This is a genomic window from Oceanotoga teriensis (assembly GCF_003148465.1).
Taxonomy (GTDB): domain Bacteria; phylum Thermotogota; class Thermotogae; order Petrotogales; family Petrotogaceae; genus Oceanotoga; species Oceanotoga teriensis.
Map to the genome: position 1 here is coordinate 57,672 of NZ_QGGI01000002.1, position 57,671 is coordinate 115,342.

A 57,671-nucleotide genomic window follows, 5' to 3' on the forward strand; every position below is an offset into this window, starting at 1 on the left:
GGAGTTACTGATGAAATGGGAGATGAAGCAAGATATTTTCATAAAGGACTTACTTCATCTGATATTGTTGATACTTCTTGGGCATTAGCCATGAAAAGAGCAGGCGAAATGATAATTCGTGAATATGAAAAGTTTATAGATGTACTCAAAAAAAAAGCTTTGATGTACAAAAATACTATTACAGTTGGAAGAACTCATGGTATTCATGCTGAACCTACATCTTTTGGATTAAAATTACTTTCATTTTTAGCAGAATCCGAAAGAAATATGGAAAGGTTAAAAAAATCAATATATCAAGTATCACAAGGTAAATTGAGTGGAGCGGTTGGAAATTACGCTAATATATCTCCTGAGGTAGAAAAAGTAGCTCTTGAAAAACTTGGATTAAGAGCAACCAAAGTTTCTACACAAATTGTTCCAAGGGATATACATGCAGAATTTTTAAACGCTCTTTCTTTTTTAGGAAGTGGATTAGAGAGATTAGCAACTGAAATAAGACATTTACAGAAGACAGAAGTTTTAGAAGTTCAAGAACCATTTAAAAAAGGGCAAAGAGGTTCTTCAGCTATGCCACATAAAAAAAATCCTATAATATGTGAAAGAATAACAGGAATGGCAAGAATGTTAAGATCATATACAATAACTGGTTATGAAAATATAGTTTTGTGGCATGAAAGAGATATTTCTCATTCATCGGCAGAAAGAGTATTTATTCCAGATGCATGTATGACCGCATATTATATAACAAATAAGGCAATATACTTGATAAAAAATTTAGTTGTAAATGAAGATAGAATGTTAGAAACATTTGAACGTTCATATAATCTTGTATATTCTCAAAGAGTCCTTTTAGGGTTAATAGAAAAAGGAATGTCAAGAGAAAATGCTTATAAACTTGTTCAAAAAAATGCTTTATATGCTTGGGAAAATAGAAAAGATTTTAAACAAGTGATAAAAGAGGAATCTGAAATAAATACAAAAATGAATTCAGATGAAATAAATGAATTATTTTCAAATAATTACTTCTTAAGAAATATAGAAGAAATATATAAAAGATTTGATTTTTAGGAGGGTACTTCTATGAAAAAAGTAGCTATAGTAGGATCGCAATGGGGCGATGAAGGAAAAGGAAAGGTAGTAAATTATTTTTCATCAGATTTTGAATGGATAGTGAGATTTTCAGGTGGTTCGAATGCAGGACATACTATATATCATAAAGGTAAGAAATATGTAAATCATCTTTTACCTTCAATAGTTCCTGACTCTGATTCTAAAGGTTTTTTAGGTGCAGGAATGGTTATAGATCTTGAACAACTAATAAAAGAATTAAATGTTCTTGAAAATGATTTTCCAGGGATATCTTCAAAATTTTATATAGATCTTGAAGCTTTTATAGTTTTACCTTGGCATAAAGAAGAAGACGAATTAATTGAAAGTATGAGAAGAGAACCTATAGGAACTACAAAGAGAGGAATAGGTCCTGCATATACAGATAAAGTATCAAGAGAGGGTATAAAATTATATCATATATTTGATGATGAGGTTTTAAAATCCAGACTTGAAGATATATACTATCTCAAAAATAATATTTATTCTGGAAGAATAAAAAATAATGCAAAAGATACATATGAATATCTTTTAAAACAAAGAGAAGATTTAAAGAAATTAAAAGTAAATTATGCAAGTGCAGTTGAAATGGGAAATGTTTTTAGAAGTACATCAGTATTATTCGAAGGCGCACAGGGAGTTCTTCTCGATCTTGATTTTGGTACATATCCTTTTGTAACTTCAGGAGCTTGTATGGCCCATGGAGTTTCATCTGTTGGTTTTTCAACATTTGAACTTGATGAAGTATACGGCGTTTTAAAAGCTTATACTACAAGAGTGGGAGAAGGTCCATTTCCAACAGAATTATTTGGTGAAGAAGCAGATAAGATGAGAAAGCTTGGAAATGAATTTGGAGCTACTACTGGTAGACCAAGAAGAGTAGGATGGTTGGACTTACCGGCTATGAGATATGCGAAAATAAGATCAGGATTAACTTCTATTGTAATTACAAAGGCTGATGTATTAAATGGATATGACAAAATAAAAGTTTGTACATCTTATGAAGTTGATGGAGAAGTGAAAGATATACCTTCATCTTCGGCTGATTTTTTTAAGGCAAAACCAATTTATGAAGAACTTGACGGTTGGCAAAATACAAATGAGGTTAATTTTTTGAAATATATGACTTATATTGAAGAAAACACAGGTATAAAAATTGATTATATATCTTATGGTCCAAAAACAGAGGAAATGTGTTCAAAAAATAGTTTAATTCTTGATATGTAATTTAATCGGGTCTTATGAGACCCGATTTTTTTATATTTATTGTATAATTAAATAGAGTATTTTTATATTAAAATATAAAAATTAAATTAAGGAGGGAAGACGTTATATAAGACTATAATAGTTATTAAGTTTATATAACGGCGTATTTATGTATATTTTAGATTCTGAAGAAATTAAAAGAACAGATTTAAAAACTATACAAACTGGAATAAAAGAAGAAACATTGATGGAACAAGCAGCTTTTTCAATTTATCAAATAATAAAAGATTTAAATCCTAAAAAAGTTATAGCAATATGTGGTACTGGTAATAATGGTGGAGATGCTCTTGCGACTATAAGACTTTTAAAAAATTTTGGTATAAAAGCTGATGCTTATTTGAATGGTACTTATGAAAAATGTAGTCTTGGAATGAAAAAACAAATAGAAATAGCCAAGAATTATAATGTTAACTTTGTGGGAATTGAAAGCATAGGCGATTATGATATAATAATAGACGGTTTAATTGGAAATGGCTTAAAAGGTGAATTGAGAGAAGATACCAAAATATTGATAGATAAATTAAATAATATAAATTGTAAAAAAATATCAGTTGATATACCTTCAGGAATATGTTCCGATACTGGAGAAATTATGGGAGATGCTTTTAAAGCTGATATAACAATAACTTTTGGGTATCTTAAAATAGGTCATATAATGTACCCAGCAATTGATTATATAGGGAATTTAAAATTGGTAGAATTATCTTTTTTTAAAGAAAGATATACTAGAAAGCTCGTAAATGAAGAACAAGTAAAAAATTTTTTTCCTTTAAGAAAAGAGAATTCAAACAAATTCACTTATGGAAAAGTATGCATATTGGCTGGTAGTGTCCAATATCCGGGAGCTTCTGTTTTAACAGCTTTAGGGGCAATAAAAAGTGGTGCAGGTATGGTTCAATTGATAACTCCAAATAGAACTGAAAGTATAATAAATATAGAACCATCTGTTATTTATCGAAGTTTAGATAAAGATTATTTTGAAAAAGAAGACTTAGAAATTATAAATAAAGACCTTAAAGCTGCAAATACTATAATAATTGGACCAGGTATAACAAAAAATTCAATAGAATTTGTTAATGAAATAATAGATAATTATACGGAGAAAAAAATAATATTAGATGCCGATGCTTTATATGCAATAAAAAATAAAAAACTTAGAAAAAATATTCTAATAACTCCTCATCCTGGAGAAATAAAAAAATTTACAGATCAAAAAATAAAGACTGTGTATGAAATAGAAGAATTAAGTAAAAATTTAAATTGCAATATTTTGTATAAAAATTCAACGAATATAATAACAGATTCCCAAAATACTTATTTTAATGTTTTGGGAGGAAGTTTTTTATCTAAAGGTGGAACTGGAGATCTTTTATCTGGCTTGATAGGAGGATTTTCAGCTCAAGGTTGTAATTTGATGGAATCTTCAATAATATCTACTTATATACTATATAAAACAGGAAGAAAGTTACAAGAAGAATATACATCAAATTATATGACTCCAATTTTGATATTAAATAACATATATAAAACAATTAAAGAGTTAATTTAAGAAAGTAGGTGAAACAAATAATATATATAATATCTGGTGGTAATAATTATAGTTCTGATGATTTTTATTTAAAAAACATAAAAAAAGCAAATATAAATATAGCATGTGATTCTGGAATTAAAATATATAAAAAAATGAATTTTATTCCTGATTATTTAATAGGAGATATGGATTCAGCAAAGACTGAAGATATTGAATGGGCAAAAAAAAATAAAGTGAAAATATTAAAATATCCTTCTGAGAAAGATGAAATAGATACAGAATTAGCATTAATTTTAGCTAATGATTTACGAATTAAAGATGTAGTACTTTCTAATGTCACAGGTACAAGAATAGATCAAACAATAGCTTCCATATATTTAATAGCAAAATATGATAATTTAAATGCTATCATAAGAGAAGAAAACATAGAAATAGGAATAATAAAAAGTAAAAAAACTTTAAAAGCAATAAAAGGTGAGACATGGTCTATAATACAAATCGGTGGTAAAGTAGAAGGTATAAGTTTAGTAGGTTTTAAGTATAAATTAAAAGATTATAATTTAGATGAATATACGCCTCTTGGAATAAGTAATGAAGCTATCTCTGATGAGGTTGAAATAGAGTTAAAAACTGGAAATATAGCTTATATTAGAACTATAGGTAAAAAAGCATAATGGAGGTGGAATAATGTCTGAAAAAAAAGAAATTATAGATAAGTATATAGATGAAACTAATAAAAAAAACATACCTGATAAATTACCAGCAATAGCCACAAGGGCAAAAATGCTTATATATCCGAATACAGTGATACCCATGTTTGTTGGAAGAGAGAAATCAATAAAAGCCTTAGAAGAATCATTAGAGAAATATGAAAATTATATATTTTTAGTATCTCAGAAAAAAATAGAAGAAGAAGAACCAAAGGTAAAAGATTTATATAGAGTTGGAACTGTTGCGAGAATAGTTCAACTTAGTAAATTACCAAATGGAGATTATAAAGTTTTAGTTGAAGGTATAAAAAGGGCAAAAATAAAAAAAACTGTAGAAAGTAAAAAAATTTTTATGTTTGAAATAGAAATGTATAATAGTGATTTGAAAACAGATAAAAAAATTGAAGCACTTGTTAGAAAGATAAAAGAATTATTAAAAAAATATATGGAATTAACTAAAAAATTTCCTCAAGAGGCTATTTTAGCTATTGAAGAAACTTCAGAGCCAGAAATAATAAGTGATTTAGTAGCTTCAATAATGCCTGTAGATCTTGATGAGAAACAAAAAATGCTTGAAATACAAGAAACTAAGAAAAGACTTGAATATGAACTTGAAATTCTTGCAAGAGAAATAGAACTTTTAGAAATAGAAGAATCATTAGAAAGTACTGTAAGAGAAAAGATAGAAAAAAATCAAAAAGAATTTTATTTAAGAGAAAAATTAAATGCAATAAAAGAAGAATTAGATGGAAAAGAAGATGATGAAATAAAAGAATTACAGCAAAAATTAAAAGAAGGGGATTATCCTGATTTTGTGATAAAAAAAGCTGAAAAAGAGATAGATAGATTGAATAGAATGTCTCCATATTCTGCAGAAGCGACGGTTATAAGAACATATCTTGATTGGATATTAGAAATACCTTGGAATAAAAAAAGCCAAGATAATTTAAATATAAAAGAAGCTAAAAAGATACTTGAAAATAATCATTATGGTCTTGAAGAACCTAAAGAAAGAATATTAGAATTTTTATCGGTAAGACAATTATCTAAAAATTCAAAAGCCCCTATATTATGTTTTGTTGGAGCTCCAGGGGTTGGAAAAACTACTCTTGGTAAATCTATTGCGGATGCTACCGGAAGAAAATTTGGAAGAATATCTCTTGGAGGAGTTAGAGATGAAGCAGAAATAAGGGGGCATAGAAGGACATATGTAGGAGCTATTCCAGGAAGAATAGTTGAAACTATTAGAAAAACGGGTACCATGAATCCTGTGATAGTTCTTGATGAAGTTGATAAACTTGGAACATCTTTTCAAGGAGATCCATCTGCAGCATTATTAGAAGTTCTTGATCCACAACAAAATAAAGATTTTACAGACCATTACCTTGAACTTCCTTTAGATTTATCAGAAGTAATATTTGTTACTACTGCTAATGTTATACATACGATACCACCAGCTTTAAGAGATAGAATGGAAGTAATATATATATCTGGATATACTGACATAGAAAAATTCAAAATAGCAAAAAAACATATAATACCAAAAACATTAAAAGAACACGGATTAACTCAAAAAGAGTTTAATATATCAGATACGGCTGTAAAAGAAATAATAACCAATTATACGAGAGAAGCTGGAGTTAGAAGCCTTGAAAAGACTATGGCAAAAGTAATGAGAAAATCAGCATTGAAATATGTTCAAAAGAACAAAAAAATAAATATAACAGTATCTAATATACATAAAACACTAGGTGCAGCTCCTTTTTTTGATTCAAAGAAAAATGAAAAGCCTGATATAGGGGTTGTGACTGGGTTAGCCTGGACAGCGTATGGTGGAGTAATATTAGATGTAGAAGTAGCTACTATAACAGGAAAAGGTAGATTAATAACAACAGGTCAGCTTGGTGATGTAATGAAAGAATCAGCAAAAATAGCTTTAAGTTTATCAAGAAAAATAGTAGAAAAAATGGATAAAAAATATTGTGAAGAATTTGATAAAAATGACTTTCATATACATTTACCAGAAGGAGCTGTTCCAAAAGATGGTCCTTCAGCAGGAGTAACTTTGACAACAGCTATTATATCTTCAATATTAAAGAAAAAAGTTAGAAATGATATAGCAATGACGGGTGAAATAACTTTAAGGGGAAAAGTTCTTCCTGTAGGTGGAATAAAAGAAAAAGTTCTTTCAGCTTATAGGTCTGGGATATATGAAGTTATAATTCCACAATCAAATGAAAAAGATGTAGAAAAAATCCCTGAAGAAATAAGAAGAAAAATAAAGTTTAATTTTGCAAAAGAAATTTTGGAAGTGCTTGAAATAGCTCTTATTGGAGGAGTAGAAAATGAAAATAAATAATGCAAAATTGTTTAAAACTGTATATGAATTAAAACAACTCCCACCAGAAGAAAATATTGAAATAGCTTTTGCAGGTAGATCTAATGTTGGAAAATCAAGTCTTTTAAATTCTATTATGGGAATAAAAGTAGCAAAAATAAGTGGAAAACCAGGTAAGACAAGATCAATAAACTATTATAAAATAAATGATAAAGATTTTTTTGTGGACCTCCCAGGATATGGATATGCAGCTGTTTCTAAAAAAGAAAGAGAAAAATGGGATAATCTTTTACAACAATACTTCATAAATAGAGAGTCTTTAAGATTAGTATGTATATTAATAGATTCAAGACATGAACCTCAGAAATTAGATGAAATGATGGTATCTTGGTTAAAATCTATGGAAATTCCTTTTATAATAGTGTTAACTAAAACAGATAAATTGAAAAGTTCAGAAAAAAACAAAAAAATAAATAATATAAAAAATATACTTTCAAAATATGGACAATACGAATATTTTCCTGTTTCTGCAATTAAAAAAGAAGGAACTCAAGAATTATTAGATTATTTAGATATGTTTATAAAATAGAATCCGGCATTATGATATGCCGGATTTTTTATTAGAAAATAAAAATCAAAATCAAAAAATATGTCTAGAACAAAATAAAAAAATATAAAATGTCAATAAAATGAATACAAGTATTACTAAAAACTAATAAAAGTAATATAATTGCTTTTTTAATCAAATATTAAGCTTTGAAATACGTAATTTACATTTTAATTGTATAATAAAATTGGTAAGTGTGTTACTTTTATTTGTACTTATGATTTCAGGGAGGCGAAAGCTATGAGAAGTTTTATTATTCCGGGAGAAGTGTCATATAATTCAAACTCTCAAATATTAAATTCAGCATTTTTTAGAGAATTAATTTGTGAACTCATTAACGATTCAGAAGAAAAGAAGAATTCTTTATACCCTTTTTTTGAATTATTTAAAAAAGATTTTGATACATTGAATCCGGAAGAAAAGTATGATATTGATGCAATAATACAATTAATGATTTCTTTAAGCGTCAATACAGTAGAACATATTGATGCATCTGGATATTATGCATTTCCAAAACTTGGAACAAGAAAAGATTTATTGATAAAATTTGTAGAAAGACTTTTTAATTCATGGAGAAATAAACATAGATTTATGGTTAAACAAAGTAGATTTACTCAAGATTCTTTTAATAGAATAAACAAACAAATGATGGTCGTAAAGAATAATGCGGATTTAAAAAGTTTAGTATTATCACTTTATAGACAAATACTCGTAAATATAAATGAAACTAAACTAAAAGTATTAAGACAATTACCATCTGGAGCACAAGTTGGTTTTATAACTGACAATCCTGAAATAAAAGAAGAATATAAATTTAAAAATGCACAATGGATATATGATATGAAATTTGTTTGGAGTACCGTATTTGAACCACCTGTTATATTTTATACAAAATCTAATAAAAGAAGAGGATTGTTTAAAGTAATAGATAAACCTATATTAGATAAAGTGAAAATTGAAAATTTAAATGATTATTTATTATTTCCAATACATGTAAATTCAAAATTAATATATGTTATAGTTTATAAAGAATACCTTTCACATGCGGCAGGACTTGGTAATTTATTTGAAATCGCCAGTTTTAATGTTGTTAATAATAAGAAACCTGATGGAATATATATTTTTGGTATGAAAAATGATTTTTTTGAAGAAAATGATGATTATAATGGAATTATTTATAAAGAAGAAGATGGAACTTATATTGGAATGGTTGGAGATGATCCATCTATAGATTATTTTGGATATATGAAAAAAATGATTCTTACAATACATAATTTACTTGTAATAGATGAAAAGAGAATTCCAATACATGGAGCTCTTGCTCAAATAAAATTAAGAGATGGAAGAAGTTTTAATGTTATGATTATGGGTGATTCTGGTGCTGGAAAATCCGAAACATTAGATGCTCTAAATAGATTAAAAGAAGAAGTTTCAGAAGTGAATATATTGATCGATGACATGGGATCATTAGATATACAAGATGGGAAAATTGTTGCTTATGGAACTGAAACAGGAGCTTTTGTAAGACTGGATGATTTACAACCTGGGTATGCTTATTCAGCAATGGATAGATCTATTTTTATGAACCCAAATGAAATAAATGCAAGAGTAATAGTTCCATATTCAAACTATGAAGATATTATAAAACCAACAGAAATAGATTATTTTTTGTATGCCAATAATTATGAAAAAATAAATAAAAATGAAGAATCTGTTTATTTTTATGAAAATGTGGATAATGCTTATGAAATTTTTTCAAAGGGAGCAAGAATGGCAAAAGGAACTACAGCAGAAAAAGGATTGACTTATAGTTATTTTGCTAATCCTTTTGGAGCTATTCAAAGAAAAGAAGTACATGAAAAAATAGCTAAAATATATATGGAAGCAATGATAAATTCTGGTGTAAAAGTTGGAGCAATAAAAACTCAACTTGGAATTCCTGGTTTTGAAGAAAATGGACCAATAATAGCAGCTAAAGGATTATTAAATTTATTACATAAATAATGATATAATTTAATGGAGAGATATTAATATCTCTCCATTTTTTCAATTCTTGGAAAGGAGAATAAATATGAATAATTTAGAGAAAACAGTATATTTATTGAAAAATTCAAAAAATATAACTGTATTGAGTGGTGCGGGTATGTCTACAAATGCTGGTATTGCTGACTTTAGAGGGCCTAATGGAATATATACAAGAGCTGATATAGATTATCCAGAGAGAATTTTTGATTTTGAATATTTTAAAAAAGACCCTCATTTATTTTATAAATTTCATAGAGAATTTTTAAAAACTATAGAGAATGCAGTACCAACTTTTACACATGAATTTTTATTAAAATTGGAGAAAGAAGGAAAAATAAAATCTATAATAACTCAAAATATAGATTCATTACATCAAAAAGCTGGTTCAGAAAAAGTTTTAGAAATTCATGGCGGAGTTATAAATAATTATTGTATTGAATGTCATAAATTTTTTTCATATGAAGTGTTAAAAGAAAAATTAAAATCAGAAGATATACCTAAATGTGATTGTGGAGGAGTTATAAAACCAGATATAGTATTTTTTGGAGAAATGGTTAAATCTCTTGATCAATGTCAAAAACAAGTACAAGATTCAGATCTTCTAATAATTTTAGGTTCTTCATTAACAGTGACTCCAGCTGCTTTTCTTCCATCATATGCAGGTGGCAAAATAATAATTGTAAATAAAGGAGATATATCTTTTTTTTATGTGCCAGAAAAGAAATTAGAAGTATATGAAAATAATGATATTGATAGTTTTTTTAAAAAAATATCCAATTTATATTAAAATGAAGAAGAGTTTTTCTCTTCTTCATTTTAATTTTGGTGAATAAAAACCACTGATATAAATACCGATAATATTTCCAGAATAATCTTTTTTAAAATAACAAAGCTCATCTTCGAAAAAAGGTAAAAACCAATTTTTCATTAAAAAATGATCATTACCCAATGGAATAAATTTTACTGGATTTAATTTTTTTAAGGGGCCAGCATCTGGAAAAAAAGCTAATAGAGTATTATTTAGTGCTTTGATTTCAAATTTATAATTATTAGGAAAATAATCAAATTTATAAAAACCTTCATATAAGTTAAGAGAAATAATTTTATTATTATTATTAACCTTAATTTCTTCAAAAAAAGGTATTAAATATTCTATAGATTTATAAGCCAAATCTTCTACAAGATATTGTGTATCTTTGTTTGTTAATATTATAGTTCCAAATTTTAATTTTGGAATTGCCGTAATATTAGAACTCACACCATTTAATAATCCTCCAGAATGTCTAATTGTAGAATAATTTTTTATTTTATTTAAGGCCCAACCTAAGCCCATTCCACCACTCCAATCTTCTAATATAAATTGTGGCTTATGCATTTGAAAAATAGTATTTGAATTTAATATTTCATTTTGATTAGAATCGTATTTAAATTGAAGAGATAAAAATTTTGATAAATCTTTTATGTTTGAATAAAGTCCTCCACTTCTTTTAAATGCATTCATATTTGGTAAAGAATCAAAATTTAATTCTGTATATATTTTAGAGATAGAAGAATTATTATTTAATTTTTTTAAATCAAATCCAGAATTAAACATTTTTAGAGGTATAAGAATTTCTTGAACTATATAATCTTCATAGTTCATGTTTATGACTTTTTCTAGAATACTGGCCAATAAAACTATTCCTAAATTAGAATAATGATAATTAGTTCCTGGTTTAAAATTTAATTCAATATTATTAATACTATTCAAAACTTCTTTTGTACTTGGAAATTTATTGCTTATCCAATAATTCAATGGTGCTTCTCTTGGTAATCCTGAAGTATGTGATATTAAATGTCTGAAAGTAATATTTAAAGGATTTTTATCTTTAAAAAAATGATTTAAATTTAAATCATTTAAATATTTTTTTATTGGATCATCAATATTTATTATATTTTTTTCATTTATTTGCATACACATTATTGCAGTAAAAAGTTTTGTGATAGAAAATATCGGAAATATAGTATCTAAAGTAGTTTTTATTTTATTTTCCTTATCAGAATAGCCATAACTATTAGCAAAAACAACCTCATCATTAAAAATTATTGCATAAGAAATTCCTGGAATATCTTCTTTTTTCATATTTTCTATTATATATTTTTCTAAAAGATTTATTTGAGAAGTTAAGTTTTCATTCAAAATTTCTCTCCCCTTTTTATGATAAATTATAAATCAAAAATTTATGTGATAGAATAATATTGTTTATTAATTATATGGAGGGATTACATTGTTAAAATATATACTTATAGCTTTTGTAGTGGGTTTGATTTTAGGAATAAACAAAAAATTTCTTTTTTTAAAGAAGTTAAAACCGGTTACATTTATAACTTTATTATTACTTTTTTTCATGGGTTATGAAATAGGAAATGATTCGGAACTCATATCTCAACTTTCTAATATAGGAATTTTAGCTTTTTTTATAGCGGTATTTAGTATATTTGGAAGTGTCTTATTTACCGGAATATATGATAAATTTCGTAATAAGGGGATAAAAAAATGATTCTTTTATTAATTGCCATTTCTTTAGGTATTATTTGTGGATATAATTTTAATATAATTATACCTGATAATTTAATCACAATTTTATTAATGTTCTTAGTATTTTCAGTTGGAATTGATATAGGTTCTGAAGAGGGAATATTAAAAAAAATAAAAATAAATTTGAAAGTTATTATAATACAAACTATTTTAACTATTGGTGGTACATTAATATTTGGATCTATGGTATCATTATTTACAAGTCTTAGCTTTAAAGAAGCTCTTGGAGCTTCTTCAGGACTAGGATGGTATTCATTGTCGGGAGTTATGATAAGTAATTTATATTCTCCAGTTTTAGGAGCAATATCTTTTACATCGAATGTAATAAGAGAGATTCTATCAATTTTATTGATACCTATAATATCTAACTTTACATACCTTGGTTCTATATCAATTGCTGGGGCTACATCTATGGATACTATGCTTGGTATTATATCTAAAAATACTGATAAAGAAAGTACTTTAATAGGGTTTGGCCAAGGAGTTTTGATAACATTATCAGTTCCAATGTTGATCAGTATAATATTTAACTGAGTTTTTACTCAGTTAAATATTAAAATAAATCTTTTTGTGGAAAAATTCCAAAAAGACCTCCAGTATTTATAAAAAGTATATTTTTAGAATTTTTAAAGGTTCCTTTTTTTATTTCCTTATAAAGTCCATACATTGCTTTTACTGTATAAACAGGATCAAGTACTATGCCTTCTAGTTTAGAGATTTTTTTTATGAAATCAATTTCATATTCAGAAGATAATGCATATCCTTTTCCAACATAACCATCTATAATATTTATATCTTCTCTTTTTAAAGTTAAATCTAAATCAAAATATTCTTTTGTTTGATTAGAAATATCATAAATTTTGTTTAAAAAATATTCTCTATTATTACAAACATTTATACCAATAACTCTATTTTTTATACCTTTTATTTTATGCCCTAAATAGAGACCACTATAAGTTCCTCCAGAACCAACAGCAGTGATTATATTATCAAATTGTATATTCATATTTTTCTCTTGTTCAACTATTTCAAATAAACAATTTATATATCCTAAATTTCCTATTTTTTCAGAAGCACCTTCAGGTATTATAAAACATTTTTCGCCTTTATTCTTTAATTTGAGTGTTATATTTTCCATTATTTCATTTCTTGAATGAGAATATTCTTCAGAATTAATAAATTTTATATCGGCATCGAATAGATTATCTAAAAGTAGATTTCCATCTAAAGAACTATTTTCGTCACCTCTCAACACCAAATGACATTTTAAACCTATTCTTGCAGCAATCGCTGCAGTGGCTCTTGCATGATTAGATTGAATTCCTCCACAAGTTATTAAAGAATCATAACCTTTATCTATTGCAAATTTTATAAGATACTCAAGTTTTCTTACTTTGTTTCCACTGAATTCAGTTCCTGTTTGATCATCTCTTTTAAAATAAATATTTTTACCAACTAATTCAGAGAATCTCGATAATAATTCTATCTTAGTTGGTAGATTTGCAAAATTAAACTTATCATTCAAAATTTTCATTTTATCCTCCTCTATTTTACTGGTATTTGAATTTCTGTTATATAATATTTTTCTTTACCTTCAATAAAAGAATCTATATGAGATATTTCCATAGCATCACCATTTATGATTAAATTATTTTTTTTAATATAATCTTTTAATTTTTTATAAGTTTTATGAGTTTCAAAATAAGGGCCTTTATGAAAAGTAGTTACGAAATAATTTTCTTCAATAGTTTTGATTTCTTTATTTATTTTTATATCATCATCAATTATGAAATAAATAGATTTGAATTTATTAAAAACATTATTTATAATATTTTCTTTTGCTATTATAACTCCCATTTGAGAACTTGAAATAAAAATATTCGAACTTAGCGAATTTCTAACTTTGCTTAAAATCATTTCAACTTCGAATTCATTTTCAGTATCTCTTAAATCTATAGATACAATGTTTCTTTTGTTTATAAGTTTTAAAGTTATTATATCTTTATTTTGAGTGTTATATACATTAGAAATATATTTTATTTTTTTATCTATACGGGATTTAATTAGATTCAAATTATTTATTTTTTCATCAATAATATTCTTTTGATCTTCTAAAAGTTTAATGGCATTATCAATTCTTCTATTATCGAGATAATTTTTTATTTTTTTTAGCGAAAAACCTAAAATTTTTAAATAAATTATAGTATTTAATTTTTCAAATTGGTCTATTGTATAATATCTATAATTTGTGTTTTTATCAATTATATTAGGTTTTAAAAGATCTATAGAATCATAATATCTTAAAGTTTGTTTTGATATATTGAATAATTTAGATACTTCTCCAATTAAGAATTTCTCTTTCATAAAATCACTCCAAAATATTGTATTAATTATTCATAGTGTTATAATTATTATATACTAAATTAATCAAGGAGGTCAAAAGATGTTAACCAATAATAAAAATAAAGTGGTTAAAGTATCTGTTCAAGGTAAAATTCATCATCCATTGGGAGGCGCTTATAAAATAAGTCATGAAGGTATACCTAATATAATACCAGCAACCGGAGGAATAACTTATAATGTTAAGATTGGAGACAGTGTATTTGGACTTGCTGGAGATCATATAGAACCGGGAGTTTCTATAAGAAATGAAATAAAAGCGGAATCAGATGCTTTAATGACTCTTTCTTGTATAGGTAATGAAGCCATTGTTGTTACTGGAGAAGCTAAAGGTGCAAAAGGATTTGTTACAGGTACACATGGAGGAATAGAACATGTGCTCATAGACTTTCCTTTAAAAGATATGGAAAACATGGCTATAGATGATAAAATACTCATAAAAGCTTATGGACAAGGCTTAAGTTTAATCGATTATCCTGATATAAAAGTTATGAATATAGATCCAAATCTTTTTGAAAGAATACCAATAGAAGAAAAAGATGGAAAATTAATATTTCCAGTAGTAGCAAAAGTACCGCCATATTTAATGGGCTCTGGTATAGGTTCTGCATCAGCTTATTCAGGAGATTATGATATAATGACTGCAGATGAAAATGCAATAAAAGAATATGGACTTGAAAATTTAAAATTTGGAGATATAGTTCTTCTAGAAGATTGTGATAATACTTTTGGTAGAGGATATCTAAAAAATGCTGTTTCTATAGGAGTTATAGTACATTCTGATTGTATAAAAATGGGACATGGCCCTGGAGTAACGACAATAATGACATGTAAGAAAAATATTATAGAAGCAAAGATAGATGAAAATTCAAATATAAAAAATTATATGCTTCCAGATGAAGAAAACTTTATGGAGTCTATACTTTAAATAAATCAATATCATAATGTAATTATGATATTGATTATATATATTTAAAAGAGGTGTTTGTTTTGAATAAATATAAATATATATTTGGGCCGGTTCCTTCAAGACGAATGGGTCTTTCTTTAGGTGTTAGCCCAATACCTAAAGGACATTGTAATTATTCATGTGTTTATTGTCAATTGGGTAGAACAACTTCTATGACAAATGAAATTAAAAATTTTTATGACTCAAAAGAAATAGTCAATGAAGTTAAAGATTATTTGAGAAATGGTTTTAATTTTGATGTTTTAACTTTAGTTGGAGAAGGAGAACCACTCTTATATTCTAATATAGACGATTTAATATCAGAATTAAAAAAAATCACAAAAAAGCCTATAGCTCTTATAACTAATGGAGCATTGTTGAGTGATAAAAATATAAGAGAAAAAATAAAAGATATAGATATATTATTACCATCTTTAGACTCTTATAATCAAGAAATGCTTAGAAAAATAAATAGGCCTTATGGAAAAATAATTTTTGAAGATTCTGTTCTCGGATTAGAAAAATTTTCAAAGAATTTTGATGGACAAATATGGATTGAAATAATGTTAATAAAAAATATAAATGATGATAAAAATAGTATATTGGAATTTAAAAAAATATTAGAAAAAATAAAATATGATAAAGTATATATAAATGTACCTGTGAGACCACCAGCAGAAGAATGGGTTCAAATTCCAGATGAAGAGAACATAAACTTTGCTGTTAATGAACTTGATGGAATTTCTATGGAAAGTCTTGCTTCAGAAGGTTTTTACAGTGAAGAAATAGATGATTTAGAAGCTATTATTTCAATAATAAAAAGACATCCTATGAATCAATTTGAAATAAAAAGCTTTTTAATAGAAAGAAAAAATGAAAAACCTCAAGAAATATTAGATAAATTAGATATCGATGAAAAAATAATAAAAATTGATTATAAAGGATATAAAAATTATAGAATAAAATAAAAAAAGAAGCTAATAAGCTTCTTTTTTTGCATCTTATGTACTAGTGAATGAATAATGGAGGCAACGAAGGGATTTGAACCCCCGAATAGCGATTTTGCAGACCGCCGCCTTAGGCCACTTGGCTACGTTGCCCCATAGTAAAAACTCCTCTTTATGAGGAGTAAGAGTTGGCGGGGACGACGAGATTCGAACTCGCGGCCACCGGTGTGACAGACCGGCATGATAACCAACTTCACCACGTCCCCATCTCCATTTCCGGATTCTATTCTATCAAAAAAAAAGAGTTTTGTCCAGAGAATTAATGTTGCATTTGTGTATCAAAATGATTTAAATAAAAGAGAGGCTTTTAAGCCCCTCTTTATTAATCTTCTTTGTTTTCTAATTTATCAGAGTCTACTTCTTTTATTGTTACTTTGTCTTGAATTTTTTCAACAACTTTTGATTTTAATGTGTCCCATACTACTTCATTTAATAATTTTTCATTAGAGTATATTACTTGCTTTGCTCTATCAAAAGGCATTTGCCACATAGTAGCTATATTTTTAATTGCATTAGTCAACTCTTCATCAGAAACTTCTATTTCATTTTCTTTAGCTAATTTATCAACAACAACTAATTCTTTTATCCATTTTAATGATGAAGTTTTAGCATTTTCTCTAACTTTCGATTCATCATTATCATTTTCTTCTAATTCTTTTTCAAATTTACCATCTTTTTTAAGATTTTCTACATATTTAGTTATATATTCTTCAATAGTTTCTTCGGCAATTTCAACCTCAACATGTTCTGGAATTTCTCCGATTATGTAATTTTTTATATAATCTTTATTCCAGCCACTGTACATTTCTTTACCTTCTTCAGATAATTTTTCTTTTAACTCATTTAAAGATTCTATTTCTGTATCTAATTCTTTTATAAATTCTTCTGTTAATTCAGGAATAGTTCTTGTATAAACTTCTTCTACTTTTACGGTATATTTATAATTTTTGTCATCAAAGTCTCTTTCATATTCAACGACATCGCCTTTTTCTTTTCCGATTACATTTTCAACTATAGGTCTCTTATCATCTTCATATAATACATATTCAGACTCTTTATTTTCTTGTATAGTTTTTCCTTCATGATTTATTACAGTATAAGTTACTCTCACATAATCGTTGTATTCTGCTTTGCCTTCTTTTGGTTCTAATACAGCATTTTCTTCTAATAATTCTTTTAATTTATTTTCAACATATTTTTCAACAACACCTTCTGTTTTTGGGACTTCAACTGTTATATCTTCAAATTTTGCTGATGTTATTTCAGGGTATGTATGAAGTACTAATTCAAGTTCTATATTTCCTTCATCATTTGCTTTTGAATCGACTATTGGTGGGAATAATAATTGTTCTTCTTTTTCAAAGTCAGTTATTGCTTGGTCTTGTAAAAGATCATTAACCCAAATATTAAAATTGTCTCCCAATCTCATTTTAACGATTCCTTTTGGCGCTTTTCCTTTTCTAAAACCTTCAAATTTATAGTGTTGATTAACTTCTTTTACTATATCTTTTTCTGCCTTTTCAAGTTCATCTTTTGTGAACTTTACGAGGTATCTTTTAATATTTTTCACTTCGGATAAAAGCTGTTTCTCCATCTAATACAACCTCCATTTTATTTATTGATTTAACTTGCTTTTATTATTATACATTGTAAATGCTTTAATTTTGTTAAAATTAAGTCAAAATTAATTTTAATTTATAATCTGTATGGATATTATAAAGGCTTTTTTGTTATTTTATATAATACTTTTATATTTTAAAATAATTATATAATCTTTACATGAATTAGATTTTACTTTAAATTTATTTAATTATAATGTATAATTGAGGTGAAAAATGTTAAAATATTAAGTGATAATAAAAATTACTATAATTTAATATTAAAGATTAAATATAAAAATTCTTGAGGTGAAGTATACTTATGTCTTTTGTTTACAATCTTGATGGAATAGATATGTTGACTGGTAATAGAGATGAAATAATTAAAATCATCAAAGAGAGTATTAATAATAATGAAAAAACTTGGATAATTACTCTTAATGCTTTGATGTATATGGAATATTTAAACAATGAAACTTATAAACAAGCTATAAAAAAAGCTAATTATTCTATTCCCGATGGTATAGGCATTGTAAAATATTTGAGAAAAAGAGGTGTTTTTTCAGAGAGATGTACAGGTATCGATACAATGAAAGAAATTTGTGATTATTCTTCAAAAAATAAATTGCGGATTTTTTTACTTGGATCGAAAGAAAATTATGTCTTTAAAGCAACAGAAAAAATTGAAGAAGAGTTTGGAGTAAAAGTTTCAGGTTATAGTGATGGATTTTTTGATCAAACTCGAGAAAAAAATATAGTTGATAAAATTAATGAAAGTAAAGCAGATGTTCTTTTTGTGGGAATGGGTATACCGAAACAAGAAGATTTTATTTTAAGAAATATAGATAATATTAATTGTAAATTTTTTATGGGTGTTGGTGGTAGTATCGATGTTTTTTCTGGTGAAATGAAAAGAGCCCCTGTTTTTTATCAGAAGATAGGAGCAGAGTGGTTATATAGGATGATTGTTGAACCAAAAAGGTTCAAGAAATTACCTGAACTTTTCAAGTTTTATTCAAAAATTTATTTTAAAAGATGAAAAGTGGAGGTGGCATGATGATATTAAAAAATTGTACTATATTAACGGGTAATATAGGAGAAGTTATTGAAAATGGTGCTATATTTATAAAAGATGGCAGAATTGTTGATTTTGGAAATGCTCAAGATATCATAGATAAATACGTTGAAGTTGAAGATGATATTAAAGATATGGAAGGGAAAATAGTTCTTCCAGGACTTTCAAATCCATATACAAGTTTTTATATCAATGAATTATCTTTGATAAATAAGTCAAAAAATTCAGATTTACCACCATATGAAAAATTTTCTAAAATAGTTGGATATGCTCAAAATTTAGTTGAAGATAAAAATCTTTTTGAAGATATAGTCAAACTTGGCGCTTATAAATCTCTTATAAATGGCATAACTACTTCTATTATATCAATTCCATATTCTGAAAAAATTTCAAGAGTAAAAGAAATTGGTGATCAAATAGGAGTTAAAATAAAACCTTCTCCAATTTTTTTAACTGAAAATGGTATACCACGTCAAGTCAGAGAAAAACTTTTAAAAGATAAAGATATTTCTTCTATAACTATTTTAGGCGTTTGGGGTTTAGAAAGTGAAGATTATGAGTTTTTGAAGGAATTCATAAAAATGGGGAAAAGATTGAGAATTGCTATTGTTGATTTCCAACAAGAAGAAAGATATTGTATGCTTAAACATGGTAAACAACTTGTAAGTGTTATGAAAGAACAAAATATTTTATCTAAAAAAGTAGATATTATATTTGCTGGTAATATAACCAATCAGATAATGGATTTTTTTGCATCTAAAGGAGTTAGACTCATAAAAAGTGTTAGAACAGAACTCATGGAAATAAATTATACCCCTAATCTTCTTGATATGCTTGGTAGGGGGATGAAAGTTTCTATTGGTACTGGTATAATAGATTATTCATTATTTAATGAGGCTAAAACACTTTTAATAACAGAAAAATTTCATAATAAAGCTAAACAAAGAATTTTATATTCTGAAGTTGAGAGAACTATTTTTATGAACAACTATTCTTTTGTTTCAGACGAATTTTCTATGCAAATGGGTAAAGTAAGTTCTGGACAAGAAGCAGATCTTACAATATTGAATTGTAGATCAGGAGAATTTTTATTCAATACAAAAACACCTTTTACAGAACTTTCTTTTAGACTTGGAACTGAGATTGAAGTTTGGGGAGCTATTGTTGGAGGAAACATAACTCTTTGGGATAGAAAGGTTAAGTTTGCAGATATTGATGATATAAAAAATATTCAAAAAAGAATTAATAATAAAATTAAATATTTAGATATTTAAATAATATAAAAAAATATAAAAAGTCGGTTTACCGACTTTTTATATTATTTGTACTCCTAATCTTGACATTTCTGAAGATATGTTTAAATAGACTATTTGATTTGCATCTGAATAATTACTTGAAATATATGAACCATCATCTCTTTGAAATAATCCTTCAAAATTTTTTAAGTTTAATTCTCCTATATGGTTTAATACCAATCCAACTTTTTTTGGTAGTTTTACGGTTAATGAGGTTATTTCTAAATCCAAATCAATTATAGAATCAGTAAATTCAGATGGAATTATTATTATTTTTGATGCAGTAGATTTTAATTTCATATTTTTCAAATAAATATCTCTTAAATCAAAGAATATTTCAGATACTGATACATTTGATTTGATTTCATATTCTTTTTGTTTTTTTATCTTTAAATTCATAAAAGCTTTTTCTGGTATTTTTATGTTTGATACTTTCAATTTATTTTTTAATTTTAAGGCAGATTCATCTTCTTTGAAATCCATATTAGATCTAAATATATCTTTATTTATTTCACTTTTTAATTTAAAAAGTTGGTCTTGATTATTTGAATTTAAATTAAATTTTGTCCAATCTACATCAAAAGATATTTTTTTTAATTCATTTGTGTTATTATCAGAAAATTCCATAATGTTTTTTTCTATTTCATGGTGTTTTTTGGATTTGAATAAAAATTTTCCGCTTGATAATATATTTGCCAATCCATAACCTATAAAATATGAAGCTATCATTAATAATACTATTGGCCAAAATTTTAATTTTTCTGGAAATAATTTAAAAGCATCCATTACGAGTATAAGACCAAATAATAAACTTCCTATATATTCTCCTTTGATTTTTTTGAAAATTCTCATACCTGATACTATAAGACTTATACCTATTATTAATTCTATTATTACATTAAAAGATATGGTTAATTTGAATACAATTCCTAATAATATTATTCCGCCTATTAGGATAGAAATTATTCCACTTATCACTTGATTTCACTCCTTTCTGGAATAAAAGAGGATATTCCAGTTGCTAACAGGTAAGAGCCTATTATAACAAGAATAAATTCCCAAAAATTAAATTTTAGATTGAATAAATTTAATGAATCAAAGAAAAGTATTGTACCAGATGTTAAACCAAATATTATTTTTTTTACTAAAGATTTTATATGAGTTTTTTTAAATACTTTTTTTTCAACATAGTTTATAGATTTTTTAGAAATATTTTTAGCCATTGAAGGTATTTCAGAATCTTCTAAATCTTCACGAGCATTTCTTAATTCTTCTTCAATCTCAATTTTTTCTTCTTCAGATATATTCGAAACATTTATTCCATTTATATGAATTTTTGAGAATGTTTTAGGAATTAATCCGCTAATTATTAGCATTAAGGATATTATCAATTCGAATAATCTCCAAATTGTAAATTGAAAATCAAAAAATACCGTTAGAAAAATAAGAATTCCTATCGTTATTAAAATCAAGGAAATCTTTTTCATTTTTGTACCCCCCTATCGTCCAAAAACTTTTTAGCTTCTTCTTCTTTGTAACCTAATTGTTCAAGAAGTTCGATTGCGAAAGTTTTGCTTATCTTTTCAGATTTTAGTAATTCAATAATTTTTTGTTCTTCTTGAGTCAACATATTTATATTTTGTATTTCATTTTCTACAGACAAATCTTCTTCTGAATTAGAATTTATAAAATCAGAATTTGAATTCGATAATTTTTTCTGTTTTATTCTTACGTCTCCAGTAATTATTTTTATTTTTAAATTTCTATTAATCCCATAATCATTGTTCAAAGTTATATTTGATTTTAGTGAAGACGCCATAGATATAGATTTTTTTAGATTTATAGGAGTTTCTCCTTCTACACTTATTGTTGCATCACCAGTTATTACTTTGATTTCACTTTCTTTAAAATTTTTTGTTAAATAATCTATTTTAAGATCACCAGTTACAAGTGAAGCCATTATTTTATTTATTTTTGTATTATTTAATGAAGTATCTCCAGTGGTCATTTTTAAATAAGCATCTTTGATCTCACTATCTTTTACAGATAAATCGCCTGTAGTTAAATTACAATTCAATTGTTCAAGATTTAATCCAGATATTATCATATCGCCAGCAATTAATTTAGTTTTTAAATTTTTGATTTTTATATCTTTAACATTTAAATCACCAGCAGTTGCCTCAATTTCAAGAGATTTTACATTTTCATTTATAAATAAAGTTATATCAATTGTTGAATTAAACCCAAAATCAAATATTCTATCTATAATATTTCCATTTCTTTTTTCATTAGAAAATTCTAAAAATAATTCATTACCAAATTCTTGAATATCATATAACACATTGTCTCCTGATTCAAAAACAATTTTATTTATATCATTTGAAGATTTTATTGTTATATCAGCACCTTTGTGTTTTATACTTAGTACTATTTTTTCATAATTTTTTAAAATTAGTTCTTGTTCCATTATAATCCCCCCATTATTTTTTATTCTAAATTAAAGATAATTTCTGTCCCATCTTCAGTGTTTATAGTAGTTTTCTCGTCATCCATTTTGTCAATCGATTCGAATATATCTTTTGTTATATTTGCAGCTTCTTCACTATCAAACCCGTTATTTTTTAGATTTTTAGGTATTATACGTTTCATCAATTTTATCATTGAAATTGGTAATTTTAAAGAAACTTCATCTTTCCCAGGGGATTTTATAATCAGTCTTAGATATTTTTTTGTATAGTTATTTCCTGAATTAAAGTTCGGTTCTATAAGAGTTTCTAATAAATCAGTAGCTTCATCTATTGTAAGCTTTTCATCTCTAAACATAGAAAGTATTTTTTTTATATCTTCCTTCATTTTTATTCCCCCCTATATTTTTTTAATATTTGTTTAGCTTCTTCTGGAGTTATTTCACCTTTTTCAATTTTTTCAAGAATTTCTAAAGTTTTTTTCCTATTATCATTTTCTGAGGAATAACCTAAAGCTTTTATTAATTCTTCAAGTCTTGCTTTTGCAGTTGGATAAGATATATTTAATTCTTTTTGAAGTTCAGATAAATTTCCTCTTGATTTTATAAAGATCTTTAAAAATATCAATTGTTCATCTGATAATTGTGTGAATTCTTCGATTTCAAAACTTCCTGTTATTTCTGTATCGCATTTTTCACATCTGTATTTTACTATTTTTAATGGGCCATTGCACACGGGACAAGTCGTTAGTCTCCTTTTATACATTTTCTCACCTCCATAATAAAATTATAATTTAAAAAATTAAAAAAGTCAAGTATTGTTTTAAAATTTTTTAGTTTTTTTCTATTTTTTATAAAAATAATTATTTTAATTATAATTTTTTTAAAATTATAATCATTGTGTTTATATTAACAATTTTTTTATAATAAATAATGAATGAGAAATAATAATATAGTATCATTAAATTAGTATTTGAAGGAGGTTATAAATGAATAAATCATATGATAATTTAAAAAATTCTATAATATATGAAATTTTCGTTAGAAATCATTCTAATCCTGGAACTTTTAATGATATTTATTATGATCTTGAAAGAATAAAGAAATTGGGAGTTGATATAATTTCTTTTATGCCAATATATCCAGTTGGTAAAAAAAATAGAAAAGGAACTTTTGGAAGTCCTTATTCAATAAGAGATTATTATAGTGTTAGTCCAGAATATGGTGGAATGAGTCAGTTCAAAAAAATTTTAAATAAAGCTCATGAATTAGAAATGAAAGTTTTTATAGATATAGTGTTTCATCATACTTCTTTAGATTCGATTTTATATGAAGAACATCCTGAATGGTTTTTGACGGATGAAAAAGGAAATCCAAAGAGAAAAATAGAAAATTGGTATGATATTGTAGAACTTGATTTTTCTAATTCTGATCTCATAGAATATCTTATCAAAAATCTTGAGTTTTGGGTAGATAATGGGGTAGATGGTTTTAGATGTGATACAGCTGGTTTAATACCCATTACTTTTTGGAAAAAAGCAAGATCGATTATAAATTCTAAAAAAAATATTATCTGGATTGCTGAAACATTTAGAATGAAAGATTTAAGAATGTTTAGGGATAGAAATATTGAAGTTTATTCTGATATAGAACTTTCTAAAGTTTTTGATGTTACCTATGATTATGATGGTTTTGAATATATAGAAGACTATTTTAAAGGATTAATAAATTTTTCATATTATATCAATCATTTAAATGTTCAAAAAGCTATTTATCCTTCAAAAACTCTTAAATTAAGATTTTTAGAAAATCATGATACTTGTAGAATTTGTTCGATTTTTAGTGGTAAAAATATTGTAAAGAATTGGACTATTTTTTATTGTTTATTACCTGGCCCTTCTTTGATTTTTTCGGGGCAAGAAATAATGTCAAAAAAAAGTTTAAAATTATTTGATAAAAATTCAATAAGATGGGAAGAGGGAGATTATGAATTTTTAAGTTATTTTAAAAAAATGATAAAAATAATCAAAGATATAAAAGAAAAATGTGATATTTTCAATATTCATAGTATAGTAGAAGGTGTTTATTTAATTGAATGGAAATCAAAAGATGAAAAATACTATATCATTGTTAATCTTGAGAATCGAAAAGGTTGTGTTCCGATAAACTTTAAGTTTGAAGGTTTTGATATAATTAATAATTGTGATATTGTTGTTGATAATTTTTATGAAATTAAAAACTTACCAGAAATTTTTAAAATAAGGCCTTGAGGCCTTATTTTACTTTATATTTTAAACAAAAAGTGTTATAATTTTCAAGAATAAAAAAATAATTTGGAGGTGAACCTTTTAATGGGTTTTTTTGATAAATTAAAAGAAGGTCTTTCTAAAGCGAGAGATAATTTCTTTGGCGGAATTAAAACTTTATTTGCTGGCAGAACTTTAGATGATGAAGTTTTAGAAGAACTCGAAGAAATACTTATAATGTCTGATATGGGATATGAAACAGCAAATAAAATATTAACAGAACTTAAAATAAGATATAAGAAAGACGAAGTTGAAGATCCTTTAATATTGTTAAGAGATATAATGACTGAAAATCTTGAAAAAGAAAATTTTGAAGAAAATCCAAATAAGAAACCTTATGTTATATTTGTTGTGGGTGTTAATGGCAGTGGAAAAACTACTACTATAGCAAAAATTTCAAAAAAATATGTTTCAGCTGGAAAATCTGTTGTATTAGCGGCAGCTGATACATTTAGAGCGGCAGCTATTGAACAACTTAAACATTGGGGGAATAAAGTAGGGGCAACTGTTATAGCTCATGAACATGGTTCTGATGCTGCAGCGGTTGTTTATGATTCTCTTGCACATGCAAAAGCTAAAAATAAAGATGTGGTAATAATTGATACAGCTGGACGTCTTCATACAAAATCAAATTTAATGGAAGAATTAAAAAAAATTAAAAGAGTTATAGAAAAAGAAATACCAGGAGGATCAGATGAAACTATTTTAGTTTTAGACGGTACTACTGGTCAAAATGGTATCCAACAAGCTTTAGCTTTTAAAGAAGCTGTGGATATTACGAGTGTTGTAGTTACTAAATTAGATGGTACAGCAAAAGGTGGTATAGCTTTTTCTATAAATAATCAATTAAATATACCAATTAAAATGATAGGTGTTGGTGAACGTGAAGATGATCTTCAAATGTTTGAACCAAAAAATTATGTAAATGCTTTATTAGGGGTTGAAGAATAATATGGATTATTGGAAGGACACTACTGAATGTCCAGTTTGTAAAAATACTTTTATGTATTCAAAGGTATCTACTGCAGCTATTTCTGTTAAAAGTTATGATAAAGATTTAAAACCTAATTATAATGGACCAAATCCATTAAAACATAGTATAATAACTTGTCCAAATTGCTTCTTTACTTTTAATGAAAAAGATGTTAAGGATATTCATAAGTTTATAAATGATAGAAATTATTCTAAAATAAAAGATTTTTTGAGTAAACTCTATAAGGATGATTTTTTTGAAGTAAATAACTATGAAGATAAATCTAATAATTTTTATAAACAACAAATAGTTTTAGCTTCTGAAATATATTCGATTTTAGACCTTCCTTTTGAAGTTGGAAGGTTACTATTAAAACTTTCTTGGCAATATAGAGATGATGGAGATGAAGGAAGAGAGCTTAAGATATTAAATGATGTATTAAAAATAACTCTTAATTATTTTGAAAAGGCTCTTGACAATAGAGACACTATTTTTTCACTTTTTTATACAGGGTATATTTATTATAGATTGGGAGATAAAAAAAATGCTGCTAAATATTTAGATAAACTTTTTAGAATGTTTAAGGATAGTAAGAGTCCATACATAAGAGCTGCAAAAGATTTAAGAGGTGAATTAGAGTGAAAAAAATTTATTTTTTATTAATTATAGTATTGAGTTTGTTTTTATCGAGTTGTTCTTTTCAAAGTGCCGATGAACAAAATAAATTACCGAATGAAGAACTCACAGAAATAAAAAGTACATTGAAATCATTAGAAATTCAATTAACAAGGTTGGAAGAAGATCTTAACAAATTATCGGATGAATTTTATCAGAATAAAAGAAAAAGCAGTTATGATTATAATGTAATAAGCGATCTTAAATCACAATTTTCTGGAATTTCTAAAAGATTAAATTTAATAGAAGGTTTAATAATTGATGGTGAAGAGGCGAAAGATGTTGAAAAACTTTTAGCTTTAGATGATAGAGTAGAAAATATAGAAAAGTCTATGACTAATCTTGAAAGTGGTGGAACATCTGAAAATCCTTCTCAAGTTTTTTCTAAAATAACTGATTTAGAAAAGAAAATAACTGATTTAGAAAAAAATTATACGAGTTTATTTAATAATGATGATAATATTTTTATTTTAGATAGCCTTCAAAATATTAATGATAGGGTATCAAAATTAGAGAATTCTAATAAAGATATGAATGGAAATTTTGTTAACTCTGATGATTTTAAAAATTTAATACAAAAAGAGTTAAAAAATGTAGATTTAAATAAAGATATAGATAAAATAATCGAAATTAAAACCGAACAAGCTGTATCTAAGTTTTATTATAAATCTCAAAGTGATACGATTATAAAAGTAAAAGAATTAGAAGATAAGCTTAATAAAGTTGATAATAATGTAGAAATTTTAACTAATAATTTTGATAAAGCATTATCTTCACCTCCATCTAATTTAGATGAGAAATATAAAACGAAAATAGATGATTTAGAGAAAAGAATAAATGCAGCTATTTATACATTGGGAGATGAAGAGTTTAAAAGTATATTTGAAAATACTGATGAAATAGTATATAAAGTTAAATCAGGGGATACTTTAAGTCAAATAGCTAAAGCTTTTGGACTTGGAAGTAATGGTGTTGATTTAATCGCTAAAGCAAATAATTTAATAAATGCTGCATATTTAAAAGTAGGTCAAGAACTTATAATACCTATTGGAAATATAGAAAAATATATTAATTGGCCTTTAAAAGCTACTAATCAGTCTGCTTTTGAAAGAATTGCTGTTAAATTTGGAGATAGAAATTCTATGAGCATATCTCCTGGTATAGGTATAAAACCAATTAAAGATGAAAGAATTTATCCTATTTTACCTGGAAAAGTAGTAGAAACAGGTTCATCAAGTAATGGAAATTGGTATGTTAAAATAGATCATGGTAGTTCTATAGTCAGCGTAGTTAGAAATATAAGTACCATATATGTAAAAGAAGGGGTTTGGGTAGATAACGAAACTTCTTTGGGACTAGTAAAAAAAGATTCACTTGTTATGCTTGAACTTTGGAAATCAGGTGAACCTAAAGATCCTTTAAAATTATTTTTTAGAATAAGAGGAGATTATAAAGCGACATACTATACAGAATGGGATGATAAATTAGTATATTCTCCAACTTTTCGTTTAACAAGATCTGGTAAAAAACCTGAAAATTGGAGAACTATAGCAGCAGATCCAGAAGAATTACCCCTTGGAACTGTTGTTTATATACCAGAACTAAAAGATATGCCAAATAATGGTTTTTTTGTAGTTGAAGATACTGGTGGGAAAATAAAAGGTAATAAAATTGATATATATGTAAATGATGTCAGAAAAGCTCAAAAAACATCTGATGTAACGATATATGTCGTTGGAAAGATTTAGGAGGGATGAAACATGGCCTTGACTGTAAAAAGTTCTTATGCTTTAAGAGCTTTGTTTGAATTAGCGCTCTTGAATAAAGAAGGTATAAAAAAAGTGTCAATTGCTGAACTTTCAAAAAGACAACAAATACCACGTGATTTTTTAGAAAAAATATTTTCTGAATTAAGAGATGCTGGAATTTTAAAATCAATAAGAGGAAGATATGGTGGATATGTTTTGCTAAAAGATCCAAAAGATTTAAGATTAAGTGAAATTGTAAATGTTTTAGATAAGCCTTTACAATCGTATGATTGTGTTAGCGGTGAATGTAGAGTTGAAATTGATTGTGCTGTTGAATTTGTATGGAAAAGGGTTCATAATGTTATGATGCTTGAACTTGATAAAATGACTCTGCAAGACATAATAAGATATGGTAAAGAAATTTCTAAGTTAGGAAGTGGTGATGAAAAAAATGGGTCGTAGAGCTTTAATGCTAATGAGTGGAGGAGTAGATAGTTCAGTAGCTGCTCATATTTTAAAAAAAGAAGGTTATGAAGTTATAGGTGTACACTTTAAAACTGTTGATGATATTGTTTTTTCTATGATACCTGAAAAAAAGAAGGTTTGCTGTAGTCCTTCTGATACTATTGATGCTATGAAAGTTGCTAAAGATGTTGGATTAGAAGACTTTAAAATCATTAGTATAAAAGATGAATTTGAAGAAAAAATAATAAAATATTTTATAAATGAATATAAAAAAGGGATTACTCCAAATCCTTGTATACTTTGTAATAGATTTTTTAAGTTTGGTAAAGCTATTGAATTGGCTGATGAATATAATTGTGACGTTGTAGTATCTGGCCATTATGTTTTAAGTGAATATTCAGAAAAGTATGGAAAATATGTTATAAAAAAAGGTGTAGATAATTATAAAGACCAATCATATTTTTTATCATATGTTAAACAAGAGTATTTACCGAGACTTTATTTTCCACTTGCAAAATTGAAAAAAGATGAAATAAGAAAAATTGCCGAAGAATTAAATTTAATCGTAGCTCATAAACCTGATTCACAAGAATTATGTTTTATTCCTGATAACAATTATAAAAGGTATTTAAAAGATAGAGGAATAGAGGTTGGAGATGGAAAAGTATATGATTTAGATGGAAATCATATAGGTACTCATACTGGATATACAAATTATACAATAGGTCAAAGGACTGGTATGACATTTTTTAAATCTCCTAATATGAAATTACATGTTTATAAAATAGATTCTCAAAATAATAGTATTATAGTAGCTCCTACAAAAAAACTTTATTTTAAAGGACTTATAGCTAAAAAATCTAATTTTTTTATAGATTTTGAAAAAATAGAAGCTGTTTGTAGAATCAGAAAAAAAAGTGAAGAAATGAAATCTATTATAACAAAGATAGACGAAAAATCTTTTAAAGTAGAATTTGAAGAACCTATTTTTGCAGTTACTCCAGGACAATTTGCTACTTTTTATGATGAAGATGGAATTGTATTGGGAACTGGGATAATAGATTCTTATTTGGAGGATTAAAAATATGCAAAAAAGAATAGCTGTTTATCCAGGAAGTTTTGATCCTATTACTTATGGCCATATAAATCTTGTTAAGAGAGCTGCTGAAAGATTTGAAAAACTTAATGTTGTTATTATGAATAATTCAGAAAAAAGATGCTTATTTACTCTTGAAGAAAGAGTTGAGATGACTAAAGCCAATTTATCACATATACCGAATGTTGAAATAGATACTTTTTCAGGATTATTGGTGCAATATTGTAAATTAAAAGATATTTCTACTGTAATAAGAGGTTTGAGAGCCGTTACAGATTTTGAATATGAATTGCAAATGGCAAATGGAAATAGATCACTTATGCCACAATTAGAAATATTTTTTCTGATGTCTGATGTAGCTCATTCATTCATTTCATCTTCTATGGTAAAGGAAGTTGCAAGGTACGATGGAGATGTTAGTACATGGGTTTCACCATTAGTAGAAAAAAAGCTTAAAGAAAAATTTAAAAAAAATTAAAATTTAAAAAGTGTTAATTAAAATTTTTAATACTTATTGAAATGGAAATAATAATGTGATAGAATATATTGGTTGAAATCATTAACACGCGCAAGGAGGGACTTTTAGATGGCTGTAAGTACGGAAATGATAAAAGAATTAAGAACAGCTACAGGTGCAGGTATGTTAGATTGTAAAAAAGCACTTGAAGAAACTAATGGTGATTTAGATAAGGCAATTGAACTTTTAAGAAAAAAGGGTGCTGCAAAAGCAGCTAAAAAAGCTCATAGAGAAACTAAAGAAGGAATTGTTTATTCTTATATTCACCACAATGAAAAAATGGGTGTTTTATTATTTTTAGGTTGTGAAACAGATTTCGTTGCTAAAACAGATGATTTTCATGAATTAGCACATAAAGTAGCTCTTCAAATTGCTTCTATGAATCCAAAATGGATATCAAGAGAAGATGTTCCAGAAGAAATAATAAATAAAGAAAAAGAAATATACGCTGAAGAATTAAAGAGTTCTGGAAAACCTGAACATATTATTGAAAAAATAGCTGAAAATAAAGTTAATAAGTTCTATGAAGAAAATTGTCTTTTAGAACAGAATTATGTTTTTGGTGATGGTGAAAAAATAGGTGAACTTATCACTGCTGCCATTGCTAAGATTGGTGAAAATATAAAAGTTGAAAAATTCTCAAGATTCTCAGTAGAAGATTAATTGATATAGGGGGTGGTGTTTTTGTCACCCCCTTTTTTTATAATTTACTGGAGGTATAGAAAATATGTATAGAAGAGTTCTTTTGAAACTTAGTGGTGAAGTATTATCTGGTGAAGGAAATAAAGGATTTAACGATGATGCGGTTAAATATTTAGCTTCTGAAATAAAGAAAGTTTCTCAACATGGAATGAATATTGGTATGGTTGTAGGAGCTGGAAATATATTTAGAGGTAAAGAGTTAAAAGGTGTTACAAATAGTATTGCTGATCATATAGGTATGTTGGGAACGGTTAGTAATGCTCTGTATTTAAAAGACTACTTTGAAAAGATTGGAATAAAAAGTGTTGTTGTTTCTCAGATAGTTAAACTTCCTTCAGTGAGATCAATTCATTATGATGATATAGAATTATATTTTAATTCAGGTTATGTAGTTATTTTTGCAGGAGGTACTTCAAATCCTTTATTTACAACTGATACAGCGGCTGCTTTGAGAGCTGTTGAAATGAAAGCAGAAGTACTTATAAAAGCAACTAAAGTAGATGGAATTTTTGATAAAGATCCTAAAAAGTTTACAGATGCTGTGAAATATGATACAATTACATATGATGAAGCAATTTCTAAAAATTTAAAAGTTATGGATACAGAGGCATTTGCTATATGTCAAAAGTATAAGATGCCTATTAGTGTTATTAATTTCTTTGATAAGGATAATCTTTTAAATGCAGTTATGGATAAAAAAATTGGAACGAGAGTAATTCCTTGATGATATAAAGCTCAACAGGAGGTGTTTGTGCATGTCATACTTATACGACGAAATCGTGTCAGTAAAGGCAAGAGAAGTATTAGATTCTAGAGGTAACCCAACAGTAGAGGCAGAAGTTATGTTGGCAAGTGGTGCTGAAGGTAGAGCAATAGTTCCATCAGGAGCTTCAACAGGTATATTTGAAGCTTTAGAATTGAGAGATGGAGACAAATCAAGATTTATGGGTAAAGGAGTTTCAAAAGCTGTTGCAAATGTTAATGATGTTATAGCTGAAGAATTAGAAGGTTTAAACGCTTTTGATCAAGCTTTAATAGACCAAGTAATGTTAGATTTAGATGGAACTGAAAATAAAGAGAAATTGGGTGCAAATGCTATTTTAGCTGTATCATTAGCTGTAGCAAGAGCAGCATCTGATTCTTTGGAAATACCTTTATATAAATATTTAGGTGGTCCAAATGCTAAAGTTCTTCCAGTACCTTTGATGAATATTGTTAATGGTGGAGAACATGCAGATAATAACTTAGATATTCAAGAATTTATGATAATGCCTGCTGGATTTAACAAATTTTCAGATGCTTTAAGAGCAGGAACAGAAATTTTTCATAATTTAAAAAAATTATTACAGGAAGCTGGCCATCAAACAGCAGTTGGAGATGAAGGTGGATTTGCTCCTAACTTTGATTCAAACGAAGAAGCTTTACAGTTCATAGTAAAAGCTGTAGAAAAAGCTGGTTATAAACCTGGTGAAGAGGTATTTATTGCATTAGACTGTGCAGCATCAGAATTTTATAATTCAGATAATAAAACATATCATATTGATGGAAAAGATTTATCTTCTTCAGAACTTGCAGATTACTATGAAGGATTAATAGATAAATATCCAATAAAATCTATAGAAGATCCATTTGATCAAGAAGATTGGGATGCTTATACAGGATTTACTGCTAAGGTTAGAACTAAAGCTCAGGTTGTTGGTGATGACTTGTTTGTGACCAATGTTAAAAGATTACAAAAAGGTATAGATTTAAAATCAGCAAACTCTATATTGATAAAATTGAATCAAATAGGTTCTTTAACAGAAACTTTTGATGCAATAGAATTAGCTAAAAAATATAATATGACAAATGTAATTTCTCATAGATCTGGAGAATCAGAAGATACATTCATAGCAGATCTTTGTGTAGCAACAAATGCAGGATTTATAAAAACAGGTTCTTTATCAAGAACAGATAGAATTGCTAAGTATAATCAATTATTAAGAATAGAAGAAGAATTGGGTTCTGTTGCTCAATTTAAAGGTTTAGATTCTTTTTATTCAATAGATAAATAAACAATTCCCCCTATAAAAAGGGGGTTTTTTTATTGAAAAATTACTTGAGGTATTTTATATTTAGGATGAATTATGATTTCAGCTTTAAAATTATATATATCTTCTATTATTTTTTTTGTTATAACTTCATTTGGTGTTCCATCTTTTATTATTTTTCCATCTTTCATTATTAATATTCTATTAGAATAAAGACTTGCAAGATTTATATCATGAAATACAGATAATATAGTTAAATTTTCTTTTTGACTTAAATTTTTTATTATATTTAAAAGATACTGTGTATGACCAGGATCGAGATGAGAAGAAAATTCATCTAAAAGGAGTATTTTAGATTTTTGAGCAAAAGCTCTTGCTACCATGACTCTTTGTTTTTCGCCACCAGATAAATTAGAAAAACTTTTTTCTTTAAATTTATAAGTATCTGTTTTTTTCATGGAATTGGATATTATGTTTTCATCTTCTTTATTTTCTGTAAAAAAATCAAATTTTTTTGAATAAGGTAATCTGGAAGTTTCCACAATACTTTTGACAGAATAATCAAAAATAGTGTTAAATTCTTGAGGAACAACGGCTATCAATTTTGAAAGTTCTTTCAAATTTAAGGATTTTAAATTTTTAGAGTCTATAAATATATTTCCATATTTTAAAGGAAGAATTTTAGATATTAATTTTATTAAAGTTGATTTTCCAGCCCCATTAGGTCCAATTATTGATACAATTTCTCCATTTTTTATATGAAGATTTTTAATATCTAAATTGAATCCATTTCCATAATTAAATTTTATATTATTTATTTGAATCATAATTTTTTCCCTCTTTTTTTCATAACATATATAAATAAAGGCGCTCCGATTATAGAAGTTATTATTCCTATTGGAAGTTCGGAAGGAGCAAAAATTGTTCTGGATATAAAATCACTTATAGTTAAAAAAATTCCACCCGATAATATAGATATTAAACTAGAAATTAATGAATATGGTCCTTTAATTTTTCTTACAAGATGTGGTATTATTAATCCAACAAACCCTATTATTCCAGATTTTGAAACAGCTATAGATACAGCAAATATATTTGTTAAAATTAGTATCATTTTTATTTTTTCTGGATTTACACCAGAATATATTGCCATATCATCACCCATAGATAAAACATTTAATTCTTTATTATAAATTATTATTACGATAGTTTGTATTAATAATACTACAGTCAATATAAATATATCTTCCCATGTAATAGAAGCTGTACTTCCCATGAGCCATATATTTACATGTATTAAATTTCTCCAAAACATTACTGTTATTAATGTTGTAAATGCATTGAACAAAAAACTAACTATTACACCACTTAATATTAAAGATAATACTGGAAATTTTTTTCCTTCTTTTGCCAACATAAATACTATGATTGCAGATATTATAGAAAATATGAAAGAAAAAGTTTCTAATCCGAAAAATAAATGTAATCCTAATATACCAGATAAAGCCGTATAAATTACAGCTCCAAAAGAGGCTCCAGAAGATATTCCAAGTATATAAGGGTCTGCAAGAGGATTTTGAATTATTAACTGTAATATATTTCCAGATAAAGCTAAAATACCTCCAATTATAAAACTACCTAAAATTCTTGGTAATCTCAAATCCATAATGAGTAATTTATATGTAGAATTTTCTTGATTAAGAAATAGTGTTTTTATTACTTCTTTTAATGGAATATTTACACTTCCCAAAGAAGTAAAAATTATTATAGATATAAAACTTATTATCAAAAGAATAAACAGGAGAGGTATAATCCTCTTCCTGTTTTTAATTTTTTTTATAGTCATTTTGACTCCTTTATTATTTCATATATTGACTCTAATGCTTCTATTAATGAAGGTGATGCTTGTGAAGCTTTATCATTATTAATTGAAAATATTTTGTTGTTTTTAACAGCATTTACATTTTTAAATTGAGAAGCTGATTTTAAAGTTTCAATTCCAGAATTATCTCCCATAAAATAAGAAGGAACAATAATTATATCTGGATTTTTAGAAACTATAAATTCAGGGCCAACAGAAAGCCAACCATTATTTCCAGTATATGGTGAAGCAACATTTAAACTACCAGCGATTGATAGTAATTCATTCATAAAAGAACCTGTTCCACTTGTCCAAATTGATGAAATATTTTGACTTGAAATCATTGCATACATAACAGTTGGTTTTTCTGACCAAGTAGATGTTTCTTTAGAAATATTAAGCATTCTTTCTCTTAAATTTTTTGATAATTTTATTGCTTGTTCTTTTTTATCAATTATAGTTCCTATTAAAACTGTGTCTCTTATTATATCATTTATGGATAATGGGTTTATAACTATAGTTTTTATATTATATTTTTCTAATCTTTCAAGTTCTTTTTCTTGGAATCCACCAGATATAAATACAATATCAGGATTTAAGCTTATTATTTTTTCAAGATTCAAAGGTGTCATATTTCCTATTTTTTCAGCTTCAATGTTATTATCCCAATCAGTAACGCCTACAACAAGATCTTCTGCATTTAAATGTTTCAAATAATCAGATACAGCTGGTGCAGCAGAAATTATTCTCTTAATATCTTGGTCTATTTTTACAGGTCTTCCAAGATCATCTATTATTGTAAATGATGATAAAGCTATAATTCCTACTAATAACAATAGAACAATACTCAATGCTTTTTTCATTTTTGCTACCTCCCGTAATAATTACGCCAAGGTAAAAACTAACTCCAAACACTTTGGCGCGAAGTGCTTGAATTTTTAAAAATTATAAATAAAGTATCCCGACTTATGAGTTATATCCTCCAAATTACCCTTCCCGATTTTTTAATCAGTGGTATGTAATTTTTTGTCCTCAATCACGGTGGCGCGACCGTATTAGATTTTCACTAATTTCCTTTATTTATTATTTATATATTTTTTTTAAAATACTTGACCAAATCCAAATTCAAATTTTCCTTTTAAATTTTTGTCCCAACCATATTCAAATCTGATTTGACCCAGTAAAGGAATGTTGAATTTTAAACCAGTTCCAAAAGACCAAATATTATCATTCAATATATTATTTAAATTATTTGAAGTATTTCCATTATCATAAAAAGCATATATATCAATTGGTACTGGATTTTTTAATAGTTCATAAGCTAATTCAGTATTGAATAAATACATATTATTACCTTGTTTAGAAGATAAACTATATCTTCTTACACTATTCATTCCGCCAACTGAATAATTGAATAAGGAATAAGGATCATTAGAGAATCCGATTTTTAATCTTGTTCCAAAAGTAAATTTATAGAAACTTGTAAAATATTTACCTTCTAAAGTATTACCAGTATAATATTGATCTGTGTTATTTAGATTTAATCCTCCAAAAACTCTTGTTGAAAAATATTCTCCCGAATAAGGTCTATATGGATTATCTAATCTGTTTAATTTGTAACCAATACCAGTAGAAAGTCTTTTTATATCATTTGATTTTAATTTTTGATAATAGTCATAGGATAAATCTGTTGTTATATATGAAAAATCTGAAAATTTGAATGAAGGTGAAATAGAAAATGATAAATTATTTGTTATAGAAGCACCTAAAGTTTCTACATATTCACCATTTGGTACTGTTAGATATGATGTGCTTAATCCAAGATCTATATCCGTTTTAAAGATTTTTGATACATTATAATTTAATCCGAATTTATATTTATTATTCAAAGGATTTAATTCAGTATTTAGTCCAAAAGTTTGACCATAACCAAAAGGATTTGGAATATAAAAACTTAAAGTTCCTGCAAATCCATAATACCAATCTTTTACATCTGGCATAGACCAAGTTAATCCACCAGCTATCTTAACAGCATTTGTTCTTTCATGTGGATGAATCTCAAAGTCAACAGAGTCTTCTGACATTGAAATAGGATTTATATCAACACTTTGGAAAAAACCTGTTCCAGTGAATGCTCTATAGGTATCTTGTAATTTATTTAGATTTACAACTTCATCTTTTTTTAATTTTATTAAATCATCTATTATATAATCTTGGGTTTTTGCCGTAGCATCTTTTGTTATTTTTATATTACCTACTTTTTTCTCATTAAAATTATATATTAAATCATTATTTTTGTCTATATTTACTTTTGTATCAACAAATAAGAATCCTTCTTGTGTATATAATTTATTTATTACATCTAAAGATTTTAAAATATCTAAATTAGAAACAGTTGAGTTTTCTGTTATTATTTCTGATACCTTTTCATTTAATCTAAAACTTTCGATAGAATCATTACCATTATACTTTATTTTATTTATTTTGGTATTATCATCTATAACTCTTCTTAATTTTCCATCTAGTACAAGATTTAATTCTCCACCCAAGGATTCTTCTATATCTACGGGTTCCCATTTTATAGAAGTTTCTTCACTAAAATAAGGTAATGAAGCTATAGAAGACATCAAACCCTGTAATTTTTTTATATCTGGATATGATTCTTTTAATTTTGGCCTAAACAGGAAAAATTTATTTTCATAGTCTTTTCTAAATTTAAAATTTAGATCTTTCTTTACTTTTTCTTTATCTAATTGGGCATATTCGCCTTCTAATTTCAAATCCCAGAGTTTATATTCATTTATTATGAATAATAAAGTATTTTCATCATATTTATTATTATTAATTTCTGTTGCTTCAAGTGTTACTTTATCACCTAATAATTTAATATTAGAACTTATTTCTATAGTACTATAATCATTATTCGTATAATATAAATTTATGGAATTGAGTGCTTTTTGAAAGTCATATACATTTAAAGGAATATCTGTTTTTAAATTTAAATAATCTTTTAAATCTTTTTTATCGACAAATCCATCACCATATACTTCTATTTCAACATTTTTGACTATTGGATTTGGATTTATTATTAATTTCAAATTTCCATTTTCTTCGTCTAATTCATAAGAAAGCGAATTGAAAAAGCCGAGATTATTTACTTGTTTCATTGCTAATTTTATGTCTATATCTCCAACATAATTTCCGATTTTTATATCATAATTATTCATAATATTATTTATATCTGTAGCAGCATAAGATATATCTGTACTATACTCTATTGAGTTAAGCTTTGTTATTGAGAATGAAAGAGTCAATAAAGATAATATAAAGATCATTAGAATTGATTTTTTCATTAAAATCCTCCTTTTAATTCTTTTTCTAAATTATAAATATTTTGTTTTATCTGTAACATAAATTTAGGAGTATCATATATATTTTCAAATGAGTTTTTTAATTGTTTTGTATCTATTTCATATCCATCATCTAAAAAAGTTCTTTTTATGTACCAATTTATTTTAGAGTCGAGATATATAACAAAATAAAGAGCATTTGAAAGATCTCCTAATGGTTGGCAATCAATATTAGTTTTTACAAAAGTTGCATTTACAGTTGTACCATTGTTTGGTTTTGTTTTGATATTAAAACTACCACCCGTTAATTCACAAGAGAACTTTAAAAAAGGCAATCCCATGCCAATTTTTTTCTTCCTCTCTTTTTTTGTAGTATAAAAAGGAGTAAGTGCATTGTTCAATTCTTCTGAATTCATCCCTATTCCATAATCTTTAACTTCGAAAGAAAAAAAATCTTTGCTTTCGATAATAATTAATTTACATTCTATTGAATTAGACCTTACAGCGTTTTCGCATATATCTATTATATGATCAGAGATTGTTTCTAATGTGGCCATACTGGTTTCACCTTACCATTATAGAGTGATTTTTTAAGTTCGTCAAAAGTTCTTGATTCACATTCTAAAATACAAGATGGATTTTTTAACTGATCTGGAAAATGAGAATCATTACCATAAATAAATCTTTTGTAGCCAAGTTTTTGTGCTTTTATTAATTCGTCTTCATTTTTTACTTCTACTGCATCGAAATCTAATTCTAAAGGAAGACCAAGTTGATATATAAGTCCAAAAGCTCTAAATATATGTGCCGGATATATTATTGATTTAAATTTTTTAGATAAATTATAAACTTCTTCAACAGTTAAGTTTGAAGAGCTTCCAAGATATGGAGAGCTTTTGATATCTATAAATTCTGATTTTTCATCGACTAGTATTTGATATCCTAATTTTTCTGGGTCATAATTTTTTATTATTAGAGTATTTTCAATTATTTTTGAGAATTTTATACACTCTTTTATATATTTAAAATAGATTATGATATGGACTTCTTCAGATGTTTGAACTTCTATTCCGGGAATTAATTTTATTCCAATTTTATTTAATTGAAAATTAAAAGAATACATATTTTCAGCAGAATTATGATCAGTTATTGAGATCCAATCTATTGAACTTGAACTTAAAATATCATTATATATTTCAGGAGTCATAGTTATATCAGCACAGGGTGAAAGAACTGTATGATTATGAAAGCAGCAATTATATTTATTCATTTTTTAGAAGATTATATATTTTGCCAGCAGTTTCAAAAGCATCATTTTCAGAAATTAAAAGAGAAATATCCATTTCTTCTGCTTTTTTAATTGTTTCTTCAAGATATTTTCCTGGTTTAGGCAGTACAATAGCCTTTGCACCTACTACTTCTGCAACTGCGATTATATTTTGATGAGTTTGATGAGTTATCCATATACAATCTTTTTTTGCGTCTCTCATCACTTCACTCAATAAATCTCCTATATGGCCAGATATTATATCTGTATCTGTTTTTGATGAATAGATAATTTTTAGATCTAATTTTTCTATCATATTTTGTAGAGTCACATTTTATTCCCCCTTATTGAAATAAAATAGCATTTCTAATTTTACTCCTTTTCCAGAACTTGAAATTAATGTCATTCTATCTGAAAATCTTTTCATATTTGGAAGACCCATTCCAGCTCCAAATCCTTTTTCTCTAACATTTTCAGTAGCTGTAGAATAACCTTCTTTTAGAGCAGAATCTATATCTTCTATACCTTTTCCAAAATCTTCGATGAATACTTTAATTTTATCTTCTTCTGTCCAACAATATAATATTCCATTAGACTCTGAGTGAATTACAACGTTTGCTTCTGCTTCATATGTAGAAATAGATATTTTTCTTATCAATTCTGGATTAATATTTTTAGAAGTTAAAAATTTTTTTAATTTTGTTGCGGCTATTCCTACCATTTCTACAGATTTATAATCTATAGAATATTTAAAGTCATATCCTTCAGTTTCAAAATTTTCTCCAGTTATAGAAGATACATAATTTTTATTTAAAACTTTATCCCTTCTTTCATCATGAACATATATATAGCCAAGCTTTTTAAACATCCATTCTAATATATCAATTTTTGTTACCACGCCAACGACTTTTTTCTTAGAATTTATTACAGGATATCGTCCAAATTTCTCATTTTTATTTAGTTCTAAAAAAGTCATAATTGTATCTTCTTCATTTAAAAAAATTGGTTTTTTTGTCATCCATTTTTCGACACGTTCTTCTAGACTATTATTTTCAATTACTCTTATTATATCTTCTATACTTAAAATTCCGCTTAGAGTTAAATCTCTTTTTATAACAGGCATTCCAGATATTCCTTTTATTCTCATTATTTCTTTAGCGTATTTTAATTTAGTTTCGCCAGTGACTAGAATTGGTGGAGTGGTCATAATTTCATTTATTAAAGTGTTAGAAAAAACTTTTGATAATGTACTTACTAATTTATCAACTTCATTTTTATTTTCTAACATAATTGATCATCCGTTCCCATAGCATCTTTAATTCCACTTTTGAATAAAATCGCGCATGCCATATACATAGAAAGGGAGGATTTTATGATACAAACCTCTAAATCCTCCGCTATTTCTTTTAAATTTTCTGGAATTTCTTTTCCCCTAACAAATATTATTCCTTTTGCACCTATTACAGCAGCTGTGGTGATTGTTTGAGGACTTGTTAAGCCAGTTATTAAGAACATATTTTCTTTTGAAAAGGCAAGAAAATCGCTCATTAAATCAGAAGCTCCGGCATATTCAATATTAAAGTTTTTAATACTTTCAGGTAAAACTATGGCAGATCCTTTAACAATTTTAATTAACTCTTGTATATTCAAAAGTATCATCTCCTTATAAGAGATCTCCTGTATAATTATGGTTTATAAAAGCTTCAAAACTCCATGGACAAATTTCTTTTACTATTTCAGCCATTGCCCTTGCATATTCTTGTATTTCCCATTGAGCATGAGAATCAGCTCTCAGATTAAAAAAATGAAATAAAGCTCTTAAATTAGTTGTTAAATAGAACTCTGTATATTGACCAACTGGTAATACCATTCTCGCCATTTCTCTTGCAACACCTTTATTTAAAAGATTATTATATATATTATAAGATTCCATATAAGCATTTTCTATCAAATTTATACATTCTTGTGAAAGTTCAGAGTTTTTTATTTTTATACTACCCTGTTTATTTTCTTTATCAGGAGTTCTTATATGATCTGGTATATAAAATTCATCAGCTTGTTTTGAAGTATATCTCCTTGAAATTTCATTTGGAGACATTCCAATCCTATGTCTAAACCATTGTCTAACAATAAATATAGGTGCTTTTACATGAAATGTAAAACTTATATGTTCAAATGGTGAAAAGTGAGAATGTTTTAAAAGATAGTTAATTAATTTTTTATCTCTTTCATCTGTAGAAATTTCTTGACCATAAGAAACTCTTGCTGCTCTTACAGCAGATCTATCATTTCCCATTTGATCTATTAAAGTTACAAACCCTTTGTCAAGTATTTTGATTGTTTTTTTCTGATTCTCCTGCATCATTATTTTCTTCATCCTTTCTTTTGTTTTTTTTAAATTTATTTATATTCAATAATAATATTCCAAATATTATTACGAATAAACTTAATGGAATTATATATGAGAACAATCCTGTTATTTTTGTTTCCTTGTCTATTTCTTTGAGGAGTTTTATTATTTCAGGGTCATTATTTTTGTAATAAAGAGCTTTTTGTAAATATAATCTCGATATTAATTTATCTTTTGAAGTTTTATAATATTCCATTCCAATCTTTCCTAAAGAATTAGGATTTTTTTCATCATATTCTAAAGATTTTTTATAATTATTAATTTTTTGAGTTGAAGTACTCGATATATCTCCAAGAATTTCATAAGTAGAAGATAATATTGATTTTTTATTTGAATTATTTATCAACCATTCAAGAATATTTCTTGTTATGTTTTCTTTTTCCATTTCTTGAAAAGCTTTTGCAAAAAGAATCATTGTTTTTTCGTCTTTTTTGTTTAAAGTGGTATATACAGAATATAATTCTTCTATTTTATCATATCTTTGAGATTCATAACTTAAACGAACTATTAATTGGCTCAATTTTATATTATCTCTATTATTATTGTACATTTTTTCTAAATTTTCATAAGCTTTTGAAGGATTTGAATTTATTTTTGAATACCATTGTATAATACTTTTATAGTATACTGTAAATGGTGACTCTCCATTTAATTTTTCGATTTTTTCTATAGATTCCATTATTAGTTTTTCTTTTGTTGCATTATATTCTTCAGTTAGAGATTTATAAGCAAATTCTATGTAAAAAGCATTTATTATGACAGAATCTTTATAGAGTTTTGATAGTTCATAAAGTTTTTTTTCAGGAATATTTATTTGATTTGGTAATGTTTCTGATAATATGTTTAAAACAGCAGATTCATCTGCAGAAAAATCATTATATATTCTTGCTCTTAATAAATTAGCAGTATTTTTGTATTCTTCATTTGAAGTTTCCAAAAATTTTAAATATAAACCTAATGTATTCAATTTATTGTTTTCTTGATTTATTAGAGAATCGGTATCGAATATTTGTAAATATTGTTCAAGATCTCCTCCAAATATTACTATATTGGATATAATTAATAAAACTATTATTAATTTTTTCAAAAGTTTATTCCTCGCTTTCATTGTAACCTTTCATAACTATTTTATCTTCATGAACTAAAAAAATAGTTTTTGTAAGTTCAGTGTTTGGAAAAAATTTTTTCTTATGTACTATTAATTCAGAACCAGGATATAGAATTTCTTTTACTATTATTTTTCCACCAAATTTTGAATTTTGAATGGCTTTTTTTATTCTATTTAATTTTAATTCATTTTCTCCGAGTGCAGCTTTTAATTGTTTTGCTGTTTCCAAGCTTTTTTTATATTGCATCATCTTGTTTTGATCTAATTTGTTTTCTTTTTTTAATTTCATCAAACCTTTTAATATCAAACTTAATTTTCTTAAATTTTCTATATCTATAGCTATTTGAGATTCTATGATAGTGAGTTCTTCATTTAAAGAAGGTGAAACACCAACTTCTAAAGTGGTTTTTACATTCATTTTACTTCCAATATATGAAGCTTCTATTAATTGACCTGCAGTTATTACACCACCAGATATTCTACCATTTTTATCTTGAACTATTACTTTATTTCCAGATTTTATATTTGAGTTAATTATAGATTGAGTTACATTTATTTTTTCTTCTACGTCTAAATTGGCATTTTCTATATAATTTACAAATATTTCTCTACATTTAATTATTCCTTTTCCAGCACCTTTTATTCCATTAGCTTTTATATTTCCGCCAGCAATTAAAGTAGCCCCTTCGACTATTCCAGTTATTTCTATGTCATCATCAGCTTCAATTACAAATCCTGGCATTACATTACCATTTACTATAACTGTTCCAGGAAATCTAACATTTCCAGTTGAATAATCTATATCTCCATCTATTCTATGTATTTGTGAAACATCAATATAATAACTTAAATCATTTTCTTTATTTAATATTAATTCGCCAGAGACAAAAGCTATTATTAAATTTTCATTTATTAAAGCATTTTTACCCAGAGTAACTTTAACAGCTTCTCCATCAAGACCTTCTATTTCATTTCCAAATATATCCATTCCACTTTGACCTTTTGAAGGTGGAATTATTTTTGCAATTATTTCATCTTTTTCTATAGATATTATGTTAGATCTTTCTTTCATATTTATATAATCTTGTGAAATTTCAGTTTTTTTCTTTTTTACTACCATTTCTAAACTGCCATTTCCACCTTTTTTAGGACCTATTCCATAGGCAACAGGGTATTCACGATCATATTGAGGATCAGCAGTCATATCATTTATTATGTTTTCTTGAATTCCATATTTTACTTTATTTTCATTAAGAAATGCAAGAATTTCATTTTTTGAGACATGCTTTCCATCATCTGTCATAGTTATTGTAGCAAGCATATTATCCCCTGAGCTTTTAAAATTTAATTTAGCCATAACATCCCTCCGCAATAAAAAACTATATTAAAATTTTTTTCAAAATCATTAAATTACCATCATTACAATATACCCATTGAGGTTTTCCAAATACCTGTTCTATTATGTAGACTCCAAGTCCTCCATCTCTTATATTATCTAAATCTCTATGTTTTATATTTTCAGGTATTATTTTCTCACCATAATCTCTGATTTTTATGGTTAATACGTCATCATCATATTCTATTGATAAGTCTATTTTTTTATTTTCTTCGTATTTATAAGTGTGTTCTATAATATTTGCAATAGCTTCATTTAAAGCTAATTCTATCATAAATATTTCATCTTCATTTTTATATTTTATTATAGTGCAAAAATCTTTCATCATATTTCTTAAAAGTTTTATATAAATATTTTTACTTGGTATACTTATTTTTACGAAGTCCATTTATAATCCCCCGATCACCAAACGATAAATTTTCCTTTCCAATCTTTTAATTTTATTCTACCACTTTTTACTATATTAAATTCTTGAGCTATTTCTTTTTTTATTAGTATTATTCTTGGTTTAAAATTCTTTAAAATATTTATATTGTCCTTTATTACAGAATAAGGTATATCTTGAGGTATTTTTAAGACATCTTTTTTGAAGTTTTTAAAATACATATTGGCATTTTTCTCCCCAATATTTTCTACTAAATTATTATATTTTTCTTCTTTTGAAATTTTTTCTAATTTTTTTGCTTCAAATATTGAATAAGAACATCCGCAATACGTTTGTCTGTATATATTCATATTTCTGCATAATTTTGCAGCTTCTTTTACTCCATCATTGGCTCTAAAATTAAAGTACATAAAATTTAATTCAAAATCTTTAGCTATTTTTTCTCCTATACTTTTTATCATATCATGATTTTTTCTTGGAGAAGCAAATAATGTCGTTGAAAAATTTTCAAAATTATTTTTTTTAGCTATTTCAGCACTTTTTTTGAGACGTAATTTTATACACTCATAACATCTATTATTGTTAAGATTTTTGTTTATAGCATTAAAAAATTCTTTTTGTTTATATTCAGCTTCTATATTTTCAAGATACCAAATTTTTTTTAATTTTATAACTTCATTTAATCTTTTTTTATATTCATCTATAGGATGTATATTGGGGTTGTAAAAATAAAGAGTTGGATTTATATTTTGTTCAATTAATCTTTTATAAGATATAGTTAAATCTGGAGCACAACAAACATGCAATAATAGTTTCAAAATTCTATTAACCCCCTAAGATTGTTTATAGTATTTTTGGATAAGCCTATTTTTTTTAAATCATCTATATTATCAAAGTGTTTTATTTTTCTATAATTTATTATTTTATCTGAATTTTTTTCTCCTATACCTGGGAGAGACATCAACTCATTTTTATTTGCAATATTTAAATTTATTTTATTATTTTTTAGGGTTATTTTTTTATTAGATATATAAAAATATTTTTCAATATTTTTATACGTTTTTTCACCTATTCCATCGACTTTCATTAAATCTTCTTTTTTATTAAAACCTATATCATTTCTATAAGCTAAAATTTTATTGGCTTTTGATTTTCCTATGCCATTTATTGTTATTAATTCATCAAAAGTCACTGTTAATATATCATATTTTTTAACAGTGATGATATTTTTATTTTCTTTAGAATTATATATAAATCCGAGTAAAAAAAATATTAAAATTATAGAAGATATATATATTATTTTTTTCATCTTTGCCCTATAAATCTTATACCTTTATACCATCTACCTTCAATTGAAAATCCAGTTAATTCAGTAATTTGTTTATCATCCATATTATTTGAAAAATCTACAGCATCTGATTTATTTATAAAAAGTCCTGCAAGTATTCCCCAGTATTTTCCTCCACCTGTACTTTTTCCATTAAAAGCTAAAACTGGATATCCAGCTTTTCTCAATGTATTTGTTGGAAGATATGCATTTGATGCATTTAAGGTATAATAAATTTGAATTGTATATATAAATTGTTCATCTACATTTTCTTCTAATTCATAGTCTTCTCTATAAACATAAAATTTATCATTTGTTTTTGTTATGAAATATTCTATATTATTTTGATAGGCATTTATAACTTCATTTATAGCTTGTTGTTCATCTGTAAATAATTTTATAGCCCCTCGATTTACTTCTTCAAGAGATGATTTTGACAAAGAAATTAAATTATAATAATTAAGTTCTTTTATATCATATTTGAGTTCTGAAATATTTGGACGGATATCAATTAATTGAATATCTTTTATAGGAGAATTAGAAACATTTTTTTCTGGTATGTCTTCTGATTTTATTTTTATATCATTTATTTTTATATCAAATTTATTCATTTGATTTTTTAGATATATTGTATATGTAGTCATTAAAAAAGCTATAAATGGAAGTATAAATAATAGAGTTACCATTAAAGGTAATAAAACTCCTTTACTTTTTTTCAATTTTTCCACCTCAGATAATTTGTTTGAAATCTAATATATTATCTTTTATATCAGAATTAGATAATATAAATTCTTTATAACCATTCTCTGTAATAAAAATTTCTTTTAATGTAGAATTAGTGTTTTGAAAAGATATTTTTTTTAAATTATCTCTTTTTAATATATTCAATTTAAGTATATCATTTTTTATTTCTTCATATTTTTCTTTTGAAATTTCTTTTTTATTATAAGATATATATATTAAAAACAAAAATGATACGGCTAAAAACTCTAAGTAATCCATTTTTAAAAGATCAGATTCTTTAAAAATGAGTTTAGATATTTTTTCTCCTGGAAATGTATATTCATGATTATAAAAATCTATAATATATTTTATATTTCTTTCTAAAAAATTGTCATAATCAAGATTTTCAAAGCTTGATGAATATTTTATAGATAATTTAGAATGATTTTTATCATATAATAAGCCTATAATGTAAGGAATTAAAAATTGTTTTTTTAATTCCTGAGTATTAAAATAGTTTAAAAAATTTTGATCTATATATATATAATTAGGGTATCCTGTTACTTTTAAATAATTACGTGTAAAATTCATATTTGCATAAAAGTTTCCACTTAAAGGCAAATTAACAAAACTTGATAATGTACTTGGAATTAATATGAGATTGTTTTTTTCAAAATTTAAAGTATTGAAAGCATATCCAACTATATCTAAGACATTTCCGCCACCAATTGCAATTATGTTATTATATTTTTTATTATTTATTAATTCACATAAGTACAGATATTTATCTAGAGATTTTGCTTCTTCTCCACCTTTTATATAAGTGTGATCATTTTTTATTTTTATTATATTTCTTAATTTAGTGTCTAATATTATAAATGAACCATATGTGTTATCGTGTTTTTTTATTATATTTTTTATTATATTTTTTGATATAACTATATTTATATCTTTTTCAATTCCTTTTGAAAAAACAAATGTTTTCAATAAAACCACCTTTAAATAATTAATCCATCAAAGAAACTTTTAATAGAAATTTCATTTACGTTAGAATTATAACCGTTTTCTTGAAGGATAAGTTTTGGTACTTCTAATTTTGAAATGAGATTTCCAATGTTTTTAAAGTCATTACTATTCAATTTAAAACAACTATTTTCATCATTTTCGTTCATATCAGTGCTAAGAGATATTATCAAAAAATCAGGATCAAAATTTTTAATTTCTAAAATAGCTTTTTCGAGAACTCTAATATAATCTTTAGCTTCATTATTTTTTGATAATGGAAAATTAATATTATAACCTCTACCTTCATTGCAGCCTAATTCCCATTCATAACCAGATATATATGGAAAATTGTCGCTTGGATTTGAATGTATTGAAATTGTTAATGTAGTATTATCTTCATAAAATATTTCTTGTGTTCCATTTGCATGAAAACTCCCTATATTCAATATTGCAATATAAGCATTAGTTTTAGATTGAATATATTTTGCAGCTATTGCGCCGTTATTCAAATAGCATTTTCCGCCACCATTATCCAAACCTGCGTGTATTCCAGAAGGTCTTGTTAAACAATATGCATCATTTGCAGTCTTTATAATATAATCAGCACCAGTCAATGCACATTTGGCTGATATCCAAGCCATTTCAAATGTATTATTAGTTATAGGTGTCTGTGTATCATAAATTTTATCATATCCAAAAACTTTTGGAAAATATTCTTCTTCAGTTTTTAATTTTTTTGATAGTGTTTTTAACCATAAAATATATTCTTGATCATGTGCCAAATATAAATAAGATCTTGGAAAATCCATAGGTTTTATAAAATCGAATCTGAGATCTTTTTTTAAAAGACCTACTATAGATTCGATTTTATTAGGATTATCAGGATTTACTTTAATTTTTGAGTTTTCAAAAATATTTTTAGGTTGAAAAAATACATGTCGAGGATCATAGATTACTTTCATATTTTATTCCTCCATGTTTTTTATTTTATTCACTCTTCTTTCATGTCTTCCACCTTCAAAATCTGTTTCTAAAAATGTATCAACTGTCCATTGAGCTAAATCTGGACCCATTATTCTACCGCCGAGTACTAATACATTGGCATTATTGTGTTGCCTTGCAAGTTTTGCCATATCTGGGTATAAACATAATGCTCCTCTTATTCCATTTACTTTATTCACAGCTATTGACATTCCTATGCCAGTACCACACATTAATATACCAAATTTTGCTTCACCTTTATTTACAACCTCACCCAATTTTTTAGCATAATCAGGATAATCAGTGCTTTCTTTTGAATATGTTCCCAAATCTATTACTTCATAATTTTTATTTTTTAAATATTCGCGTATATATTCTTTCATGTCGTATGCTGCATGGTCTGAAGCCAAAGCAATCTTCATTTTATCCCTCCTGCATAATATTTAATATTTTGGTAAGTCCAACCATATCTAATAATTTTAGTATTTTATTGTCCACATTTTTTATGGTTAAACTTCCTCCTTTTAATAAGGAATTTTTATGAATACCTATTAGCATTCCAATTCCAGAACTATCTATATATTTTACATTTGTAAAATCTAATATTATTTCTTTTAATTCAAATGAATTAATTCTATTTTTTACATCATCGACATTTGACATATCGATTTCTCCATTTAATTTTATTATTTTTTTATCATGTTCTTCCTGAAGTATTATTTCCATATTAACCTCTCCCAGCATACATTTTAATTTATAAAGTTCTTATTAAACCTACCATTTTTCCCTGTATTTTGAGATTTTTTGGATCTACTTTTATTATATCCATATTTTTATTTGCAGGAATTAAATGAATTAATTTTTGATTTACTTTTTTGAATTTTTTTAATGTTGCATAATTATCTTCTATGAGAGCAACTACTATATCACCATCAGAAGCATGATTTTGTTTTTGTATTATTACATAGTCTCCACTTTTTATATGCTCTTCTATCATAGATTCGCCTTCAACTACTAATGCAAAATGTTCTTCATTTTTTGAAAAGAAATTTACTGGTAATGGAATAGAATCAGAAATATTTTCTACAGCTTCTATAGCAGCACCAGCAGCTATTTTTCCTATTATCGGTACAACAGTTTCTCTTGTAAAAACTTCTCCAGATTTGGGTGTAAGTCTTATTCCCCTTGAGACACCTTTTCTTTCAATAAATCCTTTTTCTTCTAAGGTTATTAAATGTTTATGAGCAGCCCTCGGACTTTTAAATCCGAAGCTGTTCATTATGTCTCTCACACTTGGAGCATAACCATTTTTATCTATATAATCTTTTAAATATTCTAAGATTTGAGATTGTCTTTTTGTAAGTGCTTTCATAAGTATACTCCCCCCTTTTTATCAGTTTGAAGAGTCTTCTTCTTCTTCTTTTACAACTATACTACCAACAACTTCATCATTATCTGATAGTCTAACTGTAATTACTCCTTGAGTAACTCTTTTTAAAACTGTTATTTGAGAAACGCTAACTCTTATAGCTTTTCCAAGTTTTGTAAAACAAATAATATCTTCAGAATCATCAACAGCTATAGCAGAGACAATTTCACCAATTTTGCTTATATCTCTTACAGTTTTCAATCCTAAGCCGCCTCTTGTTTGTGTTCTATAATTTGAAAATTGAGTTCTTTTTCCATATCCAAATTTTGTCAATATGATTAATTTTTTATCTTCTGATATTTTTACCGCATTTATAACTTCATCATTCTTTTTTAATTTTATTGAATTTACTCCAGCTGCTCCTCTTCCCATAGTTCTAACTTGAGAATCTTCAAATCTTAGTGCCATACCTTTTTTTGTTATTATTAATACATCTTCTGAAGGTGTATTATACACTAATAGTGCATCTACAACACAATCTGATTCATTTAGATTTATAGCTCTAACTCCGGTAGTTCTTGCATTTGCAAAGTCTCTTAAAGATGTTTTTTTAACTTTTCCAAGTTTTGTAAATATCATAACATTTTTATCATAGTCACCATCGAGAGAAACTGCAATCATAGTTTTTATAGTTTCTCCATCAGTAAGGCCTAAATAATTAGCTATATGTTTACCTTTTGTTGTTTTTTGTGACATATCGATTTCATATGCAGGCATTTGATAAGCTTTTCCAGCCGAAGTTATAAACATTAGTTTTGAAAGCCTGTTTGTATAAAGAGTTTCTATTATATTATCACTTTCGGCTATTTTAAGTCCTTTAACACCTTTTCCGCCTCTACCTTGGACTTTATATTCATTTGCTGGTATTGCTTTTAAATAACCCCATTTAGTAAGTATTACTATTATATCTTCATCGACTATTAATTCTTCAGCTTTTTTTAAATCAGAGCTATATTTCATAATTTCAGTTCTTCTATCATCGCCAAATTTTGTTTTTATTTCATCGAGTTCTTCAGATACAATTTCTAATTTTTTGTTTTCATTATTTAATATATTATTACAATCATCAATTTTAACATTTAAATCTTTTAACTCATCTGTTAATTTTGTTGTTTCAAGTTTTGATAAACTTATAAGTTTCATTTCAGTTATAGCTTTAGATTGTTCTTCAGATACATTTATAGTTTCTTGAAGTTCTAATATAGGATCTTCGGCATTTCTTATTATATCTATTACAGTATCTATTCCTTGAATAGCTTTTATTACACCTTCAACTATGTGGGCTCTTTTTTTTGCTTTTATAAGATCAAATTCAGTTCTTCTTGTTATTACATTTATTCTATGTTCAATAAAAGCATTCATCAATTCTTTTAAGTTCATCAATGCTGGTTTTTCATTGTTTATTACATTCATCTGTACTGAAAAAGAAGATTGCATAGATGTATACTTTAAAAGATCATTTATTAATTTTTTGATATTGGCATTTCTTTTTAATTCAATTACTATTCTCATTCCTTGTTTATCAGATTCATCTCTAACATCTCTTATACCGGATTCTTTTTTTGCTTCTTTTTTTCTTATTGCATATTGTACTATTTGTTCTATTATATCTACTTTTGATACACCATAAGGAATTTCGGTAACTACTATAGCAGTTCCTTTTTTATTCTCGATAATTTCATATTTACTCCTTATAGTTACTTTTCCTCTTCCTTTTTTGTACATTTCATTTATTCTTTCGCCATCGACTATTATTCCGCCAGTGGGAAAATCAGGGCCTTTTATAAATTTATTTATTTCATCTATTGTACAATCAGGATTTTTTATTAAGTGTTTAAAACCTTCTACTAATTCATTTAAATTATGAGGTGGAATATTTGTAGCCATACCAACAGCTATACCAGATACTCCATTCATTAATAAGTTTGGAAGTCTTGTTGGTAATACTGAAGGTTGTTTTAATGAACCATCAAAATTATCTACAAAATCAACAGTATTTTTTTCAATATCCTTTAACATATATTCTCCAGCTTCAGGCATTCTTGCTTCTGTATATCTCATTGCAGCTGCTGGATCTCTATCAATAGAACCAAAATTACCCTGACCATCGACTAGAGGATATCTCATTGAAAATGGTTGTGCCATTCTAACTAGGGCTTCATATATAGAAGAATCACCATGTGGATGATACTTACCCATTACTTCACCAACTATACGTGCAGACTTTTTAAAAGAAGAATTATGTTTTAAACCAAGTTCGCTCATAGAATATAATATTCTTCTTTGAACTGGTTTTAAACCATCTCTTGCATCAGGTATAGCTCTGCTAACTATAACACTCATAGAATATAGTAAATAAGAAGTTTTTAATTCATCTACAAATCTTTTATCTTGTAATTTTTCATCATTATTATTTTTTATAAATTCATCTTTTTCTGACACAAAAAAGACCTCCTAATTTAAGATACTTTTAATCCTGGTTCTATATCTCTGTCAACTGTTAATATTGTAAGTTTTTCAGAGTTTTTAGCTGCAAGTAACATACCATTTGATTCAATGCCCATCAATTTTGCTGGTTTTAGATTTGCAACCACAATTATTTTTTTTCCTATTAATTCTTCTGGTGTATAATGTTGTTTTATACCTGCGACAATTTGTCTTTTTCCCAATTCCCCAAGATCTAACTGTAATTTTAAAAGTTTTTTTGATTTTTTTACATCTTCAGCTTCCAATATTTTCGCTACTCTTAAATCAACTTTACTAAAATCCTCAAAATCTATTAAAGAAATTACATTATCTTCCATTACTTCTTCCTCCTTATTTTTCATGATTATTACTTTATTCCATTTTTCTATATCTATTCTTTGATATATAGGTTCTCCAATTGAAACTTTTTCTATATCAGGCAAAATTCCTATTTTTGTATTTTTTGAATTTAGATGATCATTTTTAAGTCCTATTTTGAAGAGAATTTTTTCTGCAGTTTCTGGCATTATTGGAGAAATTAATATACTCACTATTCTAAAAGAATCTACAAGGTTATAAAGAACTAAACTTAGTCTTTCTTTTTTTTCAGGATCTTTTGCTAACTTCCAAGGTTCTGTTAAATCAATATATTTATTAGAAAATCTTATAATTTCCCAAACAGATTCTAAAGCTTGAGTAAAATTATAATTATCCATTAAATCATAGTATTTTTTACAGTTTTCATCAATTATAGAATGAAGTCTTTTATCTATATCTTCATAAGAATTAGTTTTTAAAATTTTACCTTCAAAATACTTATTTGCCATTGATAATGTCCTATGTACTAAATTTGAAAGATCATTTGCAAGATCTGCATTGTATCTTGTTATTAGATTATCTTCTGAAAAATCTCCATCTCTTCCAAACTGTATATCTCTTAGTAAATAATACCTTATAGCATCTTTCGAGTACTTATCCATTAGAAGTCTCGGTTCTATAGCATTACCTGCAGATTTTGAGATTTTTTCTCCATTTACAGTTAGCCATCCATGAGCAAATATTTGTTTTGGAAGAGGTAATTCAGCCGAAATTAGCATTGCTGGCCAAATTATGGAATGAAATCTATTTATTTCTTTTCCAATTAAATGAAGATCTGCAGGCCAATATTCTTTGAATTTATCATCATTATCAGTAGAATAACCTAAAGCCGATATATAGTTTATTAAAGCATCAACCCAAACATATATAACATGTTCAGGATCATCTCTTAAGGGAATTCCCCAATCAAATGTAGTTCTTGTTATTGAAAGATCTCTCAATCCTGATTTTAAGATTTGATACATTTCATTTCTTCTAAAATCAGGTTGAACGAAATTTGGGTTTTCTTCATAAAGTTTTAATAAAGCATCATTATATTTAGATAGTTTAAAAAAATAATTTTCTTCTTCAACCCATTTTAATTCTCTATGACAATCTGGACAATAATTTTTTCCATCTTTTTTTTCGATATCGTCTTCATTCCAAAATGTTTCGCATGGAATACAATACCATCCTTCATATTTTCCTTTATATATATCACCTTTGTTTTTTAATTTTTCAACAAAGTTTTTAACGGTTTCTTCATGTTTTTTGTCTGTAGTTCTTATAAAATCATCATTTGTTATTTCCATGTCTTTCCATAAATTTTTGAATTTATTTGATAATTTATCAACCCATTCTTGTGGAGATATATTTTTTTCTTTTGCTGATTGCATTATTTTTTGACCGTGCTCATCTGTACCAGTCAAAAAAAAGACATCAAAATTGTTCATTCTTTTATATCTCGCTATTATATCAGCAACTATTGTTGTATAAGCTGAACCAATATGAGGTTCTGAATTCACATAATAAATAGGTGTTGTAACGTAGAATTTCTTCATTTATTGTACCTCCATAATTTTTATTTTAATCTTTATAATTATATCATAATTTGGGGTATTCAAAAATACACTTTCTTTAATAATTTTAACAGTTTAATTGACATATAAATTAAAAAAAGATACAATTTGAAATAATATCTATTATGTGCATGTGATTTAAATATAAAAAAGCCATTTAATCAAAAAAAATTTTAAAATTAAAAAAATTGCCATAATTTTAAAATTTTCATCATGTATAATTATACTTAGAATAAAAACAAATAATGGAGGGATTATATGAGATTTTCAAAACTTTATGCACCAACATTAAAAGAAGTACCTTCAGATTCTGATATTAAAAGTATAGAATTATTAACAAGAGGAGGTTTTATAAGAAAAGCCGCTTCAGGTGTATATACATATTTACCATTGGGTTGGAAAGTAATAAGGAAAATTGAAGATATAGTTAGACAAGAAATGGAAAGAATAGAATCTCAAGAAATATTGATGCCTATAGTCCAACCAGCAGAACTTTGGCAACAATCTGGAAGATGGGAAGATTATGGACCAGAAATGATGAAACTTGAAGATAGACATAATAGAAGCTTTACTCTTGGACCTACTCATGAAGAAATGATAACTTATCTTATAAAAAATGAATTAAGATCGTATAAACAATTGCCTCTAAGTTTATATCAAATAAATAATAAATATAGAGATGAAATTAGACCAAGATTTGGATTGATAAGGTCTAGAGAGTTTATAATGAAAGATGCATACACTTTTCATGATACAGAAAAATCATTAGATGAAGCTTATGATGATTTTTATAAAGCTTATGAAAGAATTCTTGAAAAAATAGGTGTCAAGTACGTTGCTGTTGATGCCGATAATGGTGCTATAGGAGGCAGTGATTCTCATGAGTTTCAAATGCTTGCAGATACTGGTGAAAGCTCTATATTGTTCTGTGATGAATGTAATTATGCTGCGACAGATGAGAAGGCTGAATCAGGTGAAATTTATGAATTTAATGATGAAAAAGATAAAGAATTAGAATTAAAAGATACTCCAAATGTAAAAACAATAGAGGATGTAGCGAATTTTTTAGAAAAAGATATAAAAAGTATAATAAAATCAATATTATTTAAAGGTAGAGATGGATGGGTACTGGCTTTAATAAGAGGTGATTATGAGATAAATATATCTAAATTAAGAGGATATTTAAAAGATCAAACACTTCATATGGGAGAGCCACAAGAAATAAAAAAAGAATTTGATGTTGAAACAGGTTTCATAGGTCCTATAGGAATAAAAAATATAAAAATAATAGCTGATAATAGTATCAAAACTATAAAAAATGCTGTTGTGGGTGGAATGGAAAAAGACAAACATTATATAAATGCAGTTTTTGAAAGAGATTTTAAAGTTGAAGCATATGTTGATATTAGAATTGTAAAAAAGGGTGAAAAATGTCCTAAATGTGATAAATATTTAAAAGAAAAAAGAGGAATAGAGGTAGGTCAAATTTTTAAAATTGGTCAAAAATACTCAAAATCAATGGAAGCTTTTTATACAGACGAAAGTGGAAAACAGAAACCATTTTTTATGGGATGTTATGGCTGGGGTATTTCAAGAACTATGAGTGCAGTAGTTGAACAATTACATGATAAAAATGGTATACTATGGCCTAAAAACATAGCGCCGTTTGAAGTTGCAGTGGTAATAGTTTCAATGAAAGATAAAGAACAAATAAATATGGCTGAAAAAATTTATACAAAATTAAAAAATAATGGAGTAGAAGTAATAATAGATGATAGAAATGTTTCTACTGGTTTTAAATTTAAAGATATAGATTTAATGGGAATACCTTTAAAGATTGTTGTTGGAAAATCATTAAAAGATGGAAAAATAGAAATAAAACTTAGAAATGAAGAAAAAGGGGAACTTTATTCCATAGATAATATGGAATCTATTTTAGAAAATATTGAGGAAAAATTGAATAATTACAATCCTGCTAAGATTTAATGCTTATAAGAAAAAAACTTGACAGAACTATAAGTTGATGTTATAATATTTGCGGATTACAAATAATAAATAATATGGACGGAGAGGTGGCCGAGCGGCCTAAGGCGCTTGCCTGCTAAGCAAGTGTAGGGTTTATTCCCTACCGAGGGTTCGAATCCCTCCCTCTCCGCCATTTTTTTACGTTAAAAAGTACCCGTGGCTCAATTGGATAGAGCGTTGGACTGCGGATCCGAAGATTGCCGGTTCAAATCCGGCCGGGTACGCCAAAAAAACAGAACTATTTGTTCTGTTTTTTTTATATAGAAAAATGCATGATTTCAAATTTGAAATCATGCATTTAAAGAAGGTTAATACTTATATTTAAATGGAGTATAATTTTATCTTAAATAAATCAAATATAAAACAAATAATACGGCTAATATCCAAGAAAACCAATGTACTTCTTTTCTTTTTCCAGAGAATAATTTAACTACTGGGTATATTATCATACCAAAAGTTATACCAGTTGCTATAGAGCCTGTAAATGGCATCATGGATAAAGTTATAAATGCTGGTAATCCTTCTGTTGTATCATCCCA

At 26.2% G+C, this 57,671-nt stretch carries 58 protein-coding genes, 4 tRNA genes and 1 riboswitch (2 of these 63 cut by a window edge); of the genes, 27 read left to right on the forward strand and 35 right to left on the reverse strand.

Going from position 1 to position 57,671, the window contains the following annotated elements:
- From purB to C7380_RS01835, 8 genes are all read left to right on the forward strand, one after another.
- On the forward strand, positions 1-1,068 hold the 3' portion of the coding sequence (gene purB, locus C7380_RS01800) for an adenylosuccinate lyase (RefSeq protein ID WP_109603776.1). 225 nt of this gene lie to the left of the window's left edge; only the last 1,068 of its 1,293 coding nucleotides appear in the window; the start codon falls outside the window, past its left edge; the stop codon is at positions 1,066-1,068.
- A gap of 12 nt (positions 1,069-1,080) precedes the next feature.
- On the forward strand, positions 1,081-2,334 hold the full coding sequence (locus C7380_RS01805) for an adenylosuccinate synthase (protein ID WP_109603777.1): 1,254 nt from the start codon (positions 1,081-1,083) through the stop codon (positions 2,332-2,334).
- Between the two features lie 148 nt (positions 2,335-2,482).
- Positions 2,483-3,922, forward strand: a complete 1,440-nt coding sequence (locus C7380_RS01810) for an NAD(P)H-hydrate dehydratase (RefSeq protein ID WP_109603778.1) — start codon at positions 2,483-2,485, stop codon at positions 3,920-3,922.
- Positions 3,923-3,930: 8 nt separating this feature from the next.
- Positions 3,931-4,578 (forward strand): thiamine diphosphokinase, encoded by a 648-nt coding sequence (locus tag C7380_RS01815; RefSeq protein WP_109603779.1) that lies wholly within the window; start codon positions 3,931-3,933, stop codon positions 4,576-4,578.
- A gap of 13 nt (positions 4,579-4,591) precedes the next feature.
- Positions 4,592-6,973 carry an endopeptidase La gene (gene lon, locus C7380_RS01820; protein ID WP_109603780.1) on the forward strand — a complete coding sequence of 794 codons (2,382 nt, stop codon included), beginning with the start codon at positions 4,592-4,594 and terminating at the stop codon, positions 6,971-6,973.
- A complete protein-coding gene (yihA, locus tag C7380_RS01825) occupies positions 6,960-7,541 on the forward strand; it encodes a ribosome biogenesis GTP-binding protein YihA/YsxC (protein WP_109603781.1) in 582 nt (193 codons plus the stop codon). The genes lon and yihA overlap by 14 nt, the downstream gene beginning before the upstream one ends.
- 258 nt (positions 7,542-7,799) lie before the next feature.
- Positions 7,800-9,563 (forward strand): phosphoenolpyruvate carboxykinase (ATP), encoded by a 1,764-nt coding sequence (locus C7380_RS01830; RefSeq protein WP_109603782.1) that lies wholly within the window; start codon positions 7,800-7,802, stop codon positions 9,561-9,563.
- A gap of 67 nt (positions 9,564-9,630) precedes the next feature.
- Complete coding sequence (locus C7380_RS01835; protein WP_109603783.1) at positions 9,631-10,371, forward strand: SIR2 family NAD-dependent protein deacylase; 741 nt, start codon at positions 9,631-9,633, stop codon at positions 10,369-10,371.
- A 24-nt stretch (positions 10,372-10,395) separates the two neighbouring features.
- Here C7380_RS01835 and C7380_RS01840 read toward each other — a convergent pair whose 3' ends face one another.
- Positions 10,396-11,763 (reverse strand): serine hydrolase domain-containing protein, encoded by a 1,368-nt coding sequence (locus C7380_RS01840; protein WP_109603784.1) that lies wholly within the window; start codon positions 11,761-11,763, stop codon positions 10,396-10,398.
- Between the two features lie 88 nt (positions 11,764-11,851).
- Here C7380_RS01840 and C7380_RS01845 point away from each other — a divergent pair, with 88 nt between their 5' ends.
- Together C7380_RS01845 and C7380_RS01850 are read left to right on the forward strand one after the other, a co-directional pair.
- Positions 11,852-12,124 (forward strand): LysO family transporter, encoded by a 273-nt coding sequence (locus C7380_RS01845; RefSeq protein WP_158274744.1) that lies wholly within the window; start codon positions 11,852-11,854, stop codon positions 12,122-12,124.
- Entirely contained in the window at positions 12,121-12,696 is a 576-nt protein-coding gene (locus C7380_RS01850) for a LysO family transporter (protein WP_109603786.1), read from the forward strand. Before C7380_RS01845 ends, C7380_RS01850 begins: the two co-directional genes overlap by 4 nt.
- A gap of 19 nt (positions 12,697-12,715) precedes the next feature.
- Here C7380_RS01850 and C7380_RS01855 read toward each other — a convergent pair whose 3' ends face one another.
- A complete protein-coding gene (locus C7380_RS01855) occupies positions 12,716-13,696 on the reverse strand; it encodes a D-cysteine desulfhydrase family protein (RefSeq protein ID WP_109603787.1) in 981 nt (326 codons plus the stop codon).
- A gap of 11 nt (positions 13,697-13,707) precedes the next feature.
- Positions 13,708-14,526 (reverse strand): MerR family transcriptional regulator, encoded by an 819-nt coding sequence (locus C7380_RS01860; protein WP_109603788.1) that lies wholly within the window; start codon positions 14,524-14,526, stop codon positions 13,708-13,710.
- 79 nt (positions 14,527-14,605) lie between these two features.
- Between C7380_RS01860 and C7380_RS01865 the strand changes: the two genes are divergently transcribed.
- On the forward strand, positions 14,606-15,490 hold the full coding sequence (locus C7380_RS01865) for a DUF4438 domain-containing protein (RefSeq protein ID WP_109603789.1): 885 nt from the start codon (positions 14,606-14,608) through the stop codon (positions 15,488-15,490).
- A 53-nt stretch (positions 15,491-15,543) separates the two neighbouring features.
- The gene (locus C7380_RS01870) at positions 15,544-16,479 is read left to right on the forward strand and encodes a radical SAM protein (protein WP_371682079.1); all 936 of its coding nucleotides are present in this window, start codon (positions 15,544-15,546) and stop codon (positions 16,477-16,479) included.
- Between the two features lie 55 nt (positions 16,480-16,534).
- Here the strand turns inward: C7380_RS01870 and C7380_RS01875 are convergent.
- The 3 genes from C7380_RS01875 to tig form a co-directional block, all read right to left on the reverse strand.
- Positions 16,535-16,611, reverse strand: a tRNA-Cys gene (locus C7380_RS01875).
- 36 nt (positions 16,612-16,647) lie between these two features.
- Positions 16,648-16,724 (reverse strand) — tRNA-Asp (locus C7380_RS01880).
- Between the two features lie 116 nt (positions 16,725-16,840).
- Complete coding sequence (tig, locus tag C7380_RS01885; RefSeq protein WP_109603791.1) at positions 16,841-18,112, reverse strand: trigger factor; 1,272 nt, start codon at positions 18,110-18,112, stop codon at positions 16,841-16,843.
- Between the two features lie 326 nt (positions 18,113-18,438).
- Between tig and C7380_RS01890 the strand changes: the two genes are divergently transcribed.
- Both C7380_RS01890 and C7380_RS01895 read left to right on the forward strand, forming a co-directional pair.
- A complete protein-coding gene (locus tag C7380_RS01890) occupies positions 18,439-19,155 on the forward strand; it encodes a WecB/TagA/CpsF family glycosyltransferase (protein ID WP_109603792.1) in 717 nt (238 codons plus the stop codon).
- Positions 19,156-19,172: 17 nt separating this feature from the next.
- The gene (locus C7380_RS01895) at positions 19,173-20,465 is read left to right on the forward strand and encodes an amidohydrolase family protein (RefSeq protein ID WP_109603793.1); all 1,293 of its coding nucleotides are present in this window, start codon (positions 19,173-19,175) and stop codon (positions 20,463-20,465) included.
- A 39-nt stretch (positions 20,466-20,504) separates the two neighbouring features.
- Here the strand turns inward: C7380_RS01895 and C7380_RS01900 are convergent, their stop codons facing one another.
- Genes C7380_RS01900 through C7380_RS01920 form a run of 5 tightly spaced genes read right to left on the reverse strand, consistent with a single transcriptional unit; the run spans position 20,505 to position 23,716 of the window.
- A complete protein-coding gene (locus C7380_RS01900; protein ID WP_109603794.1) occupies positions 20,505-21,464 on the reverse strand; it encodes a hypothetical protein in 960 nt (319 codons plus the stop codon).
- A complete protein-coding gene (locus C7380_RS01905; protein ID WP_109603795.1) occupies positions 21,461-21,973 on the reverse strand; it encodes a hypothetical protein in 513 nt (170 codons plus the stop codon). Before C7380_RS01905 ends, C7380_RS01900 begins: the two co-directional genes overlap by 4 nt.
- Positions 21,970-22,953: a DUF4097 family beta strand repeat-containing protein gene (locus C7380_RS01910; protein ID WP_109603796.1), complete on the reverse strand. Its 984-nt coding sequence runs from the start codon at positions 22,951-22,953 to the stop codon at positions 21,970-21,972. The genes C7380_RS01905 and C7380_RS01910 overlap by 4 nt, the downstream gene beginning before the upstream one ends.
- A gap of 20 nt (positions 22,954-22,973) precedes the next feature.
- Entirely contained in the window at positions 22,974-23,339 is a 366-nt protein-coding gene (locus C7380_RS01915; RefSeq protein ID WP_109603797.1) for a hypothetical protein, read from the reverse strand.
- Between the two features lie 2 nt (positions 23,340-23,341).
- A complete protein-coding gene (locus C7380_RS01920) occupies positions 23,342-23,716 on the reverse strand; it encodes a DUF2089 domain-containing protein (RefSeq protein WP_109603798.1) in 375 nt (124 codons plus the stop codon).
- Between the two features lie 223 nt (positions 23,717-23,939).
- Here C7380_RS01920 and C7380_RS01925 point away from each other — a divergent pair, with 223 nt between their 5' ends.
- From C7380_RS01925 to eno, 10 genes are all read left to right on the forward strand, one after another.
- Positions 23,940-25,220: an alpha-amylase family glycosyl hydrolase gene (locus C7380_RS01925; RefSeq protein WP_109603799.1), complete on the forward strand. Its 1,281-nt coding sequence runs from the start codon at positions 23,940-23,942 to the stop codon at positions 25,218-25,220.
- A gap of 81 nt (positions 25,221-25,301) precedes the next feature.
- Positions 25,302-26,207 (forward strand): signal recognition particle-docking protein FtsY, encoded by a 906-nt coding sequence (gene ftsY, locus C7380_RS01930; protein ID WP_109603800.1) that lies wholly within the window; start codon positions 25,302-25,304, stop codon positions 26,205-26,207.
- A gap of 1 nt (position 26,208) precedes the next feature.
- Complete coding sequence (locus C7380_RS01935; protein ID WP_109603801.1) at positions 26,209-26,871, forward strand: DUF2225 domain-containing protein; 663 nt, start codon at positions 26,209-26,211, stop codon at positions 26,869-26,871.
- Positions 26,868-28,652, forward strand: a complete 1,785-nt coding sequence (locus C7380_RS01940) for a 3D domain-containing protein (protein ID WP_109603802.1) — start codon at positions 26,868-26,870, stop codon at positions 28,650-28,652. Before C7380_RS01935 ends, C7380_RS01940 begins: the two co-directional genes overlap by 4 nt.
- Positions 28,653-28,664: 12 nt before the next feature.
- Complete coding sequence (locus C7380_RS01945; protein WP_109603803.1) at positions 28,665-29,114, forward strand: RrF2 family transcriptional regulator; 450 nt, start codon at positions 28,665-28,667, stop codon at positions 29,112-29,114.
- Positions 29,095-30,198, forward strand: a complete 1,104-nt coding sequence (gene mnmA / locus C7380_RS01950) for a tRNA 2-thiouridine(34) synthase MnmA (RefSeq protein ID WP_240597469.1) — start codon at positions 29,095-29,097, stop codon at positions 30,196-30,198. Before C7380_RS01945 ends, mnmA begins: the two co-directional genes overlap by 20 nt.
- A gap of 4 nt (positions 30,199-30,202) precedes the next feature.
- On the forward strand, positions 30,203-30,691 hold the full coding sequence (gene coaD / locus C7380_RS01955; RefSeq protein ID WP_109603804.1) for a pantetheine-phosphate adenylyltransferase: 489 nt from the start codon (positions 30,203-30,205) through the stop codon (positions 30,689-30,691).
- Between the two features lie 108 nt (positions 30,692-30,799).
- Positions 30,800-31,393: a translation elongation factor Ts gene (tsf, locus tag C7380_RS01960; RefSeq protein ID WP_109603805.1), complete on the forward strand. Its 594-nt coding sequence runs from the start codon at positions 30,800-30,802 to the stop codon at positions 31,391-31,393.
- 64 nt (positions 31,394-31,457) lie between these two features.
- On the forward strand, positions 31,458-32,156 hold the full coding sequence (gene pyrH, locus C7380_RS01965; RefSeq protein WP_109603806.1) for a UMP kinase: 699 nt from the start codon (positions 31,458-31,460) through the stop codon (positions 32,154-32,156).
- A gap of 31 nt (positions 32,157-32,187) precedes the next feature.
- On the forward strand, positions 32,188-33,486 hold the full coding sequence (gene eno, locus C7380_RS01970; RefSeq protein ID WP_109603807.1) for a phosphopyruvate hydratase: 1,299 nt from the start codon (positions 32,188-32,190) through the stop codon (positions 33,484-33,486).
- A gap of 29 nt (positions 33,487-33,515) precedes the next feature.
- Here eno and C7380_RS01975 read toward each other — a convergent pair whose 3' ends face one another.
- The 23 genes from C7380_RS01975 to metG form a co-directional block, all read right to left on the reverse strand.
- Complete coding sequence (locus C7380_RS01975) at positions 33,516-34,289, reverse strand: ABC transporter ATP-binding protein (RefSeq protein ID WP_109603808.1); 774 nt, start codon at positions 34,287-34,289, stop codon at positions 33,516-33,518.
- The gene (locus C7380_RS01980) at positions 34,286-35,308 is read right to left on the reverse strand and encodes a FecCD family ABC transporter permease (protein ID WP_240597470.1); all 1,023 of its coding nucleotides are present in this window, start codon (positions 35,306-35,308) and stop codon (positions 34,286-34,288) included. The genes C7380_RS01975 and C7380_RS01980 overlap by 4 nt, the downstream gene beginning before the upstream one ends.
- Positions 35,305-36,186, reverse strand: coding sequence for an ABC transporter substrate-binding protein (locus C7380_RS01985; RefSeq protein WP_109603809.1), 882 nt, complete (start codon positions 36,184-36,186; stop codon positions 35,305-35,307). The genes C7380_RS01980 and C7380_RS01985 overlap by 4 nt, the downstream gene beginning before the upstream one ends.
- Before the next feature lie 91 nt (positions 36,187-36,277).
- Positions 36,278-36,400: riboswitch (cobalamin riboswitch) on the reverse strand.
- Between the two features lie 23 nt (positions 36,401-36,423).
- Positions 36,424-38,676 carry a BamA/TamA family outer membrane protein gene (locus tag C7380_RS01990; protein ID WP_109603810.1) on the reverse strand — a complete coding sequence of 751 codons (2,253 nt, stop codon included), beginning with the start codon at positions 38,674-38,676 and terminating at the stop codon, positions 36,424-36,426.
- On the reverse strand, positions 38,676-39,230 hold the full coding sequence (locus C7380_RS01995) for an ATP-binding protein (RefSeq protein WP_109603811.1): 555 nt from the start codon (positions 39,228-39,230) through the stop codon (positions 38,676-38,678). The genes C7380_RS01990 and C7380_RS01995 overlap by 1 nt, the downstream gene beginning before the upstream one ends.
- On the reverse strand, positions 39,218-39,880 hold the full coding sequence (locus tag C7380_RS02000) for a PHP domain-containing protein (RefSeq protein ID WP_240597472.1): 663 nt from the start codon (positions 39,878-39,880) through the stop codon (positions 39,218-39,220). Before C7380_RS02000 ends, C7380_RS01995 begins: the two co-directional genes overlap by 13 nt.
- Before the next feature lie 55 nt (positions 39,881-39,935).
- Entirely contained in the window at positions 39,936-40,271 is a 336-nt protein-coding gene (locus tag C7380_RS02005) for an iron-sulfur binding hydrogenase (protein ID WP_109603813.1), read from the reverse strand.
- A 3-nt stretch (positions 40,272-40,274) separates the two neighbouring features.
- Entirely contained in the window at positions 40,275-41,228 is a 954-nt protein-coding gene (locus C7380_RS02010) for a CBS domain-containing protein (protein WP_109603814.1), read from the reverse strand.
- Positions 41,222-41,590 carry a hypothetical protein gene (locus C7380_RS02015; protein ID WP_109603815.1) on the reverse strand — a complete coding sequence of 123 codons (369 nt, stop codon included), beginning with the start codon at positions 41,588-41,590 and terminating at the stop codon, positions 41,222-41,224. Before C7380_RS02015 ends, C7380_RS02010 begins: the two co-directional genes overlap by 7 nt.
- A gap of 13 nt (positions 41,591-41,603) precedes the next feature.
- Positions 41,604-42,302 carry an FAD-dependent thymidylate synthase gene (thyX, locus tag C7380_RS02020; protein WP_206050490.1) on the reverse strand — a complete coding sequence of 233 codons (699 nt, stop codon included), beginning with the start codon at positions 42,300-42,302 and terminating at the stop codon, positions 41,604-41,606.
- Positions 42,265-43,458, reverse strand: coding sequence for a hypothetical protein (locus tag C7380_RS02025; protein WP_109603817.1), 1,194 nt, complete (start codon positions 43,456-43,458; stop codon positions 42,265-42,267). Before C7380_RS02025 ends, thyX begins: the two co-directional genes overlap by 38 nt.
- Positions 43,442-44,815, reverse strand: a complete 1,374-nt coding sequence (locus tag C7380_RS02030; protein WP_109603818.1) for a flagellar assembly protein A — start codon at positions 44,813-44,815, stop codon at positions 43,442-43,444. Before C7380_RS02030 ends, C7380_RS02025 begins: the two co-directional genes overlap by 17 nt.
- A gap of 22 nt (positions 44,816-44,837) precedes the next feature.
- Complete coding sequence (locus C7380_RS02035) at positions 44,838-45,242, reverse strand: ATP-binding protein (RefSeq protein WP_109603819.1); 405 nt, start codon at positions 45,240-45,242, stop codon at positions 44,838-44,840.
- Between the two features lie 14 nt (positions 45,243-45,256).
- Positions 45,257-46,057 carry an epoxyqueuosine reductase QueH gene (locus tag C7380_RS02040; protein WP_158274746.1) on the reverse strand — a complete coding sequence of 267 codons (801 nt, stop codon included), beginning with the start codon at positions 46,055-46,057 and terminating at the stop codon, positions 45,257-45,259.
- Entirely contained in the window at positions 46,054-46,548 is a 495-nt protein-coding gene (locus C7380_RS02045; RefSeq protein WP_109603821.1) for a ComEA family DNA-binding protein, read from the reverse strand. Before C7380_RS02045 ends, C7380_RS02040 begins: the two co-directional genes overlap by 4 nt.
- A complete protein-coding gene (locus C7380_RS02050; protein WP_109603822.1) occupies positions 46,545-47,285 on the reverse strand; it encodes a hypothetical protein in 741 nt (246 codons plus the stop codon). Before C7380_RS02050 ends, C7380_RS02045 begins: the two co-directional genes overlap by 4 nt.
- A gap of 10 nt (positions 47,286-47,295) precedes the next feature.
- On the reverse strand, positions 47,296-48,276 hold the full coding sequence (locus tag C7380_RS02055; protein WP_158274747.1) for a dehydroquinate synthase/iron-containing alcohol dehydrogenase family protein: 981 nt from the start codon (positions 48,274-48,276) through the stop codon (positions 47,296-47,298).
- Between the two features lie 11 nt (positions 48,277-48,287).
- The gene (locus tag C7380_RS02060) at positions 48,288-49,256 is read right to left on the reverse strand and encodes a histone deacetylase family protein (protein WP_109603824.1); all 969 of its coding nucleotides are present in this window, start codon (positions 49,254-49,256) and stop codon (positions 48,288-48,290) included.
- Between the two features lie 3 nt (positions 49,257-49,259).
- Positions 49,260-49,697 (reverse strand): ribose 5-phosphate isomerase B, encoded by a 438-nt coding sequence (gene rpiB / locus C7380_RS02065; protein ID WP_109603825.1) that lies wholly within the window; start codon positions 49,695-49,697, stop codon positions 49,260-49,262.
- 1 nt (position 49,698) lies between these two features.
- A complete protein-coding gene (locus C7380_RS02070) occupies positions 49,699-50,001 on the reverse strand; it encodes an STAS domain-containing protein (protein ID WP_158274748.1) in 303 nt (100 codons plus the stop codon).
- Between the two features lie 28 nt (positions 50,002-50,029).
- Positions 50,030-50,647 (reverse strand): transcriptional repressor LexA, encoded by a 618-nt coding sequence (gene lexA, locus C7380_RS02075; protein WP_109603827.1) that lies wholly within the window; start codon positions 50,645-50,647, stop codon positions 50,030-50,032.
- Positions 50,648-50,668: 21 nt separating this feature from the next.
- A complete protein-coding gene (gene gyrA, locus C7380_RS02080) occupies positions 50,669-53,146 on the reverse strand; it encodes a DNA gyrase subunit A (protein ID WP_240597474.1) in 2,478 nt (825 codons plus the stop codon).
- A gap of 17 nt (positions 53,147-53,163) precedes the next feature.
- Positions 53,164-55,089 (reverse strand): methionine--tRNA ligase, encoded by a 1,926-nt coding sequence (gene metG / locus C7380_RS02085; protein WP_109603828.1) that lies wholly within the window; start codon positions 55,087-55,089, stop codon positions 53,164-53,166.
- A gap of 276 nt (positions 55,090-55,365) precedes the next feature.
- Between metG and C7380_RS02090 the strand changes: the two genes are divergently transcribed.
- The 3 genes from C7380_RS02090 (at position 55,366) to C7380_RS02100 (ending at position 57,359) form a co-directional block, all read left to right on the forward strand.
- On the forward strand, positions 55,366-57,093 hold the full coding sequence (locus C7380_RS02090; RefSeq protein WP_109603829.1) for a proline--tRNA ligase: 1,728 nt from the start codon (positions 55,366-55,368) through the stop codon (positions 57,091-57,093).
- An 80-nt stretch (positions 57,094-57,173) separates the two neighbouring features.
- Positions 57,174-57,265: transfer RNA gene (locus C7380_RS02095), tRNA-Ser, on the forward strand.
- Between the two features lie 17 nt (positions 57,266-57,282).
- Positions 57,283-57,359, forward strand: a tRNA-Arg gene (locus C7380_RS02100).
- A gap of 111 nt (positions 57,360-57,470) precedes the next feature.
- Here C7380_RS02100 and C7380_RS02105 read toward each other — a convergent pair.
- A protein-coding gene (locus tag C7380_RS02105) for an NCS2 family permease (RefSeq protein ID WP_109603830.1) crosses the window boundary here: on the reverse strand, positions 57,471-57,671 show its final stretch. 1,128 nt of this gene lie beyond the right edge of the window; 201 of the gene's 1,329 nt are visible here — the last part of the coding sequence; the start codon falls outside the window, past its right edge — the gene reads right to left on this strand; the stop codon is at positions 57,471-57,473.

What these genes read in the sequence shown, in the direction of transcription:
- C7380_RS02045 (WP_109603821.1), bottom strand. Translation starts at nt 46,548, where the DNA reads ATGAAAAAAATAATATATATATCTTCTATAATTTTAATATTTTTTTTA.
- C7380_RS01990 (WP_109603810.1), bottom strand. Translation starts at nt 38,676, where the DNA reads ATGAAAAAATCAATTCTAATGATCTTTATATTATCTTTATTGACTCTT.
- C7380_RS01865 (WP_109603789.1), top strand. Translation starts at nt 14,606, where the DNA reads ATGTTAACCAATAATAAAAATAAAGTGGTTAAAGTATCTGTTCAAGGT.
- C7380_RS02030 (WP_109603818.1), bottom strand. Translation starts at nt 44,815, where the DNA reads ATGGCTAAATTAAATTTTAAAAGCTCAGGGGATAATATGCTTGCTACA.
- rpiB (WP_109603825.1), bottom strand. Translation starts at nt 49,697, where the DNA reads ATGAAGATTGCTTTGGCTTCAGACCATGCAGCATACGACATGAAAGAA.
- C7380_RS01995 (WP_109603811.1), bottom strand. Translation starts at nt 39,230, where the DNA reads ATGGCCACATTAGAAACAATCTCTGATCATATAATAGATATATGCGAA.
- C7380_RS01920 (WP_109603798.1), bottom strand. Translation starts at nt 23,716, where the DNA reads ATGTATAAAAGGAGACTAACGACTTGTCCCGTGTGCAATGGCCCATTA.
- C7380_RS01895 (WP_109603793.1), top strand. Translation starts at nt 19,173, where the DNA reads ATGATATTAAAAAATTGTACTATATTAACGGGTAATATAGGAGAAGTT.
- C7380_RS02060 (WP_109603824.1), bottom strand. Translation starts at nt 49,256, where the DNA reads ATGAAAGTAATCTATGATCCTCGACATGTATTTTTTCAACCTAAAAAT.
- metG (WP_109603828.1), bottom strand. Translation starts at nt 55,089, where the DNA reads ATGAAGAAATTCTACGTTACAACACCTATTTATTATGTGAATTCAGAA.
- C7380_RS01905 (WP_109603795.1), bottom strand. Translation starts at nt 21,973, where the DNA reads ATGAAAAAGATTTCCTTGATTTTAATAACGATAGGAATTCTTATTTTT.
- lon (WP_109603780.1), top strand. Translation starts at nt 4,592, where the DNA reads ATGTCTGAAAAAAAAGAAATTATAGATAAGTATATAGATGAAACTAAT.
- ftsY (WP_109603800.1), top strand. Translation starts at nt 25,302, where the DNA reads ATGGGTTTTTTTGATAAATTAAAAGAAGGTCTTTCTAAAGCGAGAGAT.
- C7380_RS02000 (WP_240597472.1), bottom strand. Translation starts at nt 39,880, where the DNA reads ATGACTCCTGAAATATATAATGATATTTTAAGTTCAAGTTCAATAGAT.
- C7380_RS01890 (WP_109603792.1), top strand. Translation starts at nt 18,439, where the DNA reads ATGTCTTTTGTTTACAATCTTGATGGAATAGATATGTTGACTGGTAAT.
- C7380_RS01835 (WP_109603783.1), top strand. Translation starts at nt 9,631, where the DNA reads ATGAATAATTTAGAGAAAACAGTATATTTATTGAAAAATTCAAAAAAT.
- C7380_RS02035 (WP_109603819.1), bottom strand. Translation starts at nt 45,242, where the DNA reads ATGGACTTCGTAAAAATAAGTATACCAAGTAAAAATATTTATATAAAA.
- lexA (WP_109603827.1), bottom strand. Translation starts at nt 50,647, where the DNA reads ATGAAAGCACTTACAAAAAGACAATCTCAAATCTTAGAATATTTAAAA.
- C7380_RS01830 (WP_109603782.1), top strand. Translation starts at nt 7,800, where the DNA reads ATGAGAAGTTTTATTATTCCGGGAGAAGTGTCATATAATTCAAACTCT.
- eno (WP_109603807.1), top strand. Translation starts at nt 32,188, where the DNA reads ATGTCATACTTATACGACGAAATCGTGTCAGTAAAGGCAAGAGAAGTA.
- C7380_RS01910 (WP_109603796.1), bottom strand. Translation starts at nt 22,953, where the DNA reads ATGGAACAAGAACTAATTTTAAAAAATTATGAAAAAATAGTACTAAGT.
- C7380_RS01925 (WP_109603799.1), top strand. Translation starts at nt 23,940, where the DNA reads ATGAATAAATCATATGATAATTTAAAAAATTCTATAATATATGAAATT.
- C7380_RS01805 (WP_109603777.1), top strand. Translation starts at nt 1,081, where the DNA reads ATGAAAAAAGTAGCTATAGTAGGATCGCAATGGGGCGATGAAGGAAAA.
- tig (WP_109603791.1), bottom strand. Translation starts at nt 18,112, where the DNA reads ATGGAGAAACAGCTTTTATCCGAAGTGAAAAATATTAAAAGATACCTC.
- C7380_RS01975 (WP_109603808.1), bottom strand. Translation starts at nt 34,289, where the DNA reads ATGATTCAAATAAATAATATAAAATTTAATTATGGAAATGGATTCAAT.
- yihA (WP_109603781.1), top strand. Translation starts at nt 6,960, where the DNA reads ATGAAAATAAATAATGCAAAATTGTTTAAAACTGTATATGAATTAAAA.
- C7380_RS02010 (WP_109603814.1), bottom strand. Translation starts at nt 41,228, where the DNA reads ATGTTAGAAAATAAAAATGAAGTTGATAAATTAGTAAGTACATTATCA.
- thyX (WP_206050490.1), bottom strand. Translation starts at nt 42,302, where the DNA reads ATGCAGGAGAATCAGAAAAAAACAATCAAAATACTTGACAAAGGGTTT.
- C7380_RS01945 (WP_109603803.1), top strand. Translation starts at nt 28,665, where the DNA reads ATGGCCTTGACTGTAAAAAGTTCTTATGCTTTAAGAGCTTTGTTTGAA.
- C7380_RS01855 (WP_109603787.1), bottom strand. Translation starts at nt 13,696, where the DNA reads ATGAAAATTTTGAATGATAAGTTTAATTTTGCAAATCTACCAACTAAG.
- C7380_RS02025 (WP_109603817.1), bottom strand. Translation starts at nt 43,458, where the DNA reads ATGAAAGCGAGGAATAAACTTTTGAAAAAATTAATAATAGTTTTATTA.
- mnmA (WP_240597469.1), top strand. Translation starts at nt 29,095, where the DNA reads ATGAAAAAAATGGGTCGTAGAGCTTTAATGCTAATGAGTGGAGGAGTA.
- C7380_RS01850 (WP_109603786.1), top strand. Translation starts at nt 12,121, where the DNA reads ATGATTCTTTTATTAATTGCCATTTCTTTAGGTATTATTTGTGGATAT.
- C7380_RS01915 (WP_109603797.1), bottom strand. Translation starts at nt 23,339, where the DNA reads ATGAAGGAAGATATAAAAAAAATACTTTCTATGTTTAGAGATGAAAAG.
- C7380_RS02090 (WP_109603829.1), top strand. Translation starts at nt 55,366, where the DNA reads ATGAGATTTTCAAAACTTTATGCACCAACATTAAAAGAAGTACCTTCA.
- C7380_RS02070 (WP_158274748.1), bottom strand. Translation starts at nt 50,001, where the DNA reads ATGGAAATAATACTTCAGGAAGAACATGATAAAAAAATAATAAAATTA.
- pyrH (WP_109603806.1), top strand. Translation starts at nt 31,458, where the DNA reads ATGTATAGAAGAGTTCTTTTGAAACTTAGTGGTGAAGTATTATCTGGT.
- C7380_RS01985 (WP_109603809.1), bottom strand. Translation starts at nt 36,186, where the DNA reads ATGAAAAAAGCATTGAGTATTGTTCTATTGTTATTAGTAGGAATTATA.
- C7380_RS01860 (WP_109603788.1), bottom strand. Translation starts at nt 14,526, where the DNA reads ATGAAAGAGAAATTCTTAATTGGAGAAGTATCTAAATTATTCAATATA.
- C7380_RS01935 (WP_109603801.1), top strand. Translation starts at nt 26,209, where the DNA reads ATGGATTATTGGAAGGACACTACTGAATGTCCAGTTTGTAAAAATACT.
- tsf (WP_109603805.1), top strand. Translation starts at nt 30,800, where the DNA reads ATGGCTGTAAGTACGGAAATGATAAAAGAATTAAGAACAGCTACAGGT.
- coaD (WP_109603804.1), top strand. Translation starts at nt 30,203, where the DNA reads ATGCAAAAAAGAATAGCTGTTTATCCAGGAAGTTTTGATCCTATTACT.
- C7380_RS01810 (WP_109603778.1), top strand. Translation starts at nt 2,483, where the DNA reads ATGTATATTTTAGATTCTGAAGAAATTAAAAGAACAGATTTAAAAACT.
- C7380_RS01980 (WP_240597470.1), bottom strand. Translation starts at nt 35,308, where the DNA reads ATGACTATAAAAAAAATTAAAAACAGGAAGAGGATTATACCTCTCCTG.